The organism is Microbacterium oxydans (assembly GCF_000956405.1).
In the GTDB taxonomy this organism is placed as follows: Bacteria; Actinomycetota; Actinomycetes; order Actinomycetales; family Microbacteriaceae; genus Microbacterium; species Microbacterium oxydans_C.
Map to the genome: position 1 here is coordinate 1 of NZ_JYIV01000026.1, position 54,534 is coordinate 54,534.

Annotated in this window: 57 protein-coding genes; 39 read left to right on the forward strand and 18 right to left on the reverse strand. The window is 68.7% G+C overall.

The genetic code is table 11. The features are described from left to right. The first annotated feature begins 115 nt into the window (after positions 1 to 115). Together RN51_RS09500 and RN51_RS09505 are read left to right on the forward strand one after the other, a co-directional pair. Positions 116 to 730, forward strand: a complete 615-nt coding sequence (locus tag RN51_RS09500) for a ClpP family protease (RefSeq protein WP_045263819.1) — start codon at positions 116 to 118, stop codon at positions 728 to 730. Next, a complete protein-coding gene (locus tag RN51_RS09505; RefSeq protein ID WP_045263820.1) occupies positions 727 to 1,317 on the forward strand; it encodes a ClpP family protease in 591 nt (196 codons plus the stop codon). Before RN51_RS09500 ends, RN51_RS09505 begins: the two co-directional genes overlap by 4 nt. Positions 1,318 to 1,427: 110 nt before the next feature. On the opposite strand, the gene RN51_RS09510 is transcribed toward RN51_RS09505, so the two are convergent. From RN51_RS09510 to RN51_RS09525, 4 genes are all read right to left on the reverse strand, one after another. After that, a complete protein-coding gene (locus tag RN51_RS09510; RefSeq protein ID WP_045263821.1) occupies positions 1,428 to 1,793 on the reverse strand; it encodes a helix-turn-helix domain-containing protein in 366 nt (121 codons plus the stop codon). Between the two features lie 93 nt (positions 1,794 to 1,886). Further along, positions 1,887 to 2,411: a MarR family winged helix-turn-helix transcriptional regulator gene (locus RN51_RS09515; protein WP_231579267.1), complete on the reverse strand. Its 525-nt coding sequence runs from the start codon at positions 2,409 to 2,411 to the stop codon at positions 1,887 to 1,889. After that, on the reverse strand, positions 2,408 to 3,067 hold the full coding sequence (locus tag RN51_RS09520; RefSeq protein ID WP_045263822.1) for a GTP cyclohydrolase II: 660 nt from the start codon (positions 3,065 to 3,067) through the stop codon (positions 2,408 to 2,410). The genes RN51_RS09515 and RN51_RS09520 overlap by 4 nt, the downstream gene beginning before the upstream one ends. 96 nt (positions 3,068 to 3,163) lie before the next feature. Beyond that, on the reverse strand, positions 3,164 to 4,072 hold the full coding sequence (locus RN51_RS09525) for a DMT family transporter (protein WP_045263823.1): 909 nt from the start codon (positions 4,070 to 4,072) through the stop codon (positions 3,164 to 3,166). Between the two features lie 171 nt (positions 4,073 to 4,243). Here RN51_RS09525 and RN51_RS09530 point away from each other — a divergent pair, with 171 nt between their 5' ends. Then, positions 4,244 to 5,083, forward strand: coding sequence for a sulfurtransferase (locus RN51_RS09530; protein WP_045263824.1), 840 nt, complete (start codon positions 4,244 to 4,246; stop codon positions 5,081 to 5,083). Here RN51_RS09530 and RN51_RS09535 read toward each other — a convergent pair. Continuing rightward, the gene (locus RN51_RS09535; RefSeq protein ID WP_045263825.1) at positions 5,071 to 5,994 is read right to left on the reverse strand and encodes a hypothetical protein; all 924 of its coding nucleotides are present in this window, start codon (positions 5,992 to 5,994) and stop codon (positions 5,071 to 5,073) included. The two genes, RN51_RS09530 and RN51_RS09535, sit on opposite strands and share 13 nt — an antisense overlap. 306 nt (positions 5,995 to 6,300) lie before the next feature. On the opposite strand from RN51_RS09535, the gene RN51_RS09540 reads away from it, so the two are divergent. The 4 genes from RN51_RS09540 to RN51_RS09555 all read left to right on the forward strand — a co-directional run bounded on the left by RN51_RS09540 (position 6,301) and on the right by RN51_RS09555 (position 12,258). Beyond that, the gene (locus tag RN51_RS09540; protein ID WP_045263826.1) at positions 6,301 to 6,951 is read left to right on the forward strand and encodes a hypothetical protein; all 651 of its coding nucleotides are present in this window, start codon (positions 6,301 to 6,303) and stop codon (positions 6,949 to 6,951) included. Then, positions 6,948 to 7,304: a hypothetical protein gene (locus tag RN51_RS09545; RefSeq protein ID WP_045263827.1), complete on the forward strand. Its 357-nt coding sequence runs from the start codon at positions 6,948 to 6,950 to the stop codon at positions 7,302 to 7,304. Before RN51_RS09540 ends, RN51_RS09545 begins: the two co-directional genes overlap by 4 nt. A 229-nt stretch (positions 7,305 to 7,533) precedes the next feature. Further along, positions 7,534 to 10,737: a glycosyl hydrolase family 95 catalytic domain-containing protein gene (locus tag RN51_RS09550; protein ID WP_045263828.1), complete on the forward strand. Its 3,204-nt coding sequence runs from the start codon at positions 7,534 to 7,536 to the stop codon at positions 10,735 to 10,737. Between the two features lie 87 nt (positions 10,738 to 10,824). Next, complete coding sequence (locus tag RN51_RS09555) at positions 10,825 to 12,258, forward strand: MFS transporter (RefSeq protein WP_045263829.1); 1,434 nt, start codon at positions 10,825 to 10,827, stop codon at positions 12,256 to 12,258. 12 nt (positions 12,259 to 12,270) lie between these two features. Here the strand turns inward: RN51_RS09555 and purB are convergent, their stop codons facing one another. Then, positions 12,271 to 13,653, reverse strand: coding sequence for an adenylosuccinate lyase (gene purB, locus RN51_RS09560; RefSeq protein WP_045263830.1), 1,383 nt, complete (start codon positions 13,651 to 13,653; stop codon positions 12,271 to 12,273). Further along, complete coding sequence (locus RN51_RS09565) at positions 13,650 to 14,126, reverse strand: low molecular weight protein-tyrosine-phosphatase (RefSeq protein WP_419865797.1); 477 nt, start codon at positions 14,124 to 14,126, stop codon at positions 13,650 to 13,652. Before RN51_RS09565 ends, purB begins: the two co-directional genes overlap by 4 nt. A 208-nt stretch (positions 14,127 to 14,334) precedes the next feature. Here RN51_RS09565 and RN51_RS09570 point away from each other — a divergent pair, with 208 nt between their 5' ends. Genes RN51_RS09570 through RN51_RS09585 form a run of 4 tightly spaced genes read left to right on the forward strand, consistent with a single transcriptional unit; the run spans position 14,335 to position 16,590 of the window. Next, on the forward strand, positions 14,335 to 14,592 hold the full coding sequence (locus tag RN51_RS09570) for a hypothetical protein (protein ID WP_045263832.1): 258 nt from the start codon (positions 14,335 to 14,337) through the stop codon (positions 14,590 to 14,592). Further along, positions 14,589 to 15,935, forward strand: a complete 1,347-nt coding sequence (locus RN51_RS09575) for a hypothetical protein (protein ID WP_045263833.1) — start codon at positions 14,589 to 14,591, stop codon at positions 15,933 to 15,935. Before RN51_RS09570 ends, RN51_RS09575 begins: the two co-directional genes overlap by 4 nt. A gap of 38 nt (positions 15,936 to 15,973) precedes the next feature. Further along, positions 15,974 to 16,192 carry a type II toxin-antitoxin system VapB family antitoxin gene (locus tag RN51_RS09580; protein ID WP_156149153.1) on the forward strand — a complete coding sequence of 73 codons (219 nt, stop codon included), beginning with the start codon at positions 15,974 to 15,976 and terminating at the stop codon, positions 16,190 to 16,192. Beyond that, positions 16,189 to 16,590 (forward strand): PIN domain nuclease, encoded by a 402-nt coding sequence (locus tag RN51_RS09585; protein ID WP_045264018.1) that lies wholly within the window; start codon positions 16,189 to 16,191, stop codon positions 16,588 to 16,590. The genes RN51_RS09580 and RN51_RS09585 overlap by 4 nt, the downstream gene beginning before the upstream one ends. A gap of 9 nt (positions 16,591 to 16,599) precedes the next feature. Here the strand turns inward: RN51_RS09585 and RN51_RS09590 are convergent, their stop codons facing one another. The 3 genes from RN51_RS09590 to RN51_RS09600 all read right to left on the reverse strand — a co-directional run bounded on the left by RN51_RS09590 (position 16,600) and on the right by RN51_RS09600 (position 17,646). Then, complete coding sequence (locus tag RN51_RS09590) at positions 16,600 to 17,001, reverse strand: phage holin family protein (protein WP_045263834.1); 402 nt, start codon at positions 16,999 to 17,001, stop codon at positions 16,600 to 16,602. Between the two features lie 79 nt (positions 17,002 to 17,080). Next, complete coding sequence (locus tag RN51_RS09595) at positions 17,081 to 17,443, reverse strand: type II toxin-antitoxin system death-on-curing family toxin (RefSeq protein ID WP_045263835.1); 363 nt, start codon at positions 17,441 to 17,443, stop codon at positions 17,081 to 17,083. After that, the gene (locus RN51_RS09600) at positions 17,440 to 17,646 is read right to left on the reverse strand and encodes a ribbon-helix-helix protein, CopG family (RefSeq protein ID WP_045263836.1); all 207 of its coding nucleotides are present in this window, start codon (positions 17,644 to 17,646) and stop codon (positions 17,440 to 17,442) included. Before RN51_RS09600 ends, RN51_RS09595 begins: the two co-directional genes overlap by 4 nt. A gap of 98 nt (positions 17,647 to 17,744) precedes the next feature. Between RN51_RS09600 and RN51_RS09605 the strand changes: the two genes are divergently transcribed. From RN51_RS09605 to RN51_RS09620, 4 genes are all read left to right on the forward strand, one after another. Next, positions 17,745 to 18,812, forward strand: a complete 1,068-nt coding sequence (locus RN51_RS09605; protein ID WP_045263837.1) for a histidinol-phosphate transaminase — start codon at positions 17,745 to 17,747, stop codon at positions 18,810 to 18,812. 106 nt (positions 18,813 to 18,918) lie between these two features. Beyond that, entirely contained in the window at positions 18,919 to 20,046 is a 1,128-nt protein-coding gene (locus RN51_RS09610; protein WP_045263838.1) for a thiamine pyrophosphate-dependent dehydrogenase E1 component subunit alpha, read from the forward strand. A gap of 11 nt (positions 20,047 to 20,057) precedes the next feature. After that, on the forward strand, positions 20,058 to 21,023 hold the full coding sequence (locus tag RN51_RS09615) for an alpha-ketoacid dehydrogenase subunit beta (protein ID WP_045264019.1): 966 nt from the start codon (positions 20,058 to 20,060) through the stop codon (positions 21,021 to 21,023). Between the two features lie 28 nt (positions 21,024 to 21,051). Next, positions 21,052 to 22,398 (forward strand): dihydrolipoamide acetyltransferase family protein, encoded by a 1,347-nt coding sequence (locus RN51_RS09620; RefSeq protein WP_045263839.1) that lies wholly within the window; start codon positions 21,052 to 21,054, stop codon positions 22,396 to 22,398. A gap of 17 nt (positions 22,399 to 22,415) precedes the next feature. Here RN51_RS09620 and RN51_RS09625 read toward each other — a convergent pair whose 3' ends face one another. After that, complete coding sequence (locus RN51_RS09625; RefSeq protein ID WP_197073226.1) at positions 22,416 to 24,749, reverse strand: arylsulfatase; 2,334 nt, start codon at positions 24,747 to 24,749, stop codon at positions 22,416 to 22,418. A gap of 486 nt (positions 24,750 to 25,235) precedes the next feature. Between RN51_RS09625 and RN51_RS09630 the strand changes: the two genes are divergently transcribed. Next, the gene (locus tag RN51_RS09630) at positions 25,236 to 25,553 is read left to right on the forward strand and encodes a hypothetical protein (protein ID WP_052674668.1); all 318 of its coding nucleotides are present in this window, start codon (positions 25,236 to 25,238) and stop codon (positions 25,551 to 25,553) included. Between the two features lie 5 nt (positions 25,554 to 25,558). Here the strand turns inward: RN51_RS09630 and RN51_RS09635 are convergent, their stop codons facing one another. After that, complete coding sequence (locus RN51_RS09635) at positions 25,559 to 26,779, reverse strand: ROK family protein (RefSeq protein ID WP_045263841.1); 1,221 nt, start codon at positions 26,777 to 26,779, stop codon at positions 25,559 to 25,561. Positions 26,780 to 26,879: 100 nt separating this feature from the next. Here RN51_RS09635 and RN51_RS09640 point away from each other — a divergent pair, with 100 nt between their 5' ends. The 17 genes from RN51_RS09640 (at position 26,880) to RN51_RS09720 (ending at position 43,385) form a co-directional block, all read left to right on the forward strand. Continuing rightward, positions 26,880 to 28,199, forward strand: a complete 1,320-nt coding sequence (locus RN51_RS09640) for an ABC transporter substrate-binding protein (RefSeq protein ID WP_045263842.1) — start codon at positions 26,880 to 26,882, stop codon at positions 28,197 to 28,199. Then, positions 28,196 to 29,134, forward strand: a complete 939-nt coding sequence (locus tag RN51_RS09645) for a carbohydrate ABC transporter permease (protein ID WP_197073227.1) — start codon at positions 28,196 to 28,198, stop codon at positions 29,132 to 29,134. The genes RN51_RS09640 and RN51_RS09645 overlap by 4 nt, the downstream gene beginning before the upstream one ends. After that, on the forward strand, positions 29,134 to 30,012 hold the full coding sequence (locus RN51_RS09650; RefSeq protein WP_045263843.1) for a carbohydrate ABC transporter permease: 879 nt from the start codon (positions 29,134 to 29,136) through the stop codon (positions 30,010 to 30,012). Before RN51_RS09645 ends, RN51_RS09650 begins: the two co-directional genes overlap by 1 nt. 40 nt (positions 30,013 to 30,052) lie before the next feature. After that, positions 30,053 to 31,741: a glycoside hydrolase family 13 protein gene (locus RN51_RS09655; RefSeq protein WP_045263844.1), complete on the forward strand. Its 1,689-nt coding sequence runs from the start codon at positions 30,053 to 30,055 to the stop codon at positions 31,739 to 31,741. A 159-nt stretch (positions 31,742 to 31,900) separates the two neighbouring features. Next, positions 31,901 to 32,926 carry a metal ABC transporter solute-binding protein, Zn/Mn family gene (locus tag RN51_RS09660; RefSeq protein WP_045263845.1) on the forward strand — a complete coding sequence of 342 codons (1,026 nt, stop codon included), beginning with the start codon at positions 31,901 to 31,903 and terminating at the stop codon, positions 32,924 to 32,926. After that, on the forward strand, positions 32,923 to 33,768 hold the full coding sequence (locus RN51_RS09665) for a metal ABC transporter ATP-binding protein (protein WP_045263846.1): 846 nt from the start codon (positions 32,923 to 32,925) through the stop codon (positions 33,766 to 33,768). The genes RN51_RS09660 and RN51_RS09665 overlap by 4 nt, the downstream gene beginning before the upstream one ends. Beyond that, the gene (locus tag RN51_RS09670; protein WP_419865796.1) at positions 33,765 to 34,643 is read left to right on the forward strand and encodes a metal ABC transporter permease; all 879 of its coding nucleotides are present in this window, start codon (positions 33,765 to 33,767) and stop codon (positions 34,641 to 34,643) included. Before RN51_RS09665 ends, RN51_RS09670 begins: the two co-directional genes overlap by 4 nt. A 120-nt stretch (positions 34,644 to 34,763) precedes the next feature. Continuing rightward, positions 34,764 to 35,180, forward strand: coding sequence for a Fur family transcriptional regulator (locus tag RN51_RS09675; protein ID WP_045263847.1), 417 nt, complete (start codon positions 34,764 to 34,766; stop codon positions 35,178 to 35,180). Next, complete coding sequence (locus tag RN51_RS09680) at positions 35,177 to 36,217, forward strand: permease (RefSeq protein ID WP_082066540.1); 1,041 nt, start codon at positions 35,177 to 35,179, stop codon at positions 36,215 to 36,217. Before RN51_RS09675 ends, RN51_RS09680 begins: the two co-directional genes overlap by 4 nt. After that, positions 36,210 to 37,064, forward strand: coding sequence for a DUF1980 domain-containing protein (locus tag RN51_RS09685; protein ID WP_231579268.1), 855 nt, complete (start codon positions 36,210 to 36,212; stop codon positions 37,062 to 37,064). The genes RN51_RS09680 and RN51_RS09685 overlap by 8 nt, the downstream gene beginning before the upstream one ends. Next, positions 37,054 to 38,934: a hypothetical protein gene (locus RN51_RS09690; RefSeq protein ID WP_231579269.1), complete on the forward strand. Its 1,881-nt coding sequence runs from the start codon at positions 37,054 to 37,056 to the stop codon at positions 38,932 to 38,934. Before RN51_RS09685 ends, RN51_RS09690 begins: the two co-directional genes overlap by 11 nt. A gap of 1 nt (position 38,935) precedes the next feature. Further along, positions 38,936 to 39,700, forward strand: a complete 765-nt coding sequence (locus RN51_RS09695) for a DNA-3-methyladenine glycosylase (RefSeq protein WP_082066541.1) — start codon at positions 38,936 to 38,938, stop codon at positions 39,698 to 39,700. Positions 39,701 to 39,889: 189 nt separating this feature from the next. Beyond that, positions 39,890 to 40,126: a 50S ribosomal protein L28 gene (gene rpmB / locus RN51_RS09700; RefSeq protein ID WP_017203559.1), complete on the forward strand. Its 237-nt coding sequence runs from the start codon at positions 39,890 to 39,892 to the stop codon at positions 40,124 to 40,126. Beyond that, complete coding sequence (gene rpmG, locus RN51_RS09705; RefSeq protein WP_017203558.1) at positions 40,126 to 40,296, forward strand: 50S ribosomal protein L33; 171 nt, start codon at positions 40,126 to 40,128, stop codon at positions 40,294 to 40,296. Before rpmB ends, rpmG begins: the two co-directional genes overlap by 1 nt. A 3-nt stretch (positions 40,297 to 40,299) precedes the next feature. Next, a complete protein-coding gene (gene rpsN, locus RN51_RS09710) occupies positions 40,300 to 40,605 on the forward strand; it encodes a 30S ribosomal protein S14 (RefSeq protein ID WP_017203557.1) in 306 nt (101 codons plus the stop codon). Between the two features lie 403 nt (positions 40,606 to 41,008). Then, positions 41,009 to 41,296, forward strand: coding sequence for an HU family DNA-binding protein (locus RN51_RS09715; RefSeq protein WP_017203554.1), 288 nt, complete (start codon positions 41,009 to 41,011; stop codon positions 41,294 to 41,296). 88 nt (positions 41,297 to 41,384) lie between these two features. Further along, positions 41,385 to 43,385 (forward strand): cytochrome c oxidase assembly protein, encoded by a 2,001-nt coding sequence (locus RN51_RS09720; RefSeq protein WP_082066542.1) that lies wholly within the window; start codon positions 41,385 to 41,387, stop codon positions 43,383 to 43,385. An 18-nt stretch (positions 43,386 to 43,403) separates the two neighbouring features. Here RN51_RS09720 and RN51_RS09725 read toward each other — a convergent pair whose 3' ends face one another. After that, positions 43,404 to 44,474, reverse strand: a complete 1,071-nt coding sequence (locus tag RN51_RS09725) for a hypothetical protein (protein ID WP_045263848.1) — start codon at positions 44,472 to 44,474, stop codon at positions 43,404 to 43,406. A 113-nt stretch (positions 44,475 to 44,587) separates the two neighbouring features. Here RN51_RS09725 and RN51_RS09730 point away from each other — a divergent pair, with 113 nt between their 5' ends. Then, complete coding sequence (locus RN51_RS09730) at positions 44,588 to 45,982, forward strand: ATP-dependent DNA helicase (RefSeq protein ID WP_045263849.1); 1,395 nt, start codon at positions 44,588 to 44,590, stop codon at positions 45,980 to 45,982. A 7-nt stretch (positions 45,983 to 45,989) separates the two neighbouring features. On the opposite strand, the gene RN51_RS09735 is transcribed toward RN51_RS09730, so the two are convergent. After that, a complete protein-coding gene (locus tag RN51_RS09735; RefSeq protein ID WP_045263850.1) occupies positions 45,990 to 46,637 on the reverse strand; it encodes a heme oxygenase (biliverdin-producing) in 648 nt (215 codons plus the stop codon). A gap of 63 nt (positions 46,638 to 46,700) precedes the next feature. After that, positions 46,701 to 47,015, reverse strand: a complete 315-nt coding sequence (locus RN51_RS18695; RefSeq protein WP_045264028.1) for a DUF2470 domain-containing protein — start codon at positions 47,013 to 47,015, stop codon at positions 46,701 to 46,703. Positions 47,016 to 47,111: 96 nt separating this feature from the next. Here RN51_RS18695 and RN51_RS09745 point away from each other — a divergent pair, with 96 nt between their 5' ends. From RN51_RS09745 to RN51_RS09755, 3 genes are all read left to right on the forward strand, one after another. Beyond that, complete coding sequence (locus RN51_RS09745; protein WP_045263851.1) at positions 47,112 to 48,410, forward strand: serine hydrolase domain-containing protein; 1,299 nt, start codon at positions 47,112 to 47,114, stop codon at positions 48,408 to 48,410. 36 nt (positions 48,411 to 48,446) lie between these two features. Then, on the forward strand, positions 48,447 to 49,463 hold the full coding sequence (corA, locus tag RN51_RS09750; protein WP_045263852.1) for a magnesium/cobalt transporter CorA: 1,017 nt from the start codon (positions 48,447 to 48,449) through the stop codon (positions 49,461 to 49,463). A 91-nt stretch (positions 49,464 to 49,554) separates the two neighbouring features. Continuing rightward, on the forward strand, positions 49,555 to 50,148 hold the full coding sequence (locus RN51_RS09755; protein WP_045263853.1) for an isochorismatase family protein: 594 nt from the start codon (positions 49,555 to 49,557) through the stop codon (positions 50,146 to 50,148). Positions 50,149 to 50,163: 15 nt separating this feature from the next. Here the strand turns inward: RN51_RS09755 and RN51_RS09760 are convergent, their stop codons facing one another. Beyond that, positions 50,164 to 50,391, reverse strand: a complete 228-nt coding sequence (locus RN51_RS09760; RefSeq protein ID WP_045263854.1) for a hypothetical protein — start codon at positions 50,389 to 50,391, stop codon at positions 50,164 to 50,166. Then, entirely contained in the window at positions 50,378 to 51,763 is a 1,386-nt protein-coding gene (locus RN51_RS09765; protein WP_045263855.1) for an APC family permease, read from the reverse strand. Before RN51_RS09765 ends, RN51_RS09760 begins: the two co-directional genes overlap by 14 nt. Positions 51,764 to 52,029: 266 nt before the next feature. On the opposite strand from RN51_RS09765, the gene RN51_RS09770 reads away from it, so the two are divergent. After that, positions 52,030 to 52,680: an MIP/aquaporin family protein gene (locus RN51_RS09770; RefSeq protein ID WP_045263856.1), complete on the forward strand. Its 651-nt coding sequence runs from the start codon at positions 52,030 to 52,032 to the stop codon at positions 52,678 to 52,680. 77 nt (positions 52,681 to 52,757) lie between these two features. Here RN51_RS09770 and RN51_RS09775 read toward each other — a convergent pair whose 3' ends face one another. Next, a complete protein-coding gene (locus RN51_RS09775; RefSeq protein ID WP_045263857.1) occupies positions 52,758 to 53,954 on the reverse strand; it encodes an MFS transporter in 1,197 nt (398 codons plus the stop codon). 115 nt (positions 53,955 to 54,069) lie between these two features. On the opposite strand from RN51_RS09775, the gene RN51_RS09780 reads away from it, so the two are divergent. After that, complete coding sequence (locus tag RN51_RS09780) at positions 54,070 to 54,531, forward strand: MarR family winged helix-turn-helix transcriptional regulator (RefSeq protein WP_045263858.1); 462 nt, start codon at positions 54,070 to 54,072, stop codon at positions 54,529 to 54,531. Positions 54,532 to 54,534: the final 3 nt, after the last annotated feature.

Below are 54,534 nucleotides of genomic sequence, written 5' to 3' on the forward strand. Positions count from 1 at the left end.
TCCGCCCTCAGCGGCTCTGCCCTGAGCGGATGTCTCCCACCGGCATCCGCTCAGGGCAGAGCCGCTGAGGGCGGATTCGCGCCACTCGCGATGCGCTGCGGCCGATGCTGGGGGCATGAGCGAAGACAACCCCATCCTGCATTTCGGTCCTGAAGCCAGACGCGCACTGTTCCACGAGCGGGTGCTCGTGCTCGACGGCGCCCTCGACGACGACAACGGCACGCTGCTGATGACGCAGCTGCTCGCGCTGTCGGCTGAAGACCCCGCAGTCGACATCGCCCTGTGGATCCATTCGCCAGGAGGGTCGGTACCCTCGATGCTCGCGATCCGCGACATCATGCGGCTGATTCCCAACGACGTCGCGACCCTGGCTCTCGGGCTCGCGTGCAGCGCGGGGCAGTTCCTGCTCTCTGCCGGCACCCCGGGCAAGCGTCGGGCGCTTCCGCACGCGCGGATCCTCATGCATCAGGGCTCTGCGGGCATCGGCGGCTCCGCGGGTGAGCTCGAGACGCAGGCCGACGACCTGCGTCACATGCGCGACACCGTGCTCGGACTCATCTCGGACGACACCGGTCAGCCCGTCGCGCGCATCTTCGAGGACTCGCTGCACGACCGGTGGTACACGGCCGCCCAGGCGCAGGACTACGGCTTCATCGACGGGATCGTGGCCTCGATCGGTGACGTGATGCCGCGACGACGCGCGCGCGTCGGACTGGGGGTGGACGCATGAGCACGTACTCGATCCCCAACGTCATCGCGCAGCACCCCCGGGGCGAGCGCATCATGGACGTCTACTCGCATCTGCTCGCTGAGCGCGTGATCTACCTCGGCACCGGGATCGACGCCGGGGTCGCGAACGCCCTCATCGCCCAGTTGCTGCACCTCGACGCGGACAGCCCGGAATCCGGCATCCAGTTCTACATCAACAGCGAGGGCGGCGATCCAGGAGCCGCGCTGGCGATCTACGACACCATGCAGCACATCCGACCGCGCATCGCGACGACCTGCGTCGGACAGGCCATCGGCCCCGCGGCGCTCCTGGTCGCTGCAGGAGGCGCGGGGGAACGGGCGGCCCTCGCGCACGCCCGGATCGTGCTGCATCAGCCTGCGGGACAGTCTCGCGGCGCGATCCCCGACCTGATCCTCGCCGCCGACGAAGTGGTGCGGGTGCGTTCGGACATGGAGGAGATCCTCGCCAGGCACAGCGGCCGCACGGTCGCCGAACTCCGTGCCGACACCGACCGTGATCGGGTGTTCACCGCCGCGGCCGCGCTCGACTACGGACTGATCGACACCGTGTTGGGCGCGCGGAGCTGACGCGCGTGTGGGCCGGCGTGCGGATGCATGAGCGGCGGACGGATGCATGACCGATGCGGCCCCTGTGCTCATGCATCCGTCAGCCGCGCATGCAGATGACGTGCCCGGGATCAGGCGGCGAGGGCGAAAGCGCCGCGCGAAGAGACACCGGCTGACGTTGATGCCGGGATCGCGGTCGTGCGGAGCTCGTCGGCCACCGCGCTCGTGAGCTCGATCAGGCTCGTGTCGAGCGCTCCCGCGATCGCGGCGATCATCTCGCTCGACGGCTCCTTCAACCCACGCTCGACCTCCGAGAGGTACTGCGGCGAGACGCCCGCCTTCTCGGCGGTCTCGGTGAGTGTCTCCTCCCGGTCGTGGCGTCGACGCCGCAGCTGGTCTCCCAGCAGGTGTCGCCACAGCGGCTCGGGATCGACCGGCCGCGGACGGGGCGAACGGGGCGAACGGAGAGTGCGCGGGAACGGGAGGAGGTCGGCCATGCCTCACGATAGACCGGCGCGTCCCGGCGATTCGAGCGGTTCTGCTCAGAGCAGAAAGGCCAGAGCAGAGAGGTCAGAGCAGAACGGTCGAGGTCACGCCGTCGCGCTGTCCGCCAGGGCTGCGGTCACGCCCGGCAGCAGTTTGCCCAGGATCGTGCGCAGCTGCTCGCGCTCCTCGCTCGTGAGGGGGGCGAGGACCAGCTCGCGCACCTGCTCGACGTGCACGGGAGCGGCGGCGCGGAGCATCTCCCGTCCGGCCGGTGTCAGCGTGGCCGAGAGGGTGCGCTTGTCGGAGCTGCAGGAGGTGCGCTCGACCCAGCCGCGCTCCTCGAGCGAGTCCAGGGCATGACTCAGGCGCGAGCGGCTGAGCCCGGCGATGCGGGCGAGCTCGGTCATGGTCACGGCGCTGTCGCCGCGTCCGGCCAGGGTGATGAGGATGGCGTAGCGGGCGTGGTTGAGGCCGACCTCGTCCTTCAGGGTGCGATCGAGCACCTGGGGGAGCAGCTGGACGAAGCGGATGATCGGCAGCCAGGTGTCCATCTCGGCGTCGTCGAGTCGACGCGGATGCTGCTCCGCTGCCGCCATCATGACCTCCTGCGCTGCCACACCTGCCGTCATGCCGCGGACAGGTCGAGGGTGTGCGCCGTGTGGTCGCGCTTGGCCTGCAGGTAGCGGGAGTTCGACTCGGACAGGTGCACCTGGGTGGGTACGCGCTCGGTCACGCGGACGCCGAGTGCCTCGAGCTGCACAGCCTTGTCGGGATTGTTGCTCAACAGGCGGATGCCGTCGACGCCGACTGCGTGCAGCATCTGGGCTGCCACGGTGTAGTCGCGCTCGTCTTCGCCCCTGCCCAACGCGACGTTCGCCTCGTACGTGTCGAGGCCCGCATCCTGCAGCGCGTAGGCATCGAGCTTGGCGTAGAGACCGATGCCGCGCCCCTCCTGGCGCAGGTAGAGCAGGAAGCCGCCCTCCTGCGCGATGCGCTCGACGGCCTCGCGCAGCTGGGGTCCGCAGTCGCAACGCTCCGACCCGAACACGTCTCCCGTGAGGCACTCGCTGTGCGGGCGCACGAGCGGGGCCTCACCGCCGTCGATCGCGCGATCGATCGCCGCCTGCCAGTCGCCGAGCCCGAGCAGCAGGTGCTCGCGTCCGTCTGCCAGACCATCGAAGGTGACCACGTCGGCGGTCGTGGAGTAGCCGTCGCCGAAGCGCAGCGGCACGCGGACACGGGTGCGTTCCGTGGCGACCGGGACGACGGTTGAACTTTCAATCATGCCGGGTGCAACGCGGGCTCCTGCGGAGTATTCCCCATCCGACGGATTTCGACCACTGCGGCGCCACGGGCGAGCGGAACACCGCGACGGTGACCCTCAGGAGTCGACGTGCGGGGGTGCGGCTTCGGGCGGGCACCGCCGTCGCACGAGTCTCAGCTCGCTCGCCAGGATCCCGAGCACGACGAGTGCGCCGCCGATGAGCGCCGTCGCAGGCAGGCGCTCGCCGGCGATCCGACCGATGACTCCTGCCCAGACCGGCTCTCCCGCGTAGATGACCGTCGCGCGCGTGGGAGAGACCGACTTCTGCGCCCAGTTCATCGTCAGCTGGATCAGGCAGCTCGCCGCCCCCAGCCCCACCGCGCAGCCGACCCAGATCCAGGAGAACTCGGGCACCCCCTCGCCGACCACCGGCATGGTGAGCAGCCCCAGCGCGCCGGCCGTGAGCAGCTGCACGATCGTGATGCGCCCGAGGTCGATCTTCCCGGCGAAGAGGCTGATCAGGATGATCTCGGCCGCGATCGGCAGGGTGCTGACCATGGTCGCGATCTCCCCGGCGCCGAGCGTCAGGGCGAAGGCATCCGGCCCCGCGATGAACAGCAGTCCGACGAAGGCCAGCCCTGCGCCCACGAACGCCATGGCCGGCGGGCGCTTGCGGAACACGGCCCACTGGGCGAGCGGCACCATCGGCACGTACATCGCGGTGATGAAGGCCGATGTGCTGCTGTCGATGGTCTGCAGCCCCAGCGTCTGCAGGCCGTAGCCGAGATAGATCATGATGCCGATGGCCACGCCGGCGCCGATGTCGCGCCAGCGGATGCCGCGGAGCACGCGTCGGAAGATCACCACGCTGATGAGCCCCGCGATCAGGAACCGGATGCCGACGAAGAACCACGGACCGGAGTGCTCCATGGCCCAGTGCACGAGCAGGAAGGTGCCGCCCCAGACCGCGGTGATCGCGATGAGCGCGGCTTCCTGGGGGCGCAGACGCATCCACCGAAAGGGCATCGTTGCCCCTTTCTCGACGTTGCCGGATAGAGCCTAACGGGCCGCAGTCGTCGTTCGAATCGCGTGAATGGTGCCGAACAGCCGCCGGATGGAACCAGTTGCGCGATTCGAAAGTGACGGGAGAAGACGACCGGGGGCAGCGCATCCCGGCGGACTCGGTAGCCTCGCAGCATGAGCGACTTCGTGAGTGCCGTCGAACTGAACGACCTGCTGACCCGGTGCGCGCCGGTGCGTGTGATCGATGTGCGCTGGCGACTCGACCGTCCTGAAGCCGGACACGACGACTATCTCTCCGGGCACATCCCCGGAGCCGTGTTCGCCGCGCTCGACACCGAGCTCTCCACGCATGGCGAGGCTGCGGAGGGACGCCACCCGCTTCCGTCGACGGCCACACTCCAGGACGCGGCGCGTCGCTGGGGTGTGCGCTCCGGTGACACGGTCGTCGCCTACGACGACGTCAAGGGCATCGCGGCCGCCCGCGCCTGGTGGCTGCTGCGGCAGGCCGGCGTCGACGTGCGCGTGCTCGACGGCGGCCTCCGAGGCTGGCTGGCCGAGGGGTTCGACGTCGCGACCGACGACGTGAGCCCTGAGCCGGGCGACGTGGTGCTCGAGCCCGTCGGCGACGATGCCCTGTCGATCGACGAGGCCGCGGCCTTCCCGGCATCCGGGGTGCTGATCGACGCGCGAGCCGCGGACCGGTATCGCGGCGACTCCGAGCCCTTCGATCCCGTGGGCGGACACATCCCCGGTGCGCGCAATCTTCCCGAACCCGTGCACTTCGACGCAGACGGGAAGATCCTCGACAAGGAGACGATCCTGGCGAGCTTCGCCGAGGTCGGCGTGACCCCGGGCACACCCGTCGCCGCCTACTGCGGTTCGGGCGTCACCGCCGCCCACACCGCGCTGGTCCTGCACGAGGTCGGCATCGAGGCCAAGGTCTTCCCCGGTTCGTGGAGCCAGTGGTCGAACACGCCGGGGCGTCCGGTCGCCGTCGGCGATCAGCCCGGGTGATCCTCGCGGGGGCCATACCCCCACTGCAGGCCCAGCGCGCCGGGACCGAACGCTCGACGCACCAGGTGGACCGAGTTCCCCCGCGGCGGCGGGAGCGGGGTGATCGTGACGCCGTCCGGCGTCTCGATGTGCTCCTCGCACCAGTCGGGGATCGCGTCGGGGTGGAAGCGGGTCCACACCAGCAGTTCCCTGGCCTTCTGCGCGAGCGCGTGACCGGTGTCGCGGGTCGCCGGATAGTCGGGCGGGTACTCGACCGCCCACTCGACCATCGCAGTCTCCGGCGCGGTCAGCGGAACGTCGAGCTCAAACAGCGCGCCGTGCACCTCGCCGTCGGGGTGGGAGTAGCGCGCCGCGATCCTGCCCCCCGACACGGCCTTCAGCAGTGGGGGAGGGGTGCGGACTCCGGGGCTGATCTCCAGGAACGGTATCGCCGTGATCGTGCCCACCGTCGACTGCACGATGCTCCGCGTGATGCTGTACGCCACGTTGCCGTCGGCTCCGACGTCGGTCACCGAATGGGTCGTGAGTTCCCGCGAGGTGTCCGGGTATGTGGCCCCCAGCGCACGGAAGGCCTCGATCACCGCCAGCTCGAGCTCCTCCTCGTCGATCGGGAACTGATTCGGTCCGAGCGGGCCGGTGCGGTTCGTCGAGCGGAGCATCCTGCTCAGGGCACCGACGCGGAGTCCGAGGAGCTCCTCGATGTCGGCGAGGGCAGCCAACGACTGCGCGCCCTCCGGTCGTCTGGCCCCCGACCGCCAATAGCTCAGAGTGGCCATCGACACGCGGTTGCCCCGCGCTTTGAGCTGTCGCTGCAGCCAGGACAGGGTCACCGGTTTCGCGTTTATCGCGTCGCGCAGGGCGGTCGCGAAGTCATCGTGTTCGGCTCTGCGCGCGTCATCTTCGAGATTCATCACAGATCCCCTCCGGTATGTGAAGATCAGCGCTTTAGAGTGAGCATACGACCGCACGCGCGTACCTCAGGGGACCGGGTGGGCATGTGGGGTCACTTGGCCGTCTTCGCGGGCAGGGTGCCCGTGCCTGCGAACGACCGGCCTGACGCAGTGATGCCCCCCTTGCTGCGTATGTCGTGAAGCCCGGCAATCGATCTGGGGAGATCCGCCGGGCTTCACGAATCCTCCCTCCGCGCGGCTCCCGGCGTCGCGGCCACGCAGCCTTGCGTAGACTGGGAGCAACACCCCGGAGGACTCTGGACCGTCATGTCTGCCCCTGCTCGCGCATTCACCATGCGCCACGTGCAATTGCTGCGCGCTCTGTTCGCCGCAATCGCCGCGCTCATGATCACGTTCTCGTCTGATCACTCCGCTCCCGTCGGCTTGTCCGTCTTCAGCGGTTTCGTCTCCCTCACGGCGCTCGTGCACGTGCTCGCCGCCTGGTTGGTGCTGCCGGCCGGGTCGCGCTGGCCCTCGGTGCTGCTCGCCGCCGTCGGGACGATCGCCGGCTTCGTGAGCGGCATCCCCGCCTGGCGCTCCGATGACCTCTTCTTCGTCGTGGTCTCCTCCTGGGCGATCGTCAGCGGCGGCATCGAACTGCTCGCCGGCATCCGCTCCCGTCGCGTCGGCGGCATGCTGTCGCGCGACGCGATCTCGGTCGGCGCACTGGGTGTGCTGCTCGGTATCGCGCTGCTGCTGATCCCCGCGGGGTTCCTCCAGGAGTACACGATCGACAAGGCAGGCACGTTCGTGCTCTCCGGCATCATCCTGGGTGTCGGCATGTTCGGTGGCTACGCGGCGATCGTCGCGGTCTTCCTCGGTATCGCCGGGCTCACGCCGAAGCAGGCCGACGCGGTCACGGCGGCATCCGATTCGAACGACAGCTCCGCTCCGGCGGAGCATGGAGGAGAGCGATGAGCGACGAGAAGCCCACCCGCCGGGACATTCTGCGACCCCTGCACCTGCTCCTCATCGCACTCGGCTGCGGCGTGTTCGCCATGGTGGTCACGCTGGTCTCCACCGGGGCCTTCACCGCGCGCGTGAACGCCTCCATCGCGAACGGCACCTACGAGGGCCTGACCCCGATCGCCCTCGGCCTCGTCGTCGGCGGTGGTGCTTTCATCGTGACGCTGCTGATCCTGGCGATGCTGATCCTCGCGGTCGATCCCTCCGACGTGACGAAGACGATCGATCGTCCGGTGCTGTACGACCCGGAGCCCGAGGGCGAGAACCCCGACTCCGAAGCGCCTGGTCGTCCCGCCTCCTCCTGATCCGGATAGCTCTTCCCCCGGGTCGACTCGCGCGTCTCCCGCCTGAACATCGGATCAAAGATGGTGGCGGTCAGGGGTTTCATCCCGACTTTCGGCGAGCCTTCTGGACGATCGTCTCTAGACATCCGATGTATCGTGCGCGCACACTGGCTCCGACGCCTCGCATCCACGACCGGCTGCGAGGCCGCACGGCCCCAGTAGATCGATGATGCTCCGGAGGATTGCTGTGATGAAGGACCCCATTTCCCGTCGACAGGTGCTGCAGGTGGGCGGTCTCGCCCTTCTCGCCCCGCTCGTCCCCCAGTTCCTCGCTGCCCGCCCTGCCGCGGCGAGCACGTTCTCGGCTCAGGCTCCACTGCGTGCCGTTGCGGCCGGCGCCATCCCGCGCCCTCAGCTGTCCCCGCATGCGCTCTGGTACGCGAAACCGGCGACGGACTGGGAGACCCAGGCTCTCCCGATCGGCAACGCCCGTCTCGGCGCGAAGCTGTTCGGCAACCCGGACGCCGAGGTGATCCACTTCAGCGAGCAGAGCCTGTGGGGCGGGGTCAACGACTACGACAACGCTCTCGCCGGCCAGCCCGACGGCGCCTACGACACCAGCGTGACCGGCTTCGGATCCTTCCGTGACTTCGGCGAGGTGACGGTGGCCTTCGGCGCGCGCACCACCGTCAGCTCGCCCGGCGGCCCGTACCAGGTGTCCGGCGGTGAGAGCGTCGAGAAGACGTTCGACGGCAACCCTGCGACGAAATGGTGCCTGATCGCGCCGCCCGCTGAGGTGATCTGGCAGGCCGATCTCGCCGCCCCCGCCGTCGTCTCGTCGTATGTGCGCACGAGTGCCAACGACGTCCCTGCGCGGGACCCGCAGGACTGGCGTCTGGAAGGCTCGTCCGACGGAGCGGCGTGGGTCGTGCTCGATGACCGCTCCGAGGCGCCGTTCCCCCAGCGGCTCCAGTCCAAGAGCTTCACGTTCGCCAACACCACCGCGTACGCGCACTATCGCTTCGTGTTCGCGCCGAAGGCGGGAGTCAGTCACTTCCAGGTGGGGGAGATCGCGCTCGGCGGGGTCGATCTGGCGCAGGGGAGCGCCGTCTACGTGTCGTCGCCCAGCGGTCACGCCGACTCGCTCGTCGGCAGCATCGACGCCGATCCCGCGACCGTCTGGGCCGTTCCCGCGACGGGTGGCGATGCGGTGTGGCAGGTCGAGCCGTCCTCGAAGATCACGCTGAACGGCTACGTGCTCACCAGCGCTCCCGACGCACCGGAGCAGGATCCGCGTGACTGGATCGTCGCCGGCTCGGACGACGGGCTGACCTGGAAGACCCTCGACACCCGAGCAGGGGAGACGTTCCCCGACCGCGGCGCGGGGCGGACCTTCACGTACGCGAACACCACCGCGTACGCGATGTACCGCATCTCGTTCTCCGCCCCGGGCGCGATCCGTCTCGGCGGCATCGCCTTCACCGGCGACGGATTCAGCACGGCCGGTGCCAAGGCCGTCGTCGACTACCGGCGTGCGCTCGACATCGTCGACGGCACCCACAGCACCCACTTTGCGACCGCGCAGGGGACGGTGCTGCGCGAAGCGTTCGCGAGTCGGGAAGCCGACGTCATCGCGGTGCGGTTCACCACCGATCGGCCCGGCGCTCTGACCGCGCTGCTCACCCTCGCCTCCAAGCAGGACGGTGTCGCGACCGCGATCGACGCGAGCGGACGCCGACTGAGCTTCGCCGGGACGATGGCCAACGACCTCACTCACGCGGCCGTCGTCCGCATCGTCGAGACCGACGGTCAGGTCACCGCGGCCGACGGCGGGCTGCGCGTCTCGGAGGCGTCGAGCATCACGCTGCTGCTCGACGCGCGCACCGACTATCGTCTGAGCGCGGCGCACGGCTGGCGCGGCGCAGCGCCGCAGCCGGAGATCGAGAAGGCGCTGAACGCCGCGGCCTCCCGGTCGTGGAAGGACCTGCGCTCCGCGCACACCGCGCAGGTTCTCGAACTCATGCAGCGCGCGAAGGTCGAATGGGGATCGACAGGCGAGGCCGTGATGGCCATGCCCACCGATCGCCGGCTGCTCCGCTACGGGAAGGGGGAGGCCGACCCGACGCTCGAGCAGACGCTCTACGCCTACGGCCGCTATCTGCTCCTCAGCTCGTCGAAGCCCGGGGGACTCCCGGCCAACCTGCAGGGGCTGTGGAACAACAGCAACCAGCCGGCGTGGGCCAGTGACTATCACACCAACATCAACGTGCAGATGAACTACTGGGGCGCGGAGACCGCCGACCTCCCGGAGTCCCATGAGGCTCTCGCGACGTTCATCCGAGAGGTGGCCGTGCCCAGCCGGGTCGCGACGCGCAACGCGTTCGGCGCTGACGTGCGCGGGTGGACGGCGCGCACCTCGCAGAGCATCTTCGGCGGCAACTCGTGGGAGTGGAACACGATCGCCAGCGCCTGGTACGCCCAGCACCTCTACGAGCACTGGGCGTTCACGCAGGATCAGAAGTACCTGCGCGACCTCGCCTACCCGCTGATCAAGGAGATCTGCCAGTTCTGGGAGGACCAGCTCAAGGAGCTCCCCGACGGCACACTCGTCGCGCCGATGGGCTGGTCCCCGGAGCACGGTCCGCGCGAGGACGGTGTCATGCACGACCAGCAGATCATCTGGGATCTGTTCCAGAACTACCTCGAGTGCGCGAAGGCACTCGGCGCCGACAAGAAGTATCAGAAGACGGTCGCCGACATGCAGGCGCGTCTGGCGCCGAACAAGATCGGTCGATGGGGCCAGTTGCAGGAGTGGCAGACCGACCGCGACGACCCGGACGACATCCACCGGCACACGTCGCACCTCTTCGCCGTGTACCCGGGCCGGCAGATCACCCCCGACACGCCGGAGCTCTCCGCGGCGGCGCTGGTCTCGCTGAAGGCCCGGTGCGGGGAGAAGGAGGGCGTGCCGTTCACGGCGGCCACGGTCTCGGGAGACAGCCGTCGTTCGTGGACCTGGCCGTGGCGGGCCGGCCTGTTCGCGCGCCTCGGCGATGCGGAGCGGGCGGGCATCATGGTGCGCGGGCTGCTCACCTACAACATCCTGCAGAACCTGTGGGCCAACCATCCGCCGTTCCAGCTCGACGGCAACTACGGCATCGTCGGAGCGATCGCGGAGATGCTCGTGCAGAGCCATGGTGGGGTCATCCGCCTGCTCCCCGCCGTGCCGGCGGACTGGGCCGCGAGCGGATCGTTCGCCGGCCTCCGCGCCCGAGGCGGGTACCGCGTCGACTGCACCTGGCGAGACGGCAAGGTCGTCTCCTACGACGTCGTCGCCGACCGGGCGCCGAACATGAGCAACGTGGTCGTGCTCGTCAACGGGGAGCGCCGCAAGGTGAAGCCGGGCAACCCGAAGAACGGCAAGCCCATGCGCGACCTCGGCCCGGCGCACTGAGCGGGGGCGAGCAGTGCAGCGAGCTGGGTAGCGAGAGGGTCCGCGACGATCCGGAATACCGGTGGGGTGGATCGGCTTGTCCCTGAGGTGACTGCCTCCGTCGACCGCGCCTCCATCGGACTCCGGTCGGAGCGGGGACCCATCCTCGGCGCGCTCATGCTCGCCACGGGCCTCATCGCCATCGACGCGACGATCCTCGCCACCGCTGTGCCGAGCATCGTGCGCGACCTCGGCAGCTACCAGCAGTTCCCGTGGCTGTTCTCGGTGTACCTCCTGGCGCAGGCCGTGAGTGTGCCCATCTACTCGCGGTTCGCGGACACGGTGGGCCGCAAGCCGATCATCTTGCTCGGCATCGCGCTGTTCCTGCTCGGATCCATCCTCTGCGGGTTCGCCTGGAGCATGCCGGCGCTGATCGTGTTCCGCATCATCCAGGGCATCGGTGCGGGTGCCGTCGCACCGATGTCGATGACCATCGTCGGAGACATCTACACGGTCGCCGAACGCGCCAAGGTGCAGGGATACGTCGCGAGCGTCTGGGCCATCTCCTCCGTCGTCGGTCCTGCGCTCGGCGGCATCTTCGCCCAGCTCGACGCCTGGCGGTGGATCTTCTGGATCAACGTGCCCCTGTGTCTGATCGCCGGATGGATGCTGCTGCGCACCTACAAGGAGCAGAAGCAGACCCAGCGGCACAGCATCGACTACGGGGGAGCGGTGCTGCTCGCCGTCGGGCTCACGGCGCTCATCCTCGGCATGCTGGAGGGTGGGAACGCCTGGGCCTGGCTGTCTGTGCAGAGTGCCCTCTGCTTCGGGATCGGGGTGGTCGCGCTGCTGGCCTTCGGGGTCGTGGAGCGCCGGGTCGCCGAGCCGATCGTGGATCTGCGCCTCGTCACGCGTCGGCTCATCCTCACGACCACGTTGGTCTCGCTCGGCATCGGCGCGCTGATGCTCGGAGTGACCAGCTTCGCCCCGGCCTACCTCGAGGGGTCCATCGGCATCGCTCCGCTGCTGTCGGGTCTCGCGGTCGCGGCACTGACCCTCGGTTGGCCGCTCGCCGCTGCGAATGCCGGACGCCTGTACCTGCGCATCGGCTTCCGCCGCACCACGCTCATCGGCATGAGCATCACCACCGTCGCGGCCATCGCACTCGCCGCCGTCGCCTCCTGGCCCAATCCGTTCGTCATCGCGGGCATCGCCTTCCTCCTCGGCTTCGGCCTCGGGTGGAGTGCGGCCCCGACCCTTATCGCCGCGCAGGCCTCGGTCGGGTGGGGCGAGCGGGGAGCGGTGACCGGGATGAACGCGTTCGCGCGCTCAGCGGGAAGCGCCGTGGGAGTGGCGGTATTCGGGGCGATCTCGAACGCGGTCATCGCGCAGGGCGCGGGACCCGATGACCCCGACACGATCATCCACGCGTCGGTGTGGGTGTTCGTCGCGGTCGCCGTGACCGCGGTGCTCACCCTCCTGGCGGCGTCGTTCATGCCGAAGGACAGCGTCGAGGAGCACTCCGGAGAGTCGGGCTCCTAGCCCGTCGCGGGTTCAGCGGGCGAGGCGCTCCGCGATGCCGGTGTATGTCGCGGGGGTCAGCGCGAGCAGCCGCTGCTTCGCCGCGTCGCCGATCTCGAGGCCCTGCACGAACTCGGCGAGGTCGGCGGCACCGACCCGGTGACCGCGGGTGAGCTCCTTGAGGAGCGCGTACGGGTCGGTGATCGTGGAACGGCCGGCGACGACCTCGGCGCGGATGACCGTCTGGATCGCTTCGGCCAGCACTTCCCAGTTCACGTCGAGGTCGGCGAGCAGCACGTCGCGCGACAGCGAGATCGCGTTCAGGCCGCGGCGCAGGTTGTCCAGCGCAAGCAGCGAGTGCCCGAACGCGACGCCGATGTTGCGCTGCGTGGTGGAGTCGGTGAGGTCGCGCTGCAGGCGGCTGGTGACGAGCGTCTGGCCGAGCGACGCGAGAAGGGCGCCCGAGATCTCGAGGTTGGCCTCGGCGTTCTCGAAGCGGATCGGGTTGATCTTGTGCGGCATGGTCGACGAACCGGTGGCCCCGGCGACCGGGATCTGCGCGAAGTAGCCGAGCGAGATGTAGGTCCAGATGTCGGTGGCGAGGTTGTGCAGGATGCCGCCGGCGTGACGCACGCGGTCGTACAGCTCGACCTGCCAGTCGTGCGACTCGATCTGCGTGGTGAGGATGTTGAAGCCGAGACCCAGCCCCTCGATGTACTCGCGGGCGATGGTCGGCCAGTCGGCGTCCGGCTCGGCCGCGAGGTGGGCGGACCAGGTGCCGGTCGCCCCGGAGAACTTCGCGAGGTACTCGGAGCCGGCGATCTGCGCACGCACGCGCTCCAGGCGCCAGGCGAAGACCGCGAGCTCCTTGCCCATGGTCGAGGGCGTCGCGGGCTGGCCGTGCGTGCGAGAGAGCATCGCGGCGTCGGCGTGCTCGACCGCGAGCTCGCGCAGCTTCGCGATCACGGTGTCCAGAGCCGGGAGCCAGACCTCCTCGACCGCGCGCTTGACGGTGAGGGCGTAGGACGCGGAGTTGATGTCCTCGCTCGTCGCCGCGAAGTGCGTGAGCTCGGCGATGTGGTCGAGGCCGAGCGTCGAGAGCCGGTCGCGCACGAGGTACTCGATCGCCTTCACGTCGTGCTGCGTGACCGCTTCCTTCTCGGAGAGCCAGTCGATCTCGGCCTGCCCGAAGTCGCGGTACAGCGCGCGCAGGCGCTCCTTGTCACCGTCCGAAAGTGGACTCGTCTCGAACAGCGAGCGGTCGGTGAGGGCGATCAGCCACTCGACCTCGACCTCGACGCGCGCCCGGTTCAGGCCCGCCTCGGACAGGAAGTCGGCGAGGCCGGTGACGGCGCCACGGTAGCGGCCGTCGAGGGGGCTCAGGGGCTGGGGCGGGAGCGAAGGCTGGAAAGTCAGGGGAGTCCTCCTGATGAGGCCCCGAAGGTTCGGGGCGTGCGGGGCTGGCGCAGGGCGGGTTCGAGCTGGCGGAACAGGCCGCGAGTCGCCGTCTCGATCATACCGAGCACCGAATCGAACATGTCGGCGCCGGCGTAGTAGGGGTCAGGCACATCATGGGTCGAGGCGTTCGGGTCGAAAGCGAGCAGCAGTGTGACCTTCCCGTCCTCGTCTTCGTCATGGGCCCATTCCCGAAGGATGCGCTCGTGGGTGCGGTCGAGGGCGACGACGAGGTCGTTGTCGGCGAAGGCCGCGGCGGTGAACTGGCGGGCGCGGTGCTGGGTGCCGTCGTAGCCGCGACGGGCCAGCGAGTCGATCGTGCGATGGTCGGCGCGCTCGCCGAGATGCCAATCGCCTGTTCCGGCGCTGCGCGAGACGATGCGCGGGCCGAGTCCCTGCCGCTCGGCGAGGTCGCGGAAGACGACCTCGGCCATGGGAGAGCGGCAGATGTTCCCCGTGCAGACGAAGATCACGCGGAAGGGATCCGGGGATGTCACAGATACATTCTGCCCGCCCTCGGCCGTCCTGCACAGCGCGAGCCGGCTCGTGATGCGCTCTGCACACCGGCCGCGGGCGCCCACCTGTCCACGGGTTGCGGTTTCCCGGTGATCTGCGCGGGACGTGATCCCGAATGCTGGAGCCATGTACTCGTTCGCACTCGACCAATACGGTGGCTCCGCGCAGGCGTGGGGTCGGGCCCTCGCGCATCGAGAAGTCGCAGACGCGATCGCGACCCTGGAACAGGCGGGGGCGACCCTCGTCTCGCTCGTCGATGCGACCGATTGGCGCTCGGAGGGTTTCCGGGCGCTCCACGAGATGCTCGCGCGGGTACGCGACGATACGGGCGCGCAGGTCGGGAGCCTCCGGATTCGGCAATGGGAGCTGGAGGGCTCGGAATGACGGGAATCGCTCGCGCACCCGGTGCGGTGACTGCCGGAGACCTGGAGATCGAACACGGCGGAGCGATCGCGATCGACACCGAGCAGCTGCGCGAGGTCGGTGCGCGCCTGCGGGCGGTGGCGGCGCAGTACGAAGAGGCCGGGGCGGCGGTGGTGCGAGCGGGGGAGGCGATCTCGTCAGCCGACGACGTCGTGCTGCGTGTGGACGTCGGCGCTCTACGGCTCAGCGGCGACCGCATCGACGGACTGGCTGCCGAGATCGACAATGCCTGCGTCGGAACGCTGCTGATGGCCGACGCGTTCGAGGTGGTGGAACTGCGGGCCCAGGCCGAGGCGCTCTCCCTCACCGATGCCGCGGCGTCGAGCGACATACGCGCACGTGCCGAGGGCATGGTCGCCGACGATGAGCGGGTGGGGAGGATGGCCGACTGGCTGCTCGCCGGCTGGGAGCGACGGAGGTTCGAAGGGCTCGGAGAGCAGTACGACCTGGGTGGGATGCTGCCCCCGGTGTTCCTGGTCGGGGCTCTGGTGGGGCTCGCCTCGGGACATGGAAAGGTGCGGCCGGGAGCGGCGGGGCCTGTGGCGCCGGGAGCGAAGGCACCGAACTCCGCGCCGGTGGCTCCGCTGCAGGTGACGCCCGTGAAGACGTCGACTCCACGGGCACCGAACGATCTCGCCGGGGCATTCAGGAGGATCCCGGGAGCAGGTGCGCAGGTCGCCGTGGAGAAGTACACGATGGCAGGAGGGACGACGCGTTATGTGGCGTACGTCGCCGGTACCCAGAGCTCACTGCTGTCGTTGAAGAAGGGTGCGGAGCCGTGGGACATGACCTCGAACATCGAGCTCTATCAGGGCGCCGCCTCGGCGTCGTATCAGGCGACACTCGACGCTCTGGCTGCTGCGGGTGTCGAACCGGGCGACCGTGTCGATGTGGTCGCGCACTCGCAGGGAGGGATGATCGCCACGCGACTGGCCGTGGAGAGCGACTACGAGGTGTCGATGCAGATCACGGCAGGCAGTCCCACCGAACCGACTCTCGGCGACGAGCAGACGCTGATCCAGCTCCGTCATACCGATGACGTCGTGTCGGCGCTCGCCGCTGGCGGGTCGGCGGAGGGGACAGGGTCGCCCGACAGCTTCACGGCTTCCCGGGTGGGGGATCCAGCAGACGGCATCCACGACCTGCAGTTGAAGACCCACGGTCTCGAGACCTACATCGAGACGGCCGAGATGGTCGACGCGTCGACCGACCCTCGCGCCGTGGCTCTCGATGAGTACTGGGACGAGCTCGGCCGAGCGGTCGAGGTCGAGCGCACCGAGTACCGCGCGGAGCGGACTGAGTGATCGGGGTGTCTGGTGTATACGAGGTGTATGGTCTGTGCATGGCGCGTACGAACATCGACCTCGACGACGATCTCGTCCGCGAGGTCATGCGCAGGTACGACCTCTCCACCAAGAAGGAAGCCGTCGATCTCGCACTCCGACGGCTGGTGGGTGTGCCACTCACGTCGGAGTTCCTCCTCGGTCTCAAGGGCACCGGGTGGAGTGGGGACCTCGACGATATGCGCACCGACCCTCCCTCGGCGTGGAGTCCCGGGTGATCCTGGTCGACTCCTCTGCGTGGATCGGCTTTCTCCGCGGGCTCGATTCCCCGGTCGTCGAAAGGCTGGAGGGACTGATCGGTTCCGGTGCTGAGCTCGCCATCACGGAGCCGATCATCATGGAGCTGCTCGCGGGTGCGAAGAGGCCGCGGGAGCTCGCTCGAGTCGACGCCCTCACGAACGGTCTGCTTCTCGCCCCGCTGGTGCCGATGACCGACTTCCGGGATGCGGCGGAGCTGTATCGGGCTTCGAGCGCCAACGGGCACCCGATCCGGAGCATGACCGACTGTCTCATCGCCGCTGTCGCCATCCGTCGCGGCCTGCCGATCGTGCACGACGATCGCGACTTCACGTTCCTGGCGGAGATCAGCCCGCTGCGCCTCGACGGCGCGGAGTGAGGCCCGGTCTCAGTCGCGACGGCTCTTGCTCTGCGGGCGCAGGATGAAGCCGAAGATGCCGTTGATCACCGAGATGATCAGTGCCGCGAGCACGCCCCACCAGAAGTCGCCGACCGTGAGGCCCCAACCGAACCCGCTCGTGATCCACGCGGTCAGCCACAGCAGGAAGCCGTTGATCAGGAAGCCGATCAGCCCGAACGTGATGATGTAGAGCGGGAACGCGACGATCTTCACGACTGTGCCGATGATCGTGTTCACGAGCGCGAAGATCGCGGCCACCGCGAGCAGGGTCAGCACCAGCTGCATCGTCTCACCGGGCGGGAAGGCTCGGATGGTCACCTGCAGGGCAGGGATCAGCGTGACGACCCAGAGGGCGAAGGCGTTGACGACGACGCGGATGATGAAGCGCATAGTCCGACCAGTGTCCCACGGACTCCCGCACGTGTCAGCGGGCGGTGTCTTCCACGGGAATGCGGTGGGCCGTCGGGGTTCAGCGGGAGTGAGCGCGCAGGAGCGCAGCGACCTCGTCCAGGGAGGACGTGCTCTGCGCAGTCCGAAGGATGAGGTCGAAGGCAAGTTCGGTCTCCATGTCGATGATGACGTTGTTCATCTCGAGGAACGTCAGGGTGAGGACCCAGGAGAAGCGCTTGTTGCCATCGAACAGAGGGTGATTCTGGCTCAGGGATGACAGCAGAGCTGCCGCCTTGACTTCGAGATCCGGGTAGGCCTCGACTCCGAACATCGAACTCGACGGTCGGGCGAGCGCGGAGGACAGAAGCCCGATGTCTCGGATGTGGAGGCCGAGTTCCTCGGTGACGCCTACCGCGTGCGGAAGCTCGACGTATCGAGTCACGCGTCTTCGAGCTTCTTGAGGAGATCTGCGTATCGGTCAGCCACCCCGCGGGCGATCGACACGGCCTGCTCGGTCGTGACCTCCTCGCGCAGAAAACGGTCCGCGGCCTCGATGAGGAGTGCGTGCTTGGACGTGTGTCGCCGCGATGCCAGCTCGCCGAGCTGCGCATCGAGTTCTTCCGGGAGTCGCACCGTCATAGCCATACCAAAATGGTACCATCGTGCTTCGGGCCGCGACAGGGGCAACCGGCGGCGTTCCACCACCTCGGGTGCGCTCACCCCGCCCTCGTAGACTCGACCTCGTGACCGAGCCGATCCTGCCCCGCATCCGTCCCGCCATCGCCGCTCTCGCGCCGTATCGCCAGGGAAAGCAGGCCGGCCCCGACGCCTTCAAGCTGTCGAGCAACGAGAACCCGTTCGACCCGCTGCCGTCGGTGCTCGACGCGCTGCAGAGCACCACGCCCATCAACCGCTACCCGGATGCCACCGCCGGCCGTCTGCGTGCGCGTCTGGGCGCCCGCTACGGGGTCGAGCCCGACCAGGTGCATGTCGCCTCCGGCAGCGTGTCGATCCTGCATCAGCTGATCCTCGCGACCGCGTCGGTCGGCGACGAGGTCATCTACGCCTGGCGCTCCTTCGAGGCGTACCCGAGCCTTCCGCTCGTCGCCGGCGCCACCGGGGTGCAGGTGCCGCTCACCGCCGACTCCCGCCACGACCTCGATGCGATGGCGGATGCCGTGACCGAGCGCACACGCGCGATCATCCTGTGCACGCCCAACAACCCGACCGGCCCGATCATCACCTCGGCCGAGTTCGCCGCGTTCGTGGCGCGCGTGCCGAGCGACATCCTGATCATCCTGGACGAGGCCTACGCCGAGTTCGTCACGGCACCCGACGCAGTGGACGGGTTGGCGGAGCGCGTGTTCGAGCAGCACCCGAACGTGGTGGTGCTGCGCACCTTCTCGAAGGCCTACGGACTCGCCGGGCTGCGGGTCGGCTACGCGATCGGGCACGAGAAGGTGCTCGACGCCGCCCGCACGACCGGCATCCCGCTCTCGGTCACCTCTGCCGCCGAGAACGCCGCGATCGCCAGCCTCGACGCCGAGCCGGAGCTACTGGAGCGCGTCGCCGTGATCGTCGAACGCCGCGGCCGCCTCGTGGAGGGGCTTCGTGCGCAGGGATGGGAGGTGCCGGACTCCCAGTCCAACTTCGTCTGGCTGCCGGCGGGTGAGCGCACCGACGAGGTGGCTGCCGCCTTCGTCGAGAACGACCTCATCGTGCGTCCGTTCTCCGGCGACGGCATCCGCATCTCGGTGGGTGAGGAGGGCTCCATCGCCCGCGTGCTCGAGGTCGCCGGCTGCGCCCGCTGAGCGGTCGCCTCCCGCGGGTTCTCGCGGATTTCTCCGGTTTCCGGGCAGTTACAAGGGCGTCCTAGGTATGCGTGACCCGGCATGCGCGCGCGGGTAGCGTGAGAGCGTGACCACCTCCGAGACACCCCTTGTGAGCGTTCTGGACGAGACCGGGCGGTACGCGCCGTCCGCCGCCGCAGAACGGTACCTTCCCCTGATCGACGCGATCGGCGACGCGGAACTGGAGCAGTTCTACCGGGACATGGTCGTCATCCGCGCGATCGACACCCAGGCGACGAACCTGCAGCGTCAGGGCCAGCTCGCGCTGTGGCCGCCGAGCCGCGGACAGGAGGCGGCACAGGTCGGTTCCGGCCGCGCCCTCCGCACACAGGACACCGTCTTCCCCTCGTACCGCGAGCACGCGGTCACGCGCATCCGCGGCGTCGACCCGGTCGACATCATCAAGCTCATGCGCGGCGTCTCGCACGGGGGATGGGACCCGACCGACCCCAAGAACGGCAACACCCGGCTGTACACGCTGGTGCTCGGATCGCAGGTGCTGCACGCCGCGGGCTACGGCATGGGTCTCACCTTCGACGGGCGCACGGGCTCCGGCGATCTCGACCGCGACGAAGCGGTCATCGTCTACTACGGCGACGGCGCGTCCAGCCAGGGCGACGTGCACGAGGCGATGGTCTTCGCCGCGAGCTACCAGGCTCCGACGGTCTTCTTCCTGCAGAACAACCACTGGGCCATCTCGGTGCCCGTCTCCACCCAGTCGCGCGTGCCGCTCGTGCAGCGCAGCGCCGGCTACGGCATCCCGAGCGTCCGCGTGGACGGCAACGACGTGCTCGCCAGCTACGCGGTCTCCCGTGTCGCGCTGGACGAGGCTCGTGAGGGCAAGGGACCGCAGGCGATCGAGGCCGTGACCTACCGACTCGGCGCCCACACGACGAGCGACGACCCGACCAAGTACCGGGGCAGCGACGAGGAGCAGTACTGGGCCGGTCGCGACCCCATCGTGCGGATGCGTGCATTCCTGGAAGCACGTGGAGCGTCGGCCCAGCTGTTCGCCGACGTCGACGCCGAAGCGGCCGATGCTGCGGAAGACCTCCGCGCCCGCACGGTCGAGCTCGGACCGCCCAGCGCCGACAAGATGTTCGACCACGTGTACAGCGAGCCGCATCCGCTGATCGACCAGCAGAAGGCCTGGCATGCGCAGTACGAGGCGTCGTTCGAAGGAGGAGCCCAGTGACCCTGGAGACGATGCCGCTCAGCAAGGCGCTGAACGCGGGTATGCGCAAGGCGATGGAGAACGACCCGAAGGTCCTGCTCATGGGCGAGGACATCGGCAAGCTCGGCGGGGTCTTCCGCGTGACGGAGCACCTGCAGCGCGACTTCGGCGACCGCCGGGTGCTCGACACCCCCTTGGCCGAGTCGGGGATCGTCGGCACGGCGATCGGCATGGCGATGGCCGGGTACCGCCCGGTGATCGAGATCCAGTTCGACGGATTCGTGTTCCCCGCCTTCGATCAGATCACCACGCAGCTCGCGAAGCTCACCAACCGGCACGAGGGCGCGATCAGCATGCCGATCGTGATCCGCATCCCCTACGGCGGACACATCGGCGCGGTCGAGCACCACCAGGAGAGCCCGGAGGCGTACTTCGCGCACACCCCCGGTCTGCGCGTGGTGTCGCCGTCGACCCCGAACGACGCGTACTGGATGATCCAGGAGGCGATCGCATCCAACGACCCGGTCATCTTCATGGAGCCGAAGAGCCGCTACTGGCAGAAGGGCGAGGTCGAGCTCGATGCCTCGGCCGTGCCGCTGCACTCCTCGCGCGTCGTGCGCACGGGCAGTGACGTGACGCTGGTCGGACACGGCGCGATGGTCACCACGCTCCTGCAGGCCGCCGCGCTCGCCGAGGCCGAGGGCACGAGCTGCGAGGTCGTCGACGTGCGCTCGATCTCCCCGGTCGACTACGAGCCCATCCTCGACTCGGTGCGCAAGACCGGCCGCATGGTGTACGCGCAGGAGGCGCAGGGCTTCGGCAGCATCGGCGGTGAGATCGCCGCGACCGTCATGGAGCGGGCGTTCTACGCGCTCGAGGCTCCGGTGCTGCGCGTCTCCGGTTACGACACCCCGTTCCCGCCCGCGAAGCTCGAAGGCGCGTACCTCCCGGATGCCGACCGCATCCTCGAGGCCGTCGACCGCTCGCTGGCATACTGACACCCCCGCTCGGCCGAAAGGACTCGTCATGAGCACGCAGAACTTCACTCTCCCGGATGTCGGAGAAGGCCTGACCGAGGCCGAGATCGTGGCCTGGAAGGTCGCGCCGGGCGACACCGTCGCGATCAACGACGTGGTGTGCGAGATCGAGACGGCCAAGTCGCTCGTCGAGCTGCCGTCGCCGTATGCGGGCGTGGTGGGCGAACTCCTCGCCGCGGAGGGCACGACCGTCGAGGTCGGCACCCCCATCATCACGTTCCTGACCGAGCCGGCGGCTGGCGCTCCTGCTGCCCCGGTCGCTGCAGCTCCCGCGGCGGAGGAGGGCGGCGGTTCCGTGCTGGTGGGCTACGGCACGGGCGGCGGCGCCACCTCGCGGCGCAAGCGTCCGGCCGAGCGTCCCGTCCGCTCCTCGGTGGGGGTGATCGCGAAGCCACCGATCCGCAAGCTGGCGCGCGACCTCGGCGTCGACCTCACCGCGGTGGCGCCATCCGGTGCCGACGGAGAGGTCACGCGCGACGACGTGATGAAGCATGCCTCGCAGGCGAGCGTCTTCCGAAACATCGAGACCCCGGAGTGGGGGACGGTGCGCGAGGAGACGGTGCCCGCACCGCAGGCTGCTCCGGCCGGACTCGCTCGCGGCCTCACCGCAACCCGGCCATCGGCTGCCGATGACGACCGCACCGAGTCGATCCCGGTCAAGGGTGTGCGCAAGGCCACGTCGTCGGCGATGGTGCAGAGCGCGTACTCGGCCCCGCACGTGACGGTGTGGAAGGAGATCGACGCGACCCGCACGATGGAGCTCGTCAAGCGGCTCAAGGCCTCTCCCGACTACGCCGACATCAAGGTCTCGCCGCTGCTCATCATGGCCCGTGCCGTGATCTGGGCCGCCCGCCGCACCCCGATGGTGAACGCCGCCTGGATCGAGACCGAGTCCGGAGCCGAGATCGCCGTGCGCCACTACGTGAACCTCGGTATCGCCGCCGCCACCCCGCGCGGTCTGCTCGTGCCCAACATCAAGGACGCGCAGGACCTGAGCATGAAGGAGCTGGCGCGGGCGCTGAACCGTCTCACGCTCACGGCACGCGAGGGCAAGACCCCGCCGGCCGACCAGCAGGGCGGCACGATCACGATCACGAACATCGGTGTGTTCGGGATGGACGCAGGGACTCCGATCATCAACCCCGGCGAGGCCGGCATCGTGGCGATGGGCACCATCAGCCAGAAGCCGTGGGTCGTCGACGGCGAGGTGCGTCCGCGTTGGGTGACCACGGTGGCCGGATCCTTCGACCACCGCGTGATCGACGGAGACGGGATGAGCCGTTTCATCGCCGACGTCGCCTCGATCCTCGAGGAGCCCGCCCTGCTGGTCGACTGAGAATCGACGCCGAGCCGTCAATCCATCCGGCTGGCGAGCTTCAGGCGTTCGTGACCGGTCATCGGCTCCACGGCGGGGAAGTCGAAGGTGACGGAGTGGATCTTGCCGGTGAAGGGGAAGAGCCCACGGTCGGCGTAGTCGTCGCAGACGGGGGAGACGCAGTCCATTCCGACGTCCATGGTCTCCGTGCCGCATCGTTGAGGGATCTGCTCGGGTAGGTGGAGCTCTCCTGCGGGCTGGCCGTCCACAGTCATGGTGACGTCCGCCGGACCTCCCGGTTGCGGCGTCCCCGGCGTGATCTCAACGATGACCGTGTGCGTTCCCGGCGCGAGCGGTTCCGGTGAGGTGAGGTCGTAGCGCCGAATTCCGAAGAAGTTGTAGTGGAAGCGCGCCCTGCCCTCCCACCCGAACAGGGACCATCCGGCTGCGTCGCCGCCGACGGCGAAGATGACTCCGTCGGCGCCCGTCTCGGGGATGTCCACATCGGCGGTGATCGTGAGCGGTGTGCTGACGAGTTTCGGTCCGCTGCCTTCGGGAAGGCGCACCATTCCTTCGCGGAAGGTGATGTGGTCGCGCCCTGCGAAGAAGCTCGGGCGCAGCGTCACGTCGAGGCGCTCGGCGAATCGGTCATCGAGAGGGAGCACGTTGTAGCGGGCGGCTTCGGCCATGAACATGTCCTGCAGCGCACGCAGCCGCTCGGGTTCTTGAGCGGCGAGATCTTCGGCCTGACTGAAGTCGTCTTCGATGTTGTAGAGCTCCCAGACGTCATCGTCCCAGCTGTAGGTGCCGGAGGTCTCCCAGGGCAGCCGCCCGTGGCGACAGGAGGCGATCCAGCCGTCGGAGTACATCGCACGGTTGCCGAGCATCTCGAAGTACTGCTTCGTGTGGCGGCTCGGGGCCTCGGCGTTCGCCTCGGAGAAGGTGTAGGCGAAGCTGGTGCCTTCGATCGGCTTCTGGATGACGCCGTTCACCTCGGTCGGGTGAGTCATGCCGACGATCTCGAGAAGCGTCGGTGCGACGTCGATGACGTGATGGAACTGCGAGCGGGTGCCCGTCTCGGTGATCCGCTCCGGCCAGGACACGATCATGCTGTTGCGCGTGCCGCCGAAGTGGGAGGCGACCTGCTTGGTCCACTGGAAGGGTGTGTCACCGGCATGGGCCCATCCGACGGCGTAGTGCGGCGACGTGCCCGGCAGGCCCCACTTGTCGATGAAGCCGATGGCTTCGTCGATGGACGGCTGGCGGCCGTTGAGGCTCATGATCTCGTTCGGGGTCCCGACCAGCGAGCCCTCGCCGCTGGAGCCGTTGTCGCCGAGGATGTAGATCACGATGGTGTTGTCGAGTTCGCCGAGCTCCTCGAGAGCGTCGACGACACGACCCACCTCGTGGTCGGTGTGCTCCAGGAAGTCGGCGAAGTTCTCAGCTTGCCGTGCGAACAGCGCCTGGTGCTCCGGGGGCTGGCTGTCCCACGAGGGAATCTGTTCCGGCCGGGCCGTCAGCTTGGTGCCCTCTGGGATGATGCCGGCGTCGAGCTGGTTCTGGTGCACGACTCTGCGGTATTCGTCCCACCCCGCGTCGAACCGTCCTTTGTTCCGTCCGCGCCAGTCCAGCGGCGGCTGGTGCGGCGCATGAGCTGCCCCGGTTGAGAAGTACGCGAGCACAGGCCGCTCGGGGGCGATGGCCTTCTGGCTGCCGATCCACGAGATGCATTTGTCTGCCAGGTCGGTGGTGAGGTGGTAACCGTCTTCAGGGCGCGCGGGCGGTTCGACCGCTTTTGTGCCCTCGTAGAGCGAAGGGTAGAACTGGTCGGTCTCGCCGGAGATGAATCCGTAGAAATAGTCGAAGCCCTGATTGGTCGGCCAGTTCTCGAACGGTCCCGCCGGACTCGTCTGATTGTCGGGCACGTTGTGGTTCTTCCCGAACCACGCGGACGTGTATCCCGCGTGCTTGAGGAGCTCAGCGAACGTCGCCGTGCCCTTGGGGATGATGCCGCTGTAGCCCGGATACCCGGTCGCCATCTCCTGGATGACCCCCGTGGCGACGGTGTGATGGTTCCGACCGGTGAGCATGGCCGCTCGTGTCGGGGAGCACAACGCGGTGGTGTGGAACTGGTTGTAGAAGAGTCCCCGACCTGCCAAACGCTCAGCGGTGGGCATGCGTACCAGCCCGCCGTTGACACTCGGCCAACCGAAGCCGACATCATCCAGCAGCACCAGCAGTACGTTCGGAGCGCCCGGTCTCGCAGCCCTCGGCGGGGGGAAGTCCGGCACGGACTCCGTCGCGTGCAGGCTGATCTCGGCTTCCGGGTACGACCACTCCGGCTCTGGGAGATGGGTGCGATCCAGGCTCACCGGAAACTCTTCATTCTCGTCCAGACTCGACACACCGATCTCCTTCGCTACTCGTGTGTTCGAGTATCCGTCGACCGCCGGATCAGTGCAGTGGAACCATCGCCCGGAGCGGGTGATCGCGTGTCAGGACGAGGAACAGGACTGCTCTTCAGCGTGTTGTCGTGACCATGAGCGACCATTACGCGGCCGTGCCCCCTCGGCGTGTCGTCGCCGTCTTCGACGTTCTGGTCACTCTGGTGGACCAGACGGCGAGCCTCTGAAGCGCCGTGGAGGCGACGACCGATCTCGGTCGCGCGGCAGCGGCTGCCCTCGTCGACGACTGGATGCAGGGCGTCGCCGAGCGGGAGCAGGCGGTTGTCCGGGACGAACGAGAGTTCGTCCCGAGCGAGCGACTCGATGTGGAGGTGCTGGAGGGCCTCGTCGGTCGCTGGGCCGTCTCGACGGAGGTCATCGCCTACTGGCCGGCGCCTCCGCGACCAGCGCGCCGTGGAAGGGGGCAGCCGCCGCGCTGCGGTCGCCACTGTCGTCGGGCTGTCGAACGCCAGTCGTCGAGTCCTCGGCGGCTTGAGCGATGGCGCGGGCTTCCACTGGGATCTGTTGCTCTCCGATGAGCCACCGTTCATGGTGGCGGCCGGTGCGTGGGACCTGCGGGAGGCGAAGGCTGTCGGCATGCGCACCGCGTATGTTCCTCGCCCGAACGGTGACCTGCCCTCGCCCGGCGAACGATTCGATGTCGTGGCAACCGATCTCGAAAGAGCTCGAGCGGCAGCTGAGGGCGAGATCGGAGTGAGGGCTCGCGCCTGAGAGGTCTACGCGCTCGTGCGCAGGCGCTCCTCCGCCAAGCGAGGCACGGCGTGCTCCCTGGCCGCCCGGCGCGCTGTCACGACGGCCCCGCGTGACACGACCTCGGCGCCGAGCGTCGATGCGAGGATCTCGGGCGCGGGCAGGTGCAGCTCCTGGGGCAGGATGCGGCGAGCGGCGGTCAGCACGGGCTCGATGCTCTCGGCGACCGCTCCGCACACGATGACGCGGGCCGGGTCGTACATGCTGCCGAGCACGCCGACGATGCGGGCGACGGTGGCGCCGACGCGCGAGGTGATCAGCACGGCATCGTGGTCGCCCGACGCGGCGAGGGTCAGCACGAGTCGAGGATCGATGCGCCGTGTGCCGACGAGGCGTCCGACGGCGCTGTCGTGGGCGATCTCCCCGGAGTCGACCGCGGCTCGTACCTGATCCTGGACGGCGTAGCGCAGGCCGAACGCCGACCCGACGCCCACGATGTGGTCGAACACGACGCCCTCGCCGACGCCGCCGTGCGCGCCGTGCAGCACGTGACCGTCGACCACCACCCCGCCGCCGAAGCGCTCGCTCGCGAGCAGGGCCACGTAGTCGCGGCATCCGATCGCGGCTCCCTCGGCCCCTTCGGCGATCGCGGCGAGCTGGGCGTCGTTCTTGATCTGCACGACAGGGGCCCAGTCCTGCAGCGCCTCGGCGAGCCCGGGGTTAGTGCGCTCCCAGAAGCCTTCCGGGTGCGGTGGCGAGATGCCGTCGCGGTTCACCGGTGCCGCGACCCCGACGCACACCGCGAGCACCCGGTCGCGGTCGACCTCGGCCTCCTCGAGCGCATCGCCGAGGCGCTCGAGGATCGTCGCGCGCCGCTCGGAGACGGTCTGCGTCGGATCGAACTCCACCCGGTGGTGCACGAGCGTCTCGTCGAGCAGGTCGGCCACGGTGACGGCGAGGTGGGTGTCGCCCGCGTCGACGCCGATGACGACGCCGAGGTCGGCGGGCAGCACGAAGCGGCGGGAGGGGCGACCCGCGCGGTAGGTGCCGGCGGCACGGGCGTTCGGCAGTTCGCGCAGCACCTCTGCGCCGACCAGGGTGTCGATCGCGTCGATCGCCGTGGAGCGTGTCAGCGAGGTGGCGGCCATGGCCTCCGACGCGGTGAACTCGCCGGCCGTCCAGGCGAAGTCGAGGACGGCGCTGACGCTTGCTCGCCCGGTGCCCAGGCCTGCGGAGACTTCTGCCACGGCGCTTGACCTTCCTCTCGTCCAATGAGAGAGTACCGTTCGACAGAGTAAATTCGCTCACTAGATTTAGTGCACGGATCTATGGGATGGAAGGACGACGGTGTCTCTCACACGAACACGCACGGCGCGGGCGGTGGCCGCGGCCCTGGGGGTCACCCTGGTCGGAACCGCGCTCGCGGGATGTGCCCCCGGTTCGGGAGCGGAGACCATCCGCTTCACCTTCAGCAAGCGCGAGGCGATCGAGTTCATGACCGCCCTCGTCGCCGAGTACAACTCCTCGCAGGGCGACGTGAAGGTCGAGATCGACACCTCGGGCGTCGACGTGGTCTCGGCGAGCTTCGTGCGAGGCAACCCGCCCGACATCATGCTCGGCAACTACAACTACGAGATCGCCCGGTTCGTGCAGCGGTGCGCGCTCACCGATCTCGCCGGCACCGACGCCGCTGCGGAAATCCGCGACGATCTGCAGCCGCTCATGGACCAGTACGGCTCCTGCGAGGGCCGCACCAGCGCGCTGCCGTACTCGGTCATGGCCGCCTCTGTCATCTACAACAAGGAGATCTTCGACGCGCAGGGCCTCGAGGTCCCGAAGACGTGGGACGAGCTGCTCGCGGTGTGCGAGCAGCTGAAGGCGGCGGGCATCGACCCGTTCTACGGCACGTTCAAGGACGACTGGACCGTGGGCCAGGGCTGGTACGACTACACCGCCGGCGGCTCGGTCGACGTGATCGACTTCTTCGACGCGCTCGCCGACGAGGGGGCCGATGTCGGTCCGGACTCCGAGGTCTCGTTCTCGAAGGACTTCGCCGAGCCGATGAAGAAGATGATGCAGCTCGCGAACGATTACACGAACGCGGATGCGCCGAGCCGTGGTTACGGGGACGGCAACCTGGCCTTCGCCAAGGGGGAGGCCGCGATGTACCTGCAGGGGCCGTGGGCCTTCAGCGAGATCGCGAAGACCTCACCCGACCTGCAGCTCGGCACCTTCCCGCTGCCGATGACGAACGACCCCGCCGACCTCGGCGTGCGCGTGAACATGGACCTCGCCGCGATGATCCCCGAGGGTTCGCGCCATCAGGAGGCAGCCCGCGACTTCCTCGAGTTCCTCTACGAGCCGGAGAACATCGAGGAGTACAACGCCTCGCAGCTCGGCTTCACGCCCACGAAGGGGGCTCCGGCCCCGGACGATCCGCGCGTGGAGGGGATGATCGAGTACTACGACAACGGGCAGATCTATCAGGGCCCCTCCGTGCTCGTGCCCAAGACGCTCCCGATCTTCAACTACGCGCAGGCGATGGTGCTCGGGGCCTCTCCGACCACGATCCTGCGCACCATGGACGCGGACTGGGCCCGGATCGCCTTCCGCGCGCCGATCCCCTCGACGCAGGACAACGCCGCCGGTGAGGAGGGCGCGTCATGAGCACCACGAAGACCCCTTCGGCCTCCGACAGCACGACACTCATCGTCACCGGCGGTGACCGGAAGCTTCGGCCGCGCACCCGTCGCGTCGAGCCGATCTACTACCTGCTCCTGCTGCCGACGCTCGTGATCTTCACGCTCGCGATCACGGTGCCGGGTGTCATCGGAATCTTCTTCAGCTTCACCGACTCGATCGGCATCGGGGAATGGAGCTTCAACGGACTGACGAACTACATCGCGCTGTTCAGCGATCCGTCGATCCTGCAGAGCTACCTGTTCACGTTCGGCTTCTCGATCGCCACCGTGATCGTCGTGAACGTGGTGGCCTTCCTGCTGGCGGTCGGGCTCACCTCGCGCATCCGTTTCAAGACGGGCCTGCGCACCATCTTCGTGATCCCGATGGTGATCTCGGGCATCATCATCGCCTACGTCTTCAACTTCCTGTTCTCGAACTCGATCCCGGCGGCGGGAGCAGCGGCCGGCATCCCGTGGCTCGAGACCAGCCTGCTCGCCAACCCCGACCTCGCCTGGATCGCGATCGTCATCGTCACCGCCTGGCAGGCCGTCCCCGGCACGCTGCTCATCTACATCGCCGGCCTGCTCTCGGTCCCCGGCGAGGTGTACGAGGCGGCGAGCATCGACGGCGCCAGCAAGGCGCAGCAGCTCACCCGCATCACGCTGCCTCTCGTCGCCGGATACGTGGTGATCAACGTGATCCTCGGGTTCAAGGGCTTCCTGAACGCCTACGACATCATCGTCGGTCTCACCAACGGCGGGCCGGGCACCTCGACCCGCAGCGTCGCGATGACGATCATCGCGGGCTTCAACGGCGGCGACTACGCCTATCAGATGGCCAACGCGACCATCTTCTTCATCGTCGCCGTGCTCATCTCCCTCCTCCAGCTGTCGCTGACGCGCGGAAGGAACGCACTCTGATGTCGACGCAGACACTCACCACGATCCCCACCTCGGGCAAGAAGCCGCGCGTCCGCATGGAGCGCGTGAACTGGTCGGGCACGATCATCCTGATCCTGTGCGCGGTCACGGTCCTCCTGCCCCTGTACGTGACCATCTCGATGGCGCTGAAGACCACGGCGCAGGCGGTCGACGGCAACGCGTTCTCCCTTCCGGCCCCGTTCAGCTTCGACGGCTTCGTCGAAGCCTGGACGCTCACGAAGTTCCCGGTCGGTGCGGGCATCTCCCTGCTCGTCACGGCGGGCACCGTGATCGCGACGATCGTGCTGGCGGCCTTCGCCTCCTACGCCATCGTGCGCAACTGGGATCGGCGTCTGTTCCGCTACTCGTTCTTCTATCTGCTCGCGGCGATGTTCATCCCGTTCCCCGTCGTGGCCCTGCCGCAGATCCAGCTCACCGGACGCGTCGGACTCGACAACCCGTTCGGTGTGATCATCCTCGCCACCATGTTCCAGCTCAGCTTCAGCGTGCTGCTGTTCACGGCGTTCCTGCGGTCGATCCCGATCGAGCTGGAGGAGAGTGCGCGCATCGACGGCGCGACGACCTGGCAGACCTTCTGGAAGCTGATCTTCCCCCTGCTCGCCCCGATGAGCGCGACCGTCGGCATCTTCGCGTTCCTCTACGCCTGGAACGACTTCATGATGCCTTCGCTCATCATCGCCGACCCCGCCCTGCAGACACTGCCCGTGCGGCAGAACCTGTTCCAGAACCAGTTCAGCAACAACTACAACGTCGCGTTCGCCTCGTACCTGATGGCCATGGCCCCCGCGATCGTCGCCTACCTGTTCACGCAGCGCTGGGTGATGGAGGGCGTCACGCAGGGCGCCGTCAAGGGCTGAGACCGCACGACCACCGAAAGAAAGAAGGAGTCCTTCCCTCATGACCGACGCGCTTCTCGTCGAGACCCGCACCGCCGAAGACGCCGCCTGGTGGCGTCAGGCCGCCGTCTACCAGATCTACCCCCGCAGCTTCGCCGACGCGAACGGCGACGGCATCGGAGACATCCCCGGCATCGTCTCCCGGGCCGACTACCTCCAGGGCCTCGGCATCGATGCGGTGTGGCTCAGCCCGTTCTACCCGTCCGCGCTCGCCGACGGCGGCTACGACGTCGCCGACTACCGCAACGTCGACCCGCGGCTCGGCACCCTCGACGACTTCGACGACATGGTCGAGGCGCTGCACTCCCGCGGCATCCGCGTGATCGTCGACATCGTGCCGAACCACTCCTCCGACCAGCACGAGTGGTTCCAGGAGGCGCTCGCCGCGGGGCGCGGGTCGGCCGCGCGCGACCGCTACATCTTCCGCGAGGGCACCGGTCCCGACGGCTCGGAGCCGCCGACCGACTGGGAGTCCGTGTTCGGCGGCAGTGCGTGGGAGCGCGTGGCGGATGGGCAGTGGTACCTGCACAACTTCGCCGTGGAGCAGCCCGACCTGAACTGGGATCACGCCGAGGTGCGCGCCGACTTCCTGAAGACCCTGCGCTTCTGGTCGGACCGCGGCGTGGACGGTTTCCGCATCGACGTCGCCCACATGCTCACGAAGGATCTCAGCGAGCCGCTGCCCTCGCGTGCCGAGCTCGACGCGATGGACCGCACCTCGGGCACGCACCCGATGGTCGACCGCGACGACGTGCACGAGATCTACGCCGAGTGGCGTGCGGTGTTCGACGAGTACGACCCGCCGCGCACGGCTGTGGCCGAGGCCTGGGTGGACACCCCCGAGCGCCGGGCGAAGTATGCCTCCGCGGAAGGGCTCGGCCAGGCGTTCAACTTCGACCTGCTCGTGGCCGACTTCGACGCCGCGCAGTTCCGGAGCATCATCGCCGACAACCTGGAGCAGGCCGAGGAGACCGGGTCCTCGACCACCTGGGTGCTGTCGAACCACGACGTCACACGGCACGCGACGCGTTACGGGCTCCCCGCGCTGAACGGTCGCCCGGTCAAGCAGGGCACCGAGTGGGTCAAGGCCGGTGGTCCGGCGGAGGGCCTCGATCGTGAGGGCGGACTCCGCAGAGCACACGCCGCGACCCTGTTGCTGCTCGGCCTCCCCGGCAGCACCTACCTGTACCAGGGGGAAGAGCTGGGCCTGCACGAGGTCGCGCAGATCGCCCCGGAGCAGCGTCAGGACCCCGGGTTCTTCCGCGGTGCCGAGTTCGACGGGCTCGGCCGTGACGGGTGCCGTGTGCCCCTGCCGTGGACGGCCTCCGGTTCGTCGTACGGCTTCGGCGCGGAGGGTGCGCACCTGCCGCAGCCCGAGTGGTTCGCGGAGTACGCGGTCGACGTCGAGGCCGCGGATCCCACGTCGACGCTGTCCCTGTACCGCGAGGCGCTGCGCCTCCGGCACCTGCTGCAGACCGGGGAGACCCTGGAGTGGATCGACACCGGACGCACCGACGTGCTGCGCTTCACCCGGCCGAACGGATGGCAGGTGGTGTCGAACTTCGGCACCGAGCCGTTCGACCTCGGGGGTGCGGCCGCGGATGCGGTGCTCACGAGTGCCCCGCTCGACGGCTCTGCGCTGCCCGGGGAGGCCACGGCCTGGATCGCACCAGCCGCCCTGCGCGGCTGAGCTGCTGTCCACCCTTGCCAAAACGGAGACGATCCGCATCGCGCTCGGGGTGTCGAGTCCCGACACTCCGCGCGGACGTCGGATCGTCTCCGTTTCGGCAGATCACGAACCTCCGAGTGTGATTTGATAATGGTTCTCATTAGCGTTTAGAGTGAGAGCATGAAGAAGCCCGTCGTCGCCCTCGCCCTCGCATCCGTCGCCGCACTCACGCTGGCCGGATGCTCCACCCCCTCGGCGGGAGAGGGCGACGACGGCACCATCACGGTCGTGGCGAGCACGAACGTCTACGGCGACATCGCCTCGACCATCGGCGGGGACCGCGTCGACGTGCAGTCGATCATCACGTCGGCGTCGCAGGACCCGCACTCCTACGAGGCGAGCGCCCGCGACCGGCTGACGGTGCAGAAGGCCGACCTCGTGATCGAGAACGGCGGCGGGTACGACGCCTTCATCGACACTCTGCTGCAGGATGCGAAGGATCCGCACGTCGTGACGGCCGTCGAGTACTCGCACGACTTCCCCGGGAACGAGGGACACGACGAGGCCGACCACGCAGGCGAGACCGCCACTCCCGAAGAGAGCGCCACCCCTGAGGAAGACGCCCACGATCACGACCACGCGGAAGGTGAAGACAGCCACGAGGGCCATGACCACATCGAGGGCTTCAACGAGCACGTCTGGTTCGATCCGCACACGATGATCCATGTCGTCGAGGCCATCGCCGATGAGCTGACCGAGCTCGACCCCGACGGGGCGAAGGAGTTCGCGGCGAACGCGGCCACCCTCACGGCCGACCTCGAGGGCTTCGAGACTCAGCTCGCCACCCTCAAGGCGGATGCCCCGAATGTCGACGTCTTCATCACGGAGCCGCTGCCGGGTTACCTCGCCGCCGCAGCGGGCTTCACCGACGTCACTCCCGCAGGTTTCGCCGAGTCGGTCGAAGAGGGCACCGACGTCGCGCCCGCCGTGCTGCTCGAGGCGCTGAACGTGATCGGCAGCGGACAGGTCACCGCGCTGCTCACGAACGCGCAGACCGGTGGGTCCGAGACCCAGCGCGTCGAGACCGCGGCGAAGGATGCCGGGGTTCCCGTGGTCGCCTTCACGGAGCTGCTCGAGGACGGATCGTCGTACTCTGAGTGGATGAGTGACGCGATCCAGAGCCTCGCCGCCGCCGTCCAGAAGTGAGCGACGCCGTTCGGCACGCGCAGGGGCCGGTCGACCCGGTCCTCGAGATCTCCGGCGCCTCCCTGCACCGTGGGGAGCGCGAGCTGTGGTCCGGCCTCGATCTCACGGTCGAGCCGGGGGAGTTCATCGCCGTCCTCGGCCCCTCGGGCTCGGGCAAGACCACGCTCCTGCGCAGCATCCTGGGCCTGCAGCCGCTGTCGTCCGGCACGATCCGCGTCGCGGGTGAGCCCGTGCACCGAGGGAACTCCCGCATCGGCTACATCCCCCAGCAGCGCAATCTCGCCCCCGACACGAGTATGCGGGCTCGCGACCTGGTCGCCCTCGGGGTGCAGGGCAGTCGCTTCGGCTTCCCCATCCCGCACCGCGGCGACCGGGCCAAGGTCGACAAGCTGCTCGACGCGGTCGGGGCCTCCCACTTCGCGGATCGCCGGGTCGGGCTGCTCTCGGGCGGCGAGCAACAGCGCCTCCGGGTCGGCCAGGCCCTCGCCGACGAGCCCGCACTGCTGCTGTGCGACGAGCCGCTGTCGAACCTCGACCTCGCCAATCAGGTCGCCGTGACCGACATCATCGACCGTCAGCGACGTGAGCGCGAGGCGGCGGTGCTGTTCGTCACCCACGACATCAACCCGATCCTCGGCCGCGTCGACCGCATCCTCTACATCGCCGGCGGGCGGTTCCTGCTGGGGACCCCCGACGAGGTGCTGCAGACCCGCGTGCTCACCGACCTGTACGGCACGCCTGTGTTCGTGCTCCGGGCGGGCGACCGTCTGGTCGTCGTCGGCGTTCCGGACGCCGAACCCCACCACGATCACGGCGACCACGCGCATGGAGGAGCGGCATGAACGCGGTCGCGGCCATCGTGCCCATGGTCGGCTGGGACGACATCTTCTCTTTCCAGGACTACGGCGAGCTCGTGGCCCTGCTGGCGAACTCGATCATCGCGGGAGCCGTGCTCGGGATCGTGGGCGGGCTGATCGGCGTCTTCGTGATGCAGCGCGACCTGGCCTTCGCGGTGCACGGCGTGAGCGAGCTCTCCTTCGCGGGGGCGGCGGCAGCCCTGCTCTTCGGCGGCAGCGTGGTGGCCGGATCGCTCGGCGGAGCTCTCGTCGCCGCGATCCTGATCGGCGTCCTCGGGGCCAAGGCCAGGGACCGCAACTCGATCGTCGGCGTGCTCATGCCGTTCGGTCTCGGTCTCGGCATCCTGTTCCTGTCGCTCTACGACGGCCGCAGCGCCAACCGTTTCAGCCTGTTGACGGGGCAGATCGTCTCGGTCTCGAGCCCCGACCTCGGGTGGCTCATCGGCATCAGCATGGTCGTGCTCATCGGACTGCTGGTGATGTGGAACCCGCTGCGCTTCGATTCGCTCGACCCGGAGTCGGCGGCAGCCCGCGGGGTGCCGACCCGTGCGGTCAGTCTGCTGTTCATGGTGCTGCTCGGCCTGATCGTCGCGGTGAGCGTGCACATCATCGGCGCGCTGCTGGTGATGGCGCTGCTGGTCACGCCCGCCGCCGCCGCGATGCGCGTCACGGCAGGGCCCATCGCGGTGCCGCTGCTGGCTGCGCTGTTCGGGTTCGTCTCGGCGGTCGGCGGCATCCTGCTCGCCCTCGCCGGGACTCTGCCCGTGAGCCCGTACATCACCACGCTGTCGTTCACGATCTACGTCATCTGCTGGGTCGTGCAGCGCGCGCGTGCCCGGGTCCGTCGGGTCCAGGCCTGACCCGCCCTTCGAATCGCGCAAATGGTGGCAACTCCGTGCGGGATGCAACCATTTGCGCGATTCGAAGGCCCCCGGACCCACTCCCAGCCCTCGCCAACCCCTGCGGCCTAGACTCTTCGTATGGCTCAGCGGAACACCTGGCAGCGCGAACGCGTGCGCGAAGCACTCGCCGACGCGCGCGGATTCGTGAGCGCGCAGAGCCTGCACGCCTCGCTGCGCGACGACAACACCGGCATCGGCCTGGCCACGGTCTACCGTGCCCTCGCCGGGCTCGCCGCCTCGGGAGATGCCGACTCGCTGCAGAGCCCTGAGGGTGAGGCGCTCTACCGCGCATGCACGACCCAGGGGCACCACCACCACCTGATCTGCCGGTCGTGCGGCCTGACCGTCGAGATCGAGGCCAAGGACGTCGAGCAGTGGGCGCACCGCACGGCCGCCCTGCACGGATTCACCGAAGCCGCCCACGTCGTCGACATCTTCGGACTGTGCACTCCGTGCGCGAACAAGCGCGACGCCGAGAGGGCCGCGTCCGCGTGAGCTCCTCCGCAGCAACGGCGACCCGTCACGGCCACTCCCATCGCCCGTCACCCTCGCCGCGATCGGCATGGATCGGCCTCGGCCTCGGTGCGGCCATCATCACCGCGCTGTTCCTGATCGACGCCTTCCTGCCGAAGCTGTTCCCCGCCTCGCTGCCCACCCGCGCGCAGGACGGCCTCACGCTCGCGCTGAGCGTGCTCATCGAAGCCCTGCCGTTCGTGATCCTCGGTGTGCTGCTGTCGATCGTGGTGCAGGTGTGGCTTCCGGCCGACGTCATCCACCGCTGGCTGCCGAAACGCGCGTGGGCCCGTCGCGCGGTGCTGTCGCTCCTCGGCATGCTGATCCCGGTGTGCGAGTGCGGCAATGTTCCCTTCGCTCGCGGACTCATGATGCGCGGCCTCGCTCCGGCGGAGGCGATGACGTTCCTCATCGCGGCGCCCATCGTGAACCCGATCGTGATCCTCACCACGCACGCCGCGTTCGGCTGGGACGGCGGCATCCTGGTGGCGCGGTTGGTCGGCGGATACCTGATCGCCAACCTGATCGGCTGGATCTACAGCAGGCACCCCGACCCCGACGGCATGCTCACGCAGCGTTTCGTCGACACGTGCGACCGCGTGACCCACGAGCCCGGCACCCCTGTACGACGCAGCCTCACGCAGTTCCTCATCGAGCTTCGCGCCGTGATGCCCGCGCTGGTGATCGGCTCGGCGCTCGCCGGAGCCGTGCAGGTGCTCATCCCGCGGGAGTGGCTGCTGGCGATCGGCTCGAACCCGGTGCTGTCGATCGTCGCGATGATGGCCCTCGCGATGACGGTGGCCATCTGCTCGAACGTCGACGCCTTCTTCGCGCTGTCGTTCGCCTCGACATTCTCGTCCGGCGCGATCGTGGCCTTCCTGCTCGTCGGTCCGCTGGTCGACATCAAGATGCTCGCTCTCATGCGCACGACCTTCACCGGGCGCACGCTCGTCGGGATCGTCGGCATCGTGCTCGCGGCAGCCTTCGCGATCGGGATCGGGGTGAACGTCCTTGTCTGAGCGTCTGGCGCCGTCCGAGCAGACCGCAGCGCGCCTTCGCGCCCTCGGCACCCGCTGGCTGGGTGTCGGGCTCGCCGCCGTGATCTCGGTGGTCACGCTCGGTCTGGGTCTCACCGGGCGCCTCAACCTCTACATCAGCCCCGAGTCGGTGTGGTTCGCGTGCGCCGCAGCCGTCGTGACCCTGGCCGGTGCGATCTGGTCGTGCACCCTCCCACTCGGCGAGGAGAACGATCACGGTCACGATCACGGTCGTGCCCCCGCTCCCACGCGCCGTACGGCACCCGCGGACGACGCTGACCTCGGGCACGACGACGCAGGGCGGGCCGCGCAGGCCTCATCGCGCCGCTCGCTCGCCGGGGTCGCTGCCGTCACCGGTGGAGTCATCGCCTCGGGGGTGGTGGTGGCCGGCCTCGTGCTGCCGCCCGCCTCGCTGTCGGTCGAGCTCGCGATGTCGCGCGCGGGGGAGCAGAGCGCGCTGTTCGCGGGTGCCGACACGGTGGCCCTGGGCGTCGCCGACACCTCGACGTTCGGCGTCGGCGACTGGGCCAGTGTGTTCGCCGCGTCGACCAACACGGCCGCGTACGACGGTGCGCCGGTGAAGCTCACCGGTTTCGTGACTCCGGATGATGCCGACGACGGCGTGAATCTCACCCGCCTGGTCATCACGCACTGCGTGATCGACGCGCAGACCGCCGTCCTCCCGGTCGACGTGAAGCCCGACGACTACGCGACCGGCCAATGGGTGGAGATCACCGGAACCGTGCGGGCGGATGCCGACGGAAAGCTCCGCATCGAGCCGACCGACGTCGTCGCGATCGACGAACCGGGAGACCCCTATGAGTACTGACGACGAGCGCCCCGAGGTGCCCGCCGTCCCCCGCACCCGTGCGGAGATGCGTGCGGCGCGTGAAGCCGCGGAAGCGGCGGAGGCGGAGCGGATCGAGCGCGTGATCGCGTCAGCCGAGCACGTCGCACCGTCCGCGGAAGAGGCCGCTCAGCCCGCAGATCCGTCGTCTGCGGATGCGTGGTCTCCGGCAGATGCCGTCGCAGAGGAGGCAGCCCTCCGGGAGGCAGCCGCTCGCGAAGCCGCGGCTCGGGACGCCGCGGTGCGCGAGGCGGGCGACCGAGAGGTCGCCGAGCAGGAGGCAGCGGCCCGGAAGATGGCCGCCTTCGAAGCCGCAGCCCGAGAGGATGTGGAGGCGACCGCGCACCCGCCGGTCCCGATCGCATCCGAGCCGATCTTCGTCGGAGCGGCCCCGGTCGCGGAGGAGGGTGCAGAGGCCACGGAGCCGTACGCGCCCCCCGCGCCGCGCGTCGCCGCGGAGCCGGAGCCCGGACAGCTGCCGGGGAGTCGCCGCCGCTTCGTCGTCACGCTCGCTGCGGTGCTCGGTGTCCTCGTCGTCGTCGGGACGGGTCTGGGCATCGCGAGCCTTCTTCAGGGCCCGCGCATCAGCGATGTGCAGGTGAACGCCTCCCAGGCGATCGAGTCCTCCGGCAGTCGAGTGATCGTGACCGCGAACCAGGCGCTGGCCGACATCGACCCCGCGCAGGTCACCGTCGAGCCGGAGGTGCCCTTCACGGTCGACGCCTCCGGTCGCGGCGTCGGGGTGCGATTCACGGTCCCGCTCGACGACTCCACCGAGTACACGATCCGCGTCAAGGATGTGGTGGGCGCCGGCGGCGGTCCGACGACCACGCTCACGACGAGCTTCACGACGCCGCCGTCGAACATCTTCCTGCTGCGCCGCGACGTCGGGGGCAAGGACAAGATCTTCCTCACCGACCTCAGCGGAGAGAAGGCCGTGCCGGTCTTCGAGCACGACAAGATCAACGACTTCCGTGCGACGTCGACGCAGCTCGTGGTCTCGGTGGAAGAGGACGACGGGTCCCGCCTGCTCGTGATGGACCGCGACGGCAAGAACCAGCGTGAGCTGAAGCTCCCGGGCGACGGCTACGTGGGCGCGATCCAGGTCTCCGAGCGGGGCGGCCTGGTCGGCTACAGCTACTCCGACAAGGAGCTGAGCGACACCCAGGGCCGTGCGAGCGTGCTCGTCACCCAGTCGCTGAGCGGCGACGACGACCCGCAGATCATCGAGGTCGCCGGTGCCGAGGCGAGCGTCTTCGTGTGGCAGTTCGTGCCCGACAGTGCGGCCGTGCTGTTCATCGACTTCGACGGAGCGCTCTCGCTCGTCGACCGTTCGACCGACGCCGGCGTGCAGTCCCTCGGCCTCGCGGCCACGATCCAGGGGATCTCCCGAGGCACGTACACGGCGATCGTGGAACGGCTCGACGGCGCCGTGGTCGAACTCGATCTCGCGGACGGGACCGAGCAGCCCCTCGCGGCCTCCGACCCCGACTACGGGACGGCGAGTTCCATCACGCCGTTCCCCGGTGGCACGCTGCGCCACGTCGTGGCCCGTGACGACGAGGGCCTCCCGATCGGGCAGGTCGTCGTGCGGGTGGGCGACGACGGTGCGGCCACTCCGCTGGTCGAGGTCGGTTCGAAGGATTCGATCCTCCAGGCGTGTGCGTCGCCGAGCGGTCAGTATGCCGCCGTGGTCGTGGCGCCCGATCTGGCGAACAACGCCTACGACGGGATGCTGCTGCCGCTTCCGGAGAACGTCGAGACGCACCTGATCGACATGGCCTCCGGCAAGGAGCTCGTGGCCCTCACCGGCTTCGATGCCTCGTGGTGCCAGACGGCCCCGCGGTTCTGAGATGATCGGCGGTTCTGGCTCCGACTCCGTGCGCGGTTCCGAGCCGCAGGAGGCTCTGCGCCGTGCGGTTCGCACCGACCTGAGCGGCTCCGCAGTCGACGTCGCGCCGCGTCTGCTGGGCGGTGAGCTGCGCACGGTCGTCTCCACCGCGGCGGGGGCAAGCCCGGTCGAGGTGCGGCTGCGCATCACCGAGGTCGAGGCCTACCACGGGCAGGGCACGGGCGAGATCCCCGACCCCGGCTCGCACGCCCGCATGGGACGCACGGCGCGCAACTCCACCATGTGGGGCGAGCCAGGGCATCTCTACGTGTATCTGAGTCACGGCATCCACTCCTGCGTCAACGTCGTGTGCGGACCGGACGGACAGGGCGACGGTGTGCTGCTCCGCGCCGGCGAGGTCGTGAGCGGCACGGAGATCGCGGCCGTGCGCCGTGGGGTGGCCCTTCCGCTCCGGCGCCTCGCGCTGCGGGATCTCGCCCGCGGACCCGGTCGCCTCGGGCAGGCTGTGGGTCTGCGGCATCCGATGCACGACGGGATCGACGCGGTCACGGGAGACGAACAGCACGGCGCGCGGGCGGAGCTCTGGCTGGGGCCGCAACGTGACGACGTGGTGAGCGGCCCCCGGGTCGGAGTGGCCGGCATCGCAGGGACCGCGGCATTCCCCTGGCGCTTCTGGATCGACGCGGAGCCCACGGTGTCGCCGTTCCGGTGGGGGCGGGGTGCCGCGGAGGCGTCGAATCGCGCGAATGGTCCGATGCCGGGTTGACATGGCGCCAGGTGCGCGATTCGAACCGGGCTCTCGCCGTGCTAAACTGACTCTTTGTCTGCGCACACTCCTGTGCGCAGTTCGCATGCTTCCCCTTCTGCGGCCGAGAGATCGGCGGGTCGTGGTCGCGTGCAGACAAGGGATCTTGGGTGGGGCCGTCCGGCCTCACGGTATAGAAGGAGTCACATCATGGCAGCAGTGTGCCAGGTGACCGGAGCTGTTCCCGGCTTCGGACACAATGTCTCGCACTCGCACCGCCGGACGAAGCGCCGCTTCGACCCGAACGTGCAGAAGAAGACGTATTTCGTTCCCTCGCTCGGTCGTAAGATCACGCTCAACGTGTCCGCCAAGGGCATCAAGGTGATCGACGTCCGCGGCATCGAGAACGTGGTCAAGGACCTCCAGGCGAAGGGTGTGAAGCTCTAATGGCCAAGAAGGCTCAGGACGTCCGTCCGATCATCAAGCTGCGTTCGACGGCAGGTACGGGTTACACGTACGTGACGAAGAAGAACCGCCGCAACACCCCCGACCGCCTCGTGCTGAAGAAGTACGACCCGGTCATCCGTCAGCACGTCGAATTCCGAGAGGAGCGTTGATCAATGGCTAAGAAGAGCAAGATCGCTCGCAACGAGCAGCGCAAGGTCATCGTCGAGCGTTACGCCGAGCGTCGCGCCGAGCTGAAGAAGACCCTGATCGACCCGAACGCCACCGACGAGGCCCGCGAGGCCGCACGCGTCGGCCTGCAGAAGCTGCCGCGCAACGCGTCGCCGGCTCGCGTGCGTTCGCGTGACGTCATCGACGGCCGCCCCCGCGGTGTCCTCACGAAGTTCGGCATCTCGCGTGTCCGCTTCCGTGACATGGCACACCGTGGCGAGCTGCCCGGTGTCACCAAGTCGAGCTGGTAAGTCTCAGCAGACAGCCGAAAGGGGCGGGGATCTTCGGATCCTCGCCCCTTTCGCGTACCCCGGGTTCCGCGATCCCGCGCCGGCTCAGGCGGGCACGCGGCATCAGGCGAGTCGGCCACGAGGATGCCTGTTCTCGCGTGTTCGCCTGTTCTCGCGCGTCACGTACGCCGGCATTTGAGCGCACTTCCAGCGCCATGCCTGAGGCGCACCGACCCCTCTGAGTGCCCCCGAACCTGTGACTGGAGTGACAAAAGTGACGCGACACGCCCAGTAATTGCCCAAAACCCGCGAAATGACGCGGAAATGAGGGTGGTGGTTGGTACATTCAAGGCGGTCGACAGACCAGGAGCATCCGCTCCGACACCCCACAACGATGCGACGGTCTTCGTCGCTGGAGGATGACATGGCTGACAAGTCCATCACCAAGACCGAGCTCGTCGCGAGCATCGCTTCCGCCACCGGCCAGAGCCAGGCCACCGTCTCCGGTGTCCTCGACTCGCTGTTCGCCACGGTCTCCGACGCTGTCGCCAAGGGCAGCAAGGTCTCCATCCCGGGCTGGATCTCCTTCGAGCAGGTCGACACCGCTGCTCGCACGGGCCGCAACCCGCAGACCGGTGCCGAGATCAAGATCCCGGCCGGCAAGCGCGTCAAGGTGACCGCTGGTTCCAAGCTCAAGGCTGCCGTCAAGTAATTCGACCGCACCTCTTCGAAGGCCGTTCCCGTTTCGACGGGAGCGGCCTTCGTGCTTTCTCATCGCCGGGCGCGCCTAGGCTGGAGGGGTGAGTTCCCGCAGCGAGTCGACGAGTCGGATTTCGGCGTATCGCGTCTTCGGCGTCGCCATCCTCCTCGTCGCCGCCCTCGTCGCCCTGGTGCTGGCTCTCCTCGTGGGCGGTGGGGCCAAGCCGCCCCTGCTGCAGGACCCCGGCCCCTTCGTCCTCTGGGGCACGCCCGTGGCCAAGCTCGTCATGAACGTCTCCGGGGCGGTCATGCTCGGCTCGCTCGTGCTCGCACTCTTCGGTCTGCGAGCGGGGGAGCGGTCCTTCGATGCGGCGCTGAACATCGCCTCGGTCGGTGCCGCCGTGTTCACGGTCTCCGCGGGCCTCGCCGGGTTCCTGGCCTTCATGGCAGCCTTCAACCCGAAGCTCAGCATCGAGCGCGAATTCGGATCGCAGCTGGGCCGCTTCCTGCTGGAGCTCCCACTGGGCCAGTCCTGGCTCATCACCACCATCTTCGGTGCCATCATCACGGTGCTGGCTTTCGCCTGGCGATCGTGGACGCCCACGCTCATCACTGCGCTGCTCGCCGCCACATCGTTCCTGCCGCTCGCGACGCAGGGTCACGCCGGCGACCTCGCCGGGCACAACATGGCGGTCAACTCGATCCTGCTGCACACGATCGGCGCCGCCGTCTGGCTCGGCGGCCTCCTGCTGCTCGTGCTGCTGCGCGGGCGTGCGGATGTCGACACCGCGCGTCTCGTCGGGCGCTACTCCTCGCTGGCGATCGCCGCCTTCGCCGTGGTGGCGTTCTCGGGTGTCACTCGGTCGATCGTGGCGGTCGGGAGCTGGGAGGCCCTGTGGGCGACTCCCTACGGCTGGATCGTGCTCGCCAAGATCGCTCTCCTCGGGGGCATGGGTCTGCTGGGCGCCTGGTATCGCGCTCGCCTCATCCCCAAGCTGGCCGGAGCGCGCGCGGCGGGCTGGTTCTGGCTCCTGGTGCTGTGCGAGGTCGCGCTGATGGGTCTCGCATCGGGTGCGGCAGCCGCCCTCGCGCGCACGCCTCCGCCCACCGGTGAGGTCGCGGCGTTCGCCCAGACCCCTGCTCAGATCCTCACCGGATCGACGCTGCCCCCGGAGCTGACGCTGGAGCGCTGGTTCACCGCCTGGGACTTCGATGTGCTCTGGCTCGTCGCTGCGGGCTTCGGCCTGTTCCTGTACCTCGCCGGAGTCCGCCGCCTGCGTCTGCGCGGCGACCGCTGGCCGATCCACCGCACCGTGTTCTGGGTGCTCGGCATGCTGATGCTCATCTGGGTGACCAGCGGGCCGCTCAACGCGTACCAGGAGTACCTGTTCAGCATCCACATGATGGGCCACATGATGCTGTCGATGGCCATCCCGCTGCTGATGGTCTCCGGCGCTCCGATCACCCTCGCGCTCCGCGCGATCCACAAGCGCGACGACGGCACGCGCGGCGGCCGCGAATGGATCATGTGGGCCGTGCACTCTCCGTTCGCCCGCGTCGTGACGCATCCGTTCGTCGCCGCCGCGATCTTCATCGTGTCGCTGTGGGCCTTCTACTTCACCGACCTGGTGCGCTGGTCGATGTACGAGCACCTCGGTCACGAGTGGATGGTCATCCACTTCCTGATCTCGGGCTACCTGTTCGTGATGAGCCTGATCGGCGCCGATCCCGTGCCGTACCGTCTGCCCTACCCCGGCCGTCTGATCACCCTGATCGCCGTGATGGCGATGCACGCGTTCTTCGGCATCGCGATCATGATGCAGGAGGGGCTCATGGTCGCCGACTGGTTCGGCTCGATGGGACGCGACTGGGGCGCCGACCCGCTGACGGACCAGTACGTGGGGGGCGGCATCGCATGGTCGATCGGCGAGATCCCCACGCTGATCCTCGCGATCACGGTCGCGATCCAATGGAGCCGCAGCGACACGAAGCTGCAGAAGCGCCGCGACCGGCATGCCGACCGCACCGGCGATGCGGAGCTCGAGGAGTACAACGCCAAGCTGGCGGCCCTCGCCGAGCGCGACAGCCGCGAGGCGCGCTGAGACTGAAGCGAGGTCGAGTCAGTCGACCGGGGGCTCGCTGGGGGATCCGACCCGGATCGACGCCGTGCCGTCCTGCAGGATCGTGATCGTCCCGTTGAGCTGGAAGGGCACGTCTTCGGACAGCGGCTGGGTCCTGCCGTCGAACAGCGATTTGATGTCGACATCGACATGGGCGACCGCGTCGGTCGTCGGAATCTGCCACTGGCCGCCGTCGGGGGCGACCGTGACGCGGGGCTGGGTCGCGATCGACCACTTCGGGGCGGATGCGAGGCGATTCGTGACCCGCAGGCCGAACGGGCAGGCCGTCGGCTGGAGCACCTCCTGCGTCGTGCACTCGGCGAGGAAGGACTCGACGCGCTCCTGGACCACGTCGATGAACGCCTCGGTGGGCTCGGTCTGCACATCGAGCGGCGTGATGGCGAGCGGGGTGTCGGCGAGCACCCCGTGGCCGGAGGCGGTCGCGATCGGGGTGTCCACCGTCACCGCGTACAGTCCGGGCGTGAACACGAGCAGCGGCAGCGGGTCGAGCGGCGCCGCCTCCACGCCGTCGATCGAGACCTGACGCCTGTCGACCGCGAAGCCGTTCACGGCGAACTGGTCGGCGCCACGCAGCGTCAGATCGACCACGGCCAGCGGGCTGGTGGTGAAGCGCCAGTTCGGGGTGACGCCCGCCCACCCGTCCTGCTCGACGAGGAACGTGCTGGTTCCCGGATGGCCGCTCGCCTGATAGCTGACGGTGACGGCCGTGCCGGTTTCCGCCGGCTCCTCGGAGGTGACCTTCACATCGGTCAGCGGGGCGAGCGCGGCGTGGCGGAGCATCGCCTCGGACGCGGCGGGATCGATGCCTGCCGCGTCGAGGGTCTCACGGTCGACCGCGACTCCCGGCACACGCAGCGCATCGGCGGCTCGGCCGGAGGAGAGCAGGTCGAGGTAGCGGACCACGAACGCCGACGGTCCGTAGAACTGCTGGTAGAGGGTGACGCCACCCGCCCCGAGTGCGGCGACGAGCACCAGGCCGACGACGGCGAGCATCGCCAGATCGACCCCCAGGCGCGCGCGCCGGGGCGCGCTCGCACGTGCCCGGTCCATGGCGTCAGTCTAGGAGGGCGTCCTGGGGGGACGCCGAGCGTCGGGGGCCGTGTGCGGACGCCGGGACGTAGCATGGACGAGCGCCCTGTCCGTCCGCTGCCCCTGTGAGAACCGTGTCCCTTCCCGCCCTGTCCGAGGAGCAGCAAGAGCTGTTCCGGCTCATCGAGGACACCGGCGAACACGTCTTCATCACCGGGCGCGCCGGGACGGGCAAGTCGACCCTCCTGCAGCACTTCGCCTGGAACACGGAGAAGCAGATCGCCATCTGCGCGCCGACGGGCGTCGCAGCGCTCAACGTGGAGGGACAGACGATCCATTCGCTGTTCCGGCTGCCGATCGGCCTGATCGGCGACGCGGACATCGACCAGAACGATGCGACGCGCCGCATCCTGAACGCGATCGAGACGCTCGTGATCGACGAGATCTCCATGGTCAACGCGGATCTCATGGACGCGATCGACCGCTCGTTGCGTCAGGCACGGGGCCGCAGGGGTGAGCCCTTCGGTGGCGTTCAGGTGGTCATGTTCGGCGACCCGTACCAGCTCGCCCCCGTGCCGCCCCGCGGCGATGAGGCCCGCTACGTGCAGGACCACTACCGCTCGTTCTGGTTCTTCGACGCGAAGGTATGGGCGGGTGGCGGCGGTGGCACCGGAGAGTCCGATCAAGACGGACTGTTCGCGGTCGACTCACGCGCCGAGCTGCACGTGCGCGAGCTCGTGCAGATCCATCGCCAGTCCGACGACGGCTTCAAGGCGATGCTGAATGCCGTCCGCTACGGGCGGGTCACCGCCGAGATCGCCGGGGTGCTCAACACCCAGGGTGCGCGGACGCCGCCCGACCCGGAGCCGGGCGAGGTGCCGATGATCACCCTTGCCACGCGCAACGACATCGTGAACAGCATCAACAGCCGCCACCTCGCCGCGCTCCCGGGCAAGGAGCAGACGGCTCGTGCCGAGGTGAGCGGCGACTTCGGCAGGGGCGAGGCCGCGCTCCCCGCCGAGTCGGAGCTGAAGCTCAAGGTCGGGGCGCAGGTCATGTTCCTGCGCAACGACACCGCGATGTCGGGAGAGCCGCCGCGCTGGGTCAACGGCACGATCGGAACGGTGGTGCGCATCCTCGGCAGCGCCGTGCGGGTCGACATCGACGGCGAGGAGGTCGATGTGGAGCCCGCCGTGTGGGAACGGTTCCGCTACGCGTACGACCAGAACACCAAGAAGCTCACCCGCGACGTGGTGGCCGAGTTCACGCAGTTCCCCCTGCGGCTGGCGTGGGCGGTCACGATCCACAAGTCGCAGGGCAAGACCTATGAGCGCGCGATCATCGACCTCGGCTCCGGAGCGTTCGCGCCGGGACAGACCTACGTGGCCCTCAGCCGGCTGACGTCGCTCGACGGGCTCTACCTGTCGCGGCCGCTTCGTCCACGCGACATCCGCGTGGACGAAGACGTGCGTCGGTTCATGCGCGATGCCTGGCTCGCGGCGTCGACCCCCGAGCTGCCGAAGAGCTGAGCTCGAGTCAGGCCGCGGCGCGTGCGCGGTCGAGGTCTTCGAACAGCTCGGTGTTGAAACGGTAGGCGAGCAGCACCTCGTCGATCACGCGCTCGCGCTCGGCGTCGTCCCAGGGAGCGGCGTCGAGCTGCTCGCGGTACACGTCCTTGAACGCGCCGGGGTCGGCGATGTCGTCGAACAGGTAGAAGCCGATGCCGTTGGTCTCGAAGCCGAAGCGGCGAGCCATCACGCGTCCGATGAAGATCCCGCCGGACAGGTCGCCGAGGTAGCGGGTGTAGTGATGCGCGACGAAGCCGCCCGCCCAGGTGGCACCGACCTGATTGATGCGGTCGACGTAGCGCTGCGTCGTCGGCAGGGCCACGATCCGCTCTCGCCACTCGGCGCCGAGCAGGAACTCGAGGTCGGCCTCGAGGGCAGGGAGGCGGGTGAGCTTGTCGGTGATGAAGACGGACGCCACGGGGTCCTGGCGCATGCGGTCGCCTGCACCTTCCAGCGCTTCGTAGATGAAGTAGTGCTGTGCGACGAGCGAGATGTAGTCCTCGCGAGACCCTTCGCCCTTCAGGAGGTCGGACATGAAGCCGGCGGTCTCGCTGCGGGAGTGCGATCCGGACGAACGCTCGCGCAGGGCGGCGGAGAAGGAGAGGATCTCGGGCATGAGGCAAGTGTAAGGCTTGCCTTACCTCAATGGGAAGTCGGAGTCGTCAGGTGCGCGGAGTCGTCAGGCGTGCGGACGCGGCTCGACGCCGAGGCGTGCGCACGCGGCGTCGTAGAGCGCCACGACTTCACGGCGCACGGACGGGCGGTCGGCGATCGGACCGCCGGGCCACGCCACGCGCAACTCGGTCACAGCACCATCGCGGGTGATGTCCCAGGTCCCGGCCTCGCCGTCGAATCCGGTCATGACGGAGTCGGTGATGTCCGCATCCGAGGTGTCGGCGAAAGCACGCGCGATGAGCATGTTGTCGTCGGTGTGGTCGCTGTTCATGTGGTGGAGGACCGCGGCGATCACGTCGGGCTCGAAGGTGTGGGGCACGATCACCACCCTATGTCGACCTCCGACCCCGTCGCGGGGCCGACTTTCAGCATCGGCGTTCTAGACTCGGGAGACACGTCTTCGGGGGTCCTATCCATGCAGCTTCTCTCGTCGCGCCGGTGGCGCGCCGCAACGGCGACGGCGGCCGTGCTCGCCCTCGTCCTCACCGGATGCTCTTCCGAGGAATCGTTCTCCTACACGCCACCCGCTCAGGTGGACGGCTCGCTTCCCGACGACACCGTCGCCGCGATGCAGGCGGCGGTCGACAACGCGCTCGTCTCGTCCGGTGCGACCGCCGCCATCGTCGGCGTCTGGGCGCCGTGGAGCGGCAGCTGGGTGGCGGCGAGCGGCGCGCAAACCCGCGAGGGCGGTGCGAAGGTGTCGACCGACATGTCCTTCCGGATCGCGGACGTGACGCGTCTGATGACCTGCGACGTGCTCTACGCCCTCGCCGACCGCAACGTGGTCGAACTCGACGCGAACGTGGCTGACTATGTGTCTGGCGTCGCCGACATGAAGGACGAGGGCATCACCCTCCTCGATCTGTGCAACGGCACGAGCGGGGCCGGATCGTCCGAGGGAACCGTCAAGTCGGCCTGGCTGAACACCCCGGATCGGGTGTGGTCGCCGCTCGAGTTGGCCGGTTTCGGTCTGGCGCGTGAGCGCGTCGCACCGCACACCACCTACCGCGATTCGGACGCCGGCTACCTGCTGCTCGGTCTGGCCCTCGAACGCGCCTCGGGCATGAGCGCCTCCGAGCTGATCGCCGAGTACGTCACCGAGCCGCTCGGGCTCTCGGAGACCTCGCTGCCGAGCCCGGCACCTGCGAAGCCGGGAACCGACGCGGCACTGAACGGCCACTACCTCAATCCGGTCGAGGGTGGGTACGACTGCGCCGCGCCCGTCGACATCACCACGCTGTCGTCCAGCACGGGCTTCACGGATTCGGGCGTCGTGTCGACGATCACCGATCTCGGCCGCTACGCGCAGGCCGAAGCGGCGCAGGTGCTGCGCGGGGACAAGAAGGACAAGCCGAACCGCTTCGGCGCCCCGCTCCCGGGTGCCGACGGCGCAGCGTCCTGGTACCAGGCCACCGGTGGTGCCTATCTCGTCGGATCGATGATCGGTCAGCACGGGTGGACCCCCGGATACGCCACCGCCGCATACTCCGACCCGACGACCGGTTTCACCGTTGCCGTCGTGCTCAACGATTCGACGGCAGGGGCCCAGTTCGCCCAGCATCTCTCGTGGGAGCTCGCCGCCATCGCCTCGAAGGCGCCGGCCGCCGCGGGTCAGACGGCACCGGAGTTCGGTCTTCCCTTCACGGCGGAGCAGTATCACCAGGCCATCACGGACGCCGCGATCCCCTGTGTGGCTCCTCCCGCCGCGGAGTGATCCGGGTCTGAGCAGCAGGCACAGGAGGGCGCGACCATGGCGATCATCGACAACGCGATCTACGTGGATGGCGTCCGCACCGAGAATCCGGTGACGCTCAGCGAGACCTTCGAGCGCATGCGCGAGCGGGGCGGAATGGGCTGGATCGGCCTCTACCGACCGAGCGAAGAGGAGATCCGCGAGGTCGCCGACGAGTTCGGCATCCACGCGCTCGTGGTGGAGGACGCGCTATCCGGGCATCAGCGCGCCAAGCTCGAGCGATATGGCGACGTGCTGTTCATGGTGCTGAGACCTGCCCGCTATCTCGACGACGTCGAGGAAGTCGAGTTCGGCGAAGTCCACGTGCTCGTCGGCCCGGACTTCGTCGTGACGATCCGGCACGCGGAAGCGCCCGACCTCGGGCGCGTCCGGCGACGCCTCGAAGCCGACCCCGCCCTGCTCACCCACGGTCCGGAGGCCGTGCTGTACGCGATCCTCGACGAGGTCGTCGACGAGTACACGCCCGTCCTCGCCGGACTCGAGAACGACATCGACGAGATCGAGAGTCAGCTCTTCGAGGAGGACACCGACGCCACGCAGCGCATCTACGACCTGGGCCGGGAGGTCATCGACTTCCAGCGCGCCACACAGCCGCTGGCGGGGATGCTGGAGGCACTGCTGAGAGGGTCCGACAAGTACGAGGTGGGCGAGGAGCTGCGCCGCTACCTTCGCGACGTGCTGGATCACACCCTGCGTGTGAGTGACCGTGCGACCACGTTCCGCACCGTGCTCGACAACGCGCTCACCGTCGAGTCGACCATCGTCGCTCGTCGCCAGAACGAGGAGATGCGGCGGATGACGGAGCTGAGCATCCGTCAGAACGACGAGGTCAAGAAGATCTCGGGATGGGCGGCGATCCTGTTCGCCCCGACGCTCGTCGGCACGATCTACGGCATGAACTTCGATCACATGCCCGAGTTGCACTGGCTGCTCGGGTACCCCATGGCGATCGCGATGATGATCGCGCTGGGCTTCGGCTTGTACGCCGCTTTCAAACGCAAGGGCTGGCTCTAGGCGCCGTCGCTGGCCGGAGCTGTCCGGATTCGTGTGCTCGGCGGCTGTTCCGCATCTTGCTGCGGGACGCACCACCGGCGACGATGAGCGGATGAACGCTCACTCCGACACCGCCCTGCTCGTGATCGATGCGCAGGAGTCTTTCCGGCAGCGTGCAGACGACTGGGCGAGCACCGCCAATCCCGCCGTGCTCGAGAACATCGCGCTCCTCGTGGCGCATGCGCGTCAGGTCGGCGACGAGGTCGTCTGGATCACCCACGCCGAGCCGGGCTCCGGTGGCGTGTTCGACCCGGCCAACGGATTCGTGCGGGTGATCGACGTCCTTGCGCCTCTCGAGTCGGAACAGGCCGTCACGAAGACCACCGTCAACGCCTTCGGCTCGACCGACCTCGAGGAGAGGCTGCGCCGCGGCGGCATCCGTCGTCTCGTGGTGTGCGGCATCCGCACAGAGCAGTGCTGCGAGACGACGACTCGGGTGGCCGCCGACCTCGGGTTCGAGATCGAGTTCGTCACGGACGCCACCACGACGTCGTCGATTCCGGCGGCGGGTGCTCTGGCGGCGGTGTCAGGGGAGGACATCATGCGGCGGACGGAGAGCATCCTCGCCGCCCGCGGGTTCGCGACGATCAGGAGCGCTCGGGAACGGGCGGGCGCACCCACGGAGGGCGCTCCCACGCTGCGGTGACCCCGCTCAGCGGAATCAGTCCTCGGGGTCGGCTTCCGGGTCGGCCTCGGGCATGCCGGGTCCCGGACCAGGACGCACCGCCGCCTCGGGGGCGATGTCGATGCGGGTGTTGCCGTCGTGCTCGGTGACCTCGATACGCGGGGCGGCGTCGGCCTCGGTGGCGTCGGGCGCGGTGGTCAGCTGATCGTGGCGCTTCTCCGCGCTTGTCATCTCGTCGTGCGACGTGTGCTCAGGCGTGCTCATGGTTCTCCTTCTGGTCGCCGGCGGGCTCTCCGCCGGAGGGGGTGTTCTTCCTGTCCGCATGCTTTCTGCCCCAGCGCGCCAGGGCGTAGAGCACGCCGCCGACCGCGAGCAGGATCGCTCCGAAGAGCCAGACGGCTGGTCGCTGCTGGGTGAGCAGCAGGATGCAGGAGCCGATGCCGAGCACGGGGACGAAGGTCCAGACGCGGAAGTGATCGTTCTCGACGCGGTCGCGACGCAGCACCAGCACGGACACGTTGACGCTGAGGAAGACGACGAGGAGCAGCAGCACCACGGTCTCGGCGAGCGTGGCCAGATCGCCGACGAGTGTCAGACCCATCGCGACGAGGGTGGTGGTGAGGATCGCGACCCATGGGGTCTTGCGTTTCGGCAGCACGCGTCCGAGGGTGGCGGGCAGCAGCCCCTGCTCCGCCATCCCGTAGGTGAGGCGGCTGACCATGATCATCGTGAGCAGCGCGCCGTTGGCCACGGCGACGAGCGCGATCAGGCTGAACAGCCACGATGGGATGCCCGCTCCCGTCGCCTCGACCACGGCCAGCAGCGGGCCGCTCGACTCCTGCAGCTCGGTGGGCGGCAGGGCGATCGAACTCGCGAGACCCACCAGGATGTAGACGGCTCCGGCCGTGATGAGGGCTCCGAACAGGGCGCGGGGATACGTGCGGCGCGGGTTCTTCACCTCTTCGATCATGTTGGCGGAGGTCTCGAACCCCACGAAGGAGTAGTAGGCGATGACCGCTCCGGAGAGCACGGCGATCGCGACGCCGGTCCCCTCAGGGCCCTCGGCGACGCGGGAGGCATCGCCGCCGCCGCCGAAGAAGAAGACCGCCACAACGGCGATCACGATCACCAGGCCGCTGAGCTCGATCGCGGTCATCACGAGGTTGGCGCCCAGCGACTCGCGGATTCCGCGGGCGTTGAGGAGGCCGACGAGTGCGAGGAAGGCGATCGCGACCGGGATGGTGGGCAGATCCAGGAAGGTGTCGAGGTAGTCGCCGGCGAACGCGATGGCGAGTCCGGCTGCGCTGGTCACGCCCGCCGCGAGCATGCTGAACCCGACGAGGAATGACACGAGCGGACTGTGGAACGCGCGCTCCGCGAAGACCGCCGCTCCTCCCGCCCGAGGGTACTTGGTCACGAGCTCGGCGTACGATCCCGCCGTGAGCATCGCCAGCAGCAGCGCGAGCAGCAGCGGAGCCCACAGCATCCCGCCGACCTTCTCGGAGAGCACGCCCATCAGCGCGTAGATGCCCGCCCCCAGCACGTCGCCGAGGATGAACGCGAACAGGAGGGGACCCGTGATCGCTCTCCGCAGGCGGGTCGGGGTCTCGGCGTGCGGCGCCGTCTCGGTGGTCATGTCAGCACGCTAGGGGGCCGCGCGCCGGTGGGCGACGGGGTTGACACAGCTGCGCCGAAGCCGGACATGGGCGAGCGATCTCGGGGCTCCATCCCACGTTCAGCGGATTCACAGAAAGTCCGCGCGGCTCCCGTGTTCCCGGGCGATGCGGCGATATCCTCGGTGCCGCACGAGGGGCGGGCCGGCCGGATGCGCGGTCGCGCCGGGTCTCCTCGCTCTCCATCCCCCACGACTCTCTCGAAACTCCCAAGACAAAGGGTTCTCTCATGACCGGTACCGCACGCAAGGCGCTCGCAGAAGCGATCGCGACCTTCCTCTTCGTCCTCGCGATCATCGCGGCAGTGAACAGCGACAGTCCGCTGACCCCGCTCGCGATCGGCTTCACCCTGATGGTGCTCGTGTTCTCGACCGGCCACATCTCGGGTGCTCACCTCAACCCGGCCGTCTCGGTCGGTGTGTTCCTGCGCGGCGGACTCAGCGTGGTCGACTTCGTCAGCTACCTCATCGCCCAGTTCGTCGGTGGCGCGGTCGCCGCGCTCGTCAGCATGTCGGTGTGGCCGGCAGGCGAGAAGGCCATGGTCATCGAGGTCGGCCCGGCGTTCCTGGTCGAGGCCCTCTTCACGCTGATCCTGGTGTGGGTCGTGCTCAACACCGCCACGTCGAAGGACACCGCCGGCAACTCGTTCTACGGCCTCGCGATCGGTGCGACCGTGTTCGTGGGTGCGGCGACCGTCGGATCGATCTCGGGCGGTGGCTTCAACCCGGCCGTCGCGCTCGGCCTCTCGGTGAGCGGTCACTTCGCGTGGAGCTCGCTGTGGCTCTACATCGTCGCCCCGGTCGTCGGCGCCGTGATCGCCGCCCTCCTGTTCCGCGTGCTCAACACCGACGACGCCAAGAAGATCGCCGCCGCGGAGTAACCCACCGCTGCTCGCACGAAGCGCCGCACCCTCTCCGGGGTGCGGCGCTTCTGCGTGTGGACGGCACCCGGCGCGGGTCAGCCGACGGGCACGGACGCCGTCGAGCCGAGGGTCGCCTCGCGCGCCTCGACTCCCCGCGCACGCGCGGCGGCGACGACCATCACGATCAGTGCGACGGCGGTGAGGATCGCGCCCAGCCAGATCGGCGAGGTGTAGCCGAGGCCTGCGGAGATGCCGATGCCGCCCGCCCACGCGCCGAGCGCATTGCCGACGTTGAACGCTCCGATGTTGGCTCCGGAGGCGAGTGTCGGGGCGCCTCCGGCGTACTTCATGACTCGGCTCTGCAGCCCGGGGACGGTGCCGAATCCGAAGCCTCCCATCAGGAATAGCGAGATGACCGTCGCGACGCTCGACTGCGCCGTCACGGAGAACACGGCGAGCACGACGACGAGAGCGGCGATGAAGATCAGGAGCGTGCGGTCGATCGCGCGGTCGGCGAGGCGTCCGCCCAGCCAGTTGCCGAGCACGAGCCCCGCGCCGAACAGCACGAGCAGCCATGGCACCGCGGAGGCCGCGAATCCGCTCACCTCGGTCAGCGTGTAGGCGATGTAGGTGAAGGCACCGAACATCCCGCCGAACGCGAGGATCGTGACGACGAGCGAGAACCAGACCTGCCCGGAGCGGAATGCGGCGAGTTCGCTGCGGAGACTGACCTGTTCCGTCGGGCGGGGGAGGCGCGGCACGAGCAGGGCGATGCCGACGAAGGCCAGCACGCCGATGCCTGAGATCGCCCAGAAGGTCGAGCGCCAGCCCAGCTCCTGGCCGAGGAAGGTGCCGAACGGCACGCCGAAGACGTTCGCGGCGGTGAGGCCGGTGAACATGATCGCGATCGCACCGGCCTTCTTCTCCGGGGCGACGAGGCCCGCGGCGACGACCGAGCCGATGCCGAAGAAGGCGCCGTGGCAGAGGGCGGCGACGATCCGGCCGACCATCGCCGTGCTGTAGTCGTCCGCGAGGGCGGTGAGCACGTTGCCGATGATGAAGAGCACGATCAGGCCGAGGAGCACCGGCTTTCTGGGCAGCCGGGTCGCGGCGGCGGTGAGCACGAGCGCGCCCACGACCACGGCGAGCGCGTAGCCGGAGATGAGCCAGCCGGCGGCGGACTCGGTGACCCCGAAGTCTCGGGCGACGTCGGGGAGCAGGCCCATGATGACGAACTCGGTGAGTCCGATGCCGAACGCCCCGATGGCGAGGGCGATCAGTCCTAGAGGCATGACGGTTCTCCTGGTAGATTGGAGGGAATGTTTGCAGACGCGGCATATTGCGTGTCGAAGGACAATGATTGCACACGCAAGTATCCAGCGCAAGCAACTATCACGGAGGGTGGCCATGGGAATCGGTGACGACGCCGTCGAGGTGCGCGCGCAGGGGTGGCGGACGCTCGCCGCGCTGCACGGACTGATCGAGACCGCTCTGGAGCGCCGCCTGGGCGAGACCGTCGAGCTCTCCGTGGTCGAGTACACCGTGCTCGATGCCCTCGATCGCCAGGACGGGTGGCACATGCGCATGCAGCAGCTCGCCCGTGCGGCAGCGCTGAGTCCCAGTGCCACCACGCGGCTGGTGAACCGCTTGGAGGATCGAGGCCTCCTCACGCGCATCCTCTGTGCCGACGACCGGCGCGGCATCTACACCGAGCTCACCCCGGCCGGCCGTGAGCTCTACGAACGCGCGCATCCCATCCACGACGCGGCGCTCGAGCAGGTGCTGGAAGAAGCCGCGTCGCAGCCTGAGCTCGCTCCCGTGGTCGATGCGCTGCACGGCGTCGCGCTGCCCGTGCTGACAGCCGGCTGAGCG

Excerpts from the sequence above, each read along its gene's own strand:
- RN51_RS09570 (WP_045263832.1), top strand. The coding sequence starts at position 14,335 with ATGTACTCGTTCGCACTCGACCAATACGGTGGCTCCGCGCAGGCGTGG.
- RN51_RS09660 (WP_045263845.1), top strand. The coding sequence starts at position 31,901 with ATGAAGAAGCCCGTCGTCGCCCTCGCCCTCGCATCCGTCGCCGCACTC.
- RN51_RS09530 (WP_045263824.1), top strand. The coding sequence starts at position 4,244 with ATGAGCGACTTCGTGAGTGCCGTCGAACTGAACGACCTGCTGACCCGG.
- RN51_RS09515 (WP_231579267.1), bottom strand. The coding sequence starts at position 2,411 with ATGACGGCAGGTGTGGCAGCGCAGGAGGTCATGATGGCGGCAGCGGAG.
- RN51_RS09770 (WP_045263856.1), top strand. The coding sequence starts at position 52,030 with ATGACCGGTACCGCACGCAAGGCGCTCGCAGAAGCGATCGCGACCTTC.
- RN51_RS09760 (WP_045263854.1), bottom strand. The coding sequence starts at position 50,391 with ATGAGCACGCCTGAGCACACGTCGCACGACGAGATGACAAGCGCGGAG.
- RN51_RS09765 (WP_045263855.1), bottom strand. The coding sequence starts at position 51,763 with ATGACCACCGAGACGGCGCCGCACGCCGAGACCCCGACCCGCCTGCGG.
- RN51_RS09505 (WP_045263820.1), top strand. The coding sequence starts at position 727 with ATGAGCACGTACTCGATCCCCAACGTCATCGCGCAGCACCCCCGGGGC.
- RN51_RS09590 (WP_045263834.1), bottom strand. The coding sequence starts at position 17,001 with ATGCGCTTCATCATCCGCGTCGTCGTCAACGCCTTCGCCCTCTGGGTC.
- RN51_RS09670 (WP_419865796.1), top strand. The coding sequence starts at position 33,765 with ATGAACGCGGTCGCGGCCATCGTGCCCATGGTCGGCTGGGACGACATC.
- RN51_RS09645 (WP_197073227.1), top strand. The coding sequence starts at position 28,196 with ATGAGCACCACGAAGACCCCTTCGGCCTCCGACAGCACGACACTCATC.
- RN51_RS09600 (WP_045263836.1), bottom strand. The coding sequence starts at position 17,646 with ATGGCTATGACGGTGCGACTCCCGGAAGAACTCGATGCGCAGCTCGGC.
- corA (WP_045263852.1), top strand. The coding sequence starts at position 48,447 with ATGGCGATCATCGACAACGCGATCTACGTGGATGGCGTCCGCACCGAG.
- RN51_RS09540 (WP_045263826.1), top strand. The coding sequence starts at position 6,301 with ATGTCTGCCCCTGCTCGCGCATTCACCATGCGCCACGTGCAATTGCTG.
- RN51_RS09510 (WP_045263821.1), bottom strand. The coding sequence starts at position 1,793 with ATGGCCGACCTCCTCCCGTTCCCGCGCACTCTCCGTTCGCCCCGTTCG.
- RN51_RS09715 (WP_017203554.1), top strand. The coding sequence starts at position 41,009 with ATGGCTGACAAGTCCATCACCAAGACCGAGCTCGTCGCGAGCATCGCT.
- RN51_RS09615 (WP_045264019.1), top strand. The coding sequence starts at position 20,058 with ATGCCGCTCAGCAAGGCGCTGAACGCGGGTATGCGCAAGGCGATGGAG.
- rpsN (WP_017203557.1), top strand. The coding sequence starts at position 40,300 with ATGGCTAAGAAGAGCAAGATCGCTCGCAACGAGCAGCGCAAGGTCATC.
- RN51_RS09500 (WP_045263819.1), top strand. The coding sequence starts at position 116 with ATGAGCGAAGACAACCCCATCCTGCATTTCGGTCCTGAAGCCAGACGC.
- RN51_RS09565 (WP_419865797.1), bottom strand. The coding sequence starts at position 14,126 with ATGGCCGAGGTCGTCTTCCGCGACCTCGCCGAGCGGCAGGGACTCGGC.
- RN51_RS09545 (WP_045263827.1), top strand. The coding sequence starts at position 6,948 with ATGAGCGACGAGAAGCCCACCCGCCGGGACATTCTGCGACCCCTGCAC.
- RN51_RS09620 (WP_045263839.1), top strand. The coding sequence starts at position 21,052 with ATGAGCACGCAGAACTTCACTCTCCCGGATGTCGGAGAAGGCCTGACC.
- RN51_RS09735 (WP_045263850.1), bottom strand. The coding sequence starts at position 46,637 with ATGCCCGAGATCCTCTCCTTCTCCGCCGCCCTGCGCGAGCGTTCGTCC.
- RN51_RS09650 (WP_045263843.1), top strand. The coding sequence starts at position 29,134 with ATGTCGACGCAGACACTCACCACGATCCCCACCTCGGGCAAGAAGCCG.
- RN51_RS09690 (WP_231579269.1), top strand. The coding sequence starts at position 37,054 with ATGAGTACTGACGACGAGCGCCCCGAGGTGCCCGCCGTCCCCCGCACC.
- RN51_RS09520 (WP_045263822.1), bottom strand. The coding sequence starts at position 3,067 with ATGATTGAAAGTTCAACCGTCGTCCCGGTCGCCACGGAACGCACCCGT.
- RN51_RS09695 (WP_082066541.1), top strand. The coding sequence starts at position 38,936 with ATGATCGGCGGTTCTGGCTCCGACTCCGTGCGCGGTTCCGAGCCGCAG.
- RN51_RS09745 (WP_045263851.1), top strand. The coding sequence starts at position 47,112 with ATGCAGCTTCTCTCGTCGCGCCGGTGGCGCGCCGCAACGGCGACGGCG.
- RN51_RS09535 (WP_045263825.1), bottom strand. The coding sequence starts at position 5,994 with ATGAATCTCGAAGATGACGCGCGCAGAGCCGAACACGATGACTTCGCG.
- RN51_RS09525 (WP_045263823.1), bottom strand. The coding sequence starts at position 4,072 with ATGCCCTTTCGGTGGATGCGTCTGCGCCCCCAGGAAGCCGCGCTCATC.
- RN51_RS09655 (WP_045263844.1), top strand. The coding sequence starts at position 30,053 with ATGACCGACGCGCTTCTCGTCGAGACCCGCACCGCCGAAGACGCCGCC.
- RN51_RS09725 (WP_045263848.1), bottom strand. The coding sequence starts at position 44,474 with ATGGACCGGGCACGTGCGAGCGCGCCCCGGCGCGCGCGCCTGGGGGTC.
- RN51_RS09755 (WP_045263853.1), top strand. The coding sequence starts at position 49,555 with ATGAACGCTCACTCCGACACCGCCCTGCTCGTGATCGATGCGCAGGAG.
- RN51_RS09675 (WP_045263847.1), top strand. The coding sequence starts at position 34,764 with ATGGCTCAGCGGAACACCTGGCAGCGCGAACGCGTGCGCGAAGCACTC.
- RN51_RS09575 (WP_045263833.1), top strand. The coding sequence starts at position 14,589 with ATGACGGGAATCGCTCGCGCACCCGGTGCGGTGACTGCCGGAGACCTG.
- rpmG (WP_017203558.1), top strand. The coding sequence starts at position 40,126 with ATGGCCAAGAAGGCTCAGGACGTCCGTCCGATCATCAAGCTGCGTTCG.
- rpmB (WP_017203559.1), top strand. The coding sequence starts at position 39,890 with ATGGCAGCAGTGTGCCAGGTGACCGGAGCTGTTCCCGGCTTCGGACAC.
- RN51_RS09775 (WP_045263857.1), bottom strand. The coding sequence starts at position 53,954 with ATGCCTCTAGGACTGATCGCCCTCGCCATCGGGGCGTTCGGCATCGGA.
- RN51_RS09780 (WP_045263858.1), top strand. The coding sequence starts at position 54,070 with ATGGGAATCGGTGACGACGCCGTCGAGGTGCGCGCGCAGGGGTGGCGG.
- RN51_RS09550 (WP_045263828.1), top strand. The coding sequence starts at position 7,534 with ATGAAGGACCCCATTTCCCGTCGACAGGTGCTGCAGGTGGGCGGTCTC.
- RN51_RS09580 (WP_156149153.1), top strand. The coding sequence starts at position 15,974 with ATGGCGCGTACGAACATCGACCTCGACGACGATCTCGTCCGCGAGGTC.